Consider the following 50,397-nt stretch of genomic DNA (forward strand, 5'->3'; position numbering starts at 1 on the left):
GTCCATCGGTGGATCGAGGTTAAGAGACACGCCCTAGCCGCCGCGGCTCAACCCGACCCGCCCCGACAGGTCACGTCCCGTCGCCCAGCGGCCTCGGGCCCGACCCGCCCCGACAGGTCACATCCCGTCGGCGGCCGCCCTGGGCTCAACCCGACGCGCCCCGACAGGTCACGTCCCGTCGGGTGCCCGCCCTGGGCTCAACCCGACGCGCCCCGACAGGTCACGTCCCGTCGGGTGCCCGCCCGGAGCGGGGCTCAGGCCTCGACGCGCTCGAGGGACGGACGGAGGTCCTCCGCGGGCGGGGTCCAGGTGGCAGCCTCGGCGTCGACCTGCTCGCCGGACCGGATGTCCTTGACCGAGTCGGACGCGCCGTCGGCCCCGAGGAACCACACGAACGGGATCGAGCGACGGTCGGCGAACTTGATCTGCTTGCCGAACTTCGCTGCGCTGGGGGCGATCTCGGTGGCGATGCCACGACCGCGCAGCTCCGCGGCGACGGCCATCGCGCGGGAACGGTCCTCCTCGACGCCGAGCGCGACGACGACGCAGGTGGGCGTCGGGCGGGACGCACGGACCACGCCGGTCGACACGAGCCTGGCCAAGAGCCGGGACAGGCCGATCGAGATCCCCACCCCCGGATAGGTGGTGCGCCCGTCGGAGGCGAGGGCGTCATACCGACCGCCGGAGCAGATCGAGCCGTAGGACTCCTGCCCGACCAGCTGGGTCTCGTAGACCGTCCCGGTGTAGTAGTCCAGGCCACGCGCGACGCGCAGGTCGGCGACGAGGACGCCGGGGCGCTGGGCCATGGCGGCCTCCATGACGGCGGTGAGCTCGGCCAGGCCCTCGTCGAGGGTCGGGTGCGAGACCCCGAGCGCCCGCACCCGGTCGGCGAAGGACGTGTCGGTGGAGGAGATCTCGGCGAGCGCGAGGCACTGCCCGATCTGCTCGTCCGTCGCGCCGGCCTCCGCCAGGAGCTCGGTGACGCCCTCGGGCCCGATCTTGTCGAGCTTGTCGACGATCCGCAGGGTCCCGACGACGTCGGTCAGGCCGAGCCCGAGGTAGAAGCCCTCGGGGATCTTGCGGTTGTTGACCTGGATCCGGTACTCCCCGATCGGGAGCTTGCTGAAGACGTCGGCGATCACCAGCGGCATCTCCGCCTCGTAGTGCGCGGCCAGCGAGCCCGCGTCGACGATGTCGATGTCGCACTGGGTGAACTCGCGGAAGCGGCCCTCCTGGGGACGCTCGCCGCGCCAGACCTTCTGGATCTGGTAGCGGCGGAAGGGGAAGGTCAGCTTGCCGGCGTTCTCCAGGACGTAGCGGGAGAACGGCACGGTCAGGTCGAAGTGCAGGCCGAGCGCCTTGTCGGGGTCGCCTGCCTCGGCGTCGGGGTCGGTGGCGCTGCCGCCGTCGGCGTCGCCGGCCAGGCGGTGCACGCCGTAGATCTCCTTGTCGGCGTCACCGCCCTTGCCGACCAGGCGCGAGACGGGCTCGACGGCGCGGGTCTCGACGCTGACGAAGCCGTGCAGCTCGAAGGTCTCGCGGATGACGTCGAGGAAGAGCTGCTCGACGACGCGCTCGGCGGGCAGCCACTCGGGGAAGCCGGACAGGGGGGCGATCTTGACGCTCACGGTGGATCAGAGTCCTTTGAGATAGGGGTTGGTGGCCCGCTCGCGCTCCATGGTGGTCGCGGGGCCGTGGCCGGGCAGGATCAGGGTGTCGTCGGCGAGCGGGAGCACCACGTCGCGCAGGCTGCGCATCATGGCCTCGTGGTCGCCGCCGGGCAGGTCGGTGCGTCCGACGGAGCCGGCAAAGAGCACGTCTCCGGCGAGCACGGTGCGCTCGGCCTCGACGGGGATGCCGTCGGGCGTGCCGGGGAGCGTGAACATCACCGACCCCTCGGTATGCCCGGGCGCGTGCGCCACGTCGACGCCGAGCCCGGCCAGGTCGAGGTGCTGGTGGTCGACGATCGACTCGACGCGCGGCGGCTCGCGCCAGGACCACGCCCGCCCGAACTGCTGCTCGAACATCGCGACCAGCTGCGGGTCGAGCGAGGCGGCCGGGTCGGCGAGCCGATAGCGGTCGTCGGCATGGATGTATGCCGTCAGGTCGGCGTCGTCGCCCGTGGTGCACACCGGGGTCACCGAGTGGACGTGGTCGACGTGACCGTGGGTCAGCAGGACGGCGGCCGGCTTGAGGCGGTGCTCTGTGAGGACGGCGCGGAGCTGCTCGACCACGCCGATGCCCGGGTCGACGACGAGGCACTGCTCGCCGGCGGCCGGGGCCACGACATAGCAGTTGGTGGCGAAGGCCTGGGCGGGGAAAGCGAGTACGAGCACCGCGTCAGCCTACTGGGAGGCCGGGGACGCGCGGGGACGGGGCGTCGCCGGCGAGATCGGGTCGGCCGCGCCTCCCGCGGCCGGTGGGAGGGCAGGTATGGCGCCTCCCCGGCAACCGGAGCAGCCACTCTCGCCCTGTCGGCGAGATGTGTCCGCTGCAGGCGCGGCGGACGAGGCCTCGCGGTGGCCTTCCCTAGACTCGGGCGCGTGACGAGGGAGCAGGAGCGCGCGCGGGCCAGGCGGCGCCACGACAAGGTCCAGGCCGCGCAGCAGCGCAAGGCGGAGAAGCGCGAGCGGACGCGACGCCTGGTGGCGGTGATCGCGACGGTGGCGATCGTGCTGGCGACGGTGGTCGGGGTGGCGCTGTCGATGCGGCCGCGCGGCGACTCGACCGATGCCGCCGGCGCCACGGCAGCGAGCACACCTGCGGCGACCCCGTCCGGCATACCTCCGTCCGGCGCCGCCGCCCCCACCGGCACCGCCTCGGGGCGCTGCACGACGCCGCCCGCGCTGCAGACCAAGCCCAAGCAGTTCACGGCCGTCCCGGACAAGGCGACCGCCGAGGGCGCGACCTGGGTGGCGACGCTGCGGACCAGCTGCGGTCCCGTCACGCTCGAGCTCGACGGCAAGGCCGCCCCGCAGACGGTCGCGTCCTTCCTGCACCTGGCCCGCGAGGGCTACTGGGCTCCAAGCCCGTGCCACCGCCTGACCACCGGGGGCCTGTCGGTCCTGCAGTGCGGCGACCCGACGGGCACGGGTGCGAGCTCCCCCGGCTACGGCTTCGGCATCGAGAACGCGCCCGCCGACGGCGCCTATCCCCGCGGGGTGATCGCCATGGCCCGCACGCAGGACCCCAACAGCAACGGCGGCCAGTTCTTCGTCGTCCACCAGGCCTCGACGCTGCCCACCGACGGAGGTGGCTACTCGATATTCGGCAAGGTCACCGGCGGGATGGATATTGTGGACCAGATCGCCGCGGCGGGGTCCGACGACTCCAACGGCCAAGGCGACGGCCGTCCGAAGACCCCGATCAGCATCCTCGAGGTCTCCGTCACCAAGAAGAAGGCATGACTGTGTCCGATCAGCCCGAGCAGCCGACCACCCAGCCCGTCGACGCCGAGGTCGACGCTGCCGTGTCGTCCGAGGCCCCGCAGGCCGCCCCCGCCGAGACCGGCGTCGAGGCGCCGGCGGAGGAGAGCGTGCCTGCCGACGCGGACAGCACCGTCGCCACCGAGACGAGCACCTCCGCGAGCGAGGGCAGCGACGTCACTCCCGAGGCCACCTCCTCCGCCAGCGAGGGCGTCACCATGGACGAGCCGGCCGCCGCGCCGGCCACCGAGGAGACCGCCCCCGCCGAGCAGGCTGACGCAGCGCCGGAGGCGACGCCCGCCGCCGAGGAGTCGGCTCCCGCCCAGGAGTCGGCTCCCGCCCAGGAGGCCACGCCCGCCGCCGAGGACGCCCCCGCGGCGGAGACTCCGGCGGCGGAGACTCCGGCGCCGGACGCGAAGCCCGCGGCCGCACCGGCCCCGAGCCCCGTCCCGACCCCGGCCGCGATGCCGAAGCCCCCGGCTCGTCCGGCCCCCGCGTCCCCGTCGGGCGTGCCGGCACCGATCGCCCCGCCCGCCGGCCCGCCGAGCAACGCGGCGACCTTCGGCCGGGTGGCCGAGGACGGCACCGTCTACGTCCGGACCCCGGACGGCGAGAAGGCCGTCGGTTCCTACCCGGGTGCGAGCAGCGAGGAGGCCCTGGCCTACTTCGCCCGCAAGTACGACGAGATGTGGGCGGCGTCCGAGCTGCTCTATCACCGCGTGCTGCAGACCGGCCTGTCCGCCAAGGAGGCCACCGAGGACCTCGCCAAGCTGCGCGAGCACATCGGTGAGGCCAACGTCGTCGGCGACCTGCCCGGCCTGGACGCCAAGGTCGAGTCCATCGCCACCGCCATCGAGGCGCGCCGTCAGGTGGAGGCGACCGAGCGCGCCGCCGCCCGCGACCAGGCCCGCACCGAGCGCGAGGCGATCGTCGCCGAGGCCGAGAAGATCGCGGCCCAGGACCCCGCCAAGACGCAGTGGAAGGCGAGCGGCGCCCGCATCCGCGAGCTCCTCGACGACTGGAAGAAGCACCAGCGGTCGTCGGTCAAGCTCGACCGCGAGTCCGAGAACTCCCTGTGGCAGCGCTTCAGCACGGCCCGCAACTCCTTCGACAAGGCCCGCCGGGTCTACTTCGCCGAGCTGGAGTCCACCCAGTCCGAGGCCAAGGCCGCCAAGGAGAAGCTCGTCGCCGAGGCCGAGAAGCTCTCGGCCAGCAAGGAGTGGGGCCAGACCGCGGGCGCCTTCAAGCGCCTGATGGACCAGTGGCGCAAGGCCGGTCGCGCCGGGCGCAAGGAGGACGACGAGCTGTGGGGCCGCTTCAAGGCCGCCCAGGACGCGTTCTTCAACGCCAAGGACGAGGTCTCGGCCGAGGAGGACAAGGAGTTCCGCGCCAACCTCGAGGTCAAGGAGGGTCTGCTCGAGCAGGCCCGGGCGCTGCTGCCGATCAAGGACCTCAACGCCGCCAAGTCCGCGCTGCGCACCATCCAGGACAAGTGGGACGCCGCCGGCAAGGTCCCCCGCTCCGAGATGGGCCGCATCGAGGGCGAGCTGCGCAAGGTCGAGCAGACCGTGCGTGACGCCGAGGACGCGAAGTGGAAGAAGTCGAACCCGGAGGTCAACCACCGGGCGTCGGCCTTCGCCGAGCAGATCGAGAAGGCGCTGGAGAAGGAGAACAAGGCCCTCGACAAGGCCAGGGCCTCCGGCGACGAGAAGAAGATCAAGGCCGCCGAGGAGTCCCTCGCCTCCCGTCGGGCCCTGCTCGAGATGGTCCACAAGGCCCAGGCCTGACCTACCTCAGGTAGGCACATCCGCCCGACTTCGCACGCCACGGGGATGTGACGAAGCCCGGCCGACGTGTCGAGGTCAGGCTGATCCGGCCAGGGGCCCGCACCCGCGAGGGGGCGGGCCCCTCGGCATACGGCCCGGGTGGATCGTCGACCGAGGCCCGGCCCCCCGGCGTGATCCACCGATCGGTGGAGGATCGGTGTGGCCACCCGGTCGATGCCGCCGGGGTGGGTCCGCGAGCACGCTGGGGACATGTCCCTCATCCACGTCTCGTCCCTCACCAAGTCGTATGACGCCCGACCGGTCGTCCGCGGCGTCGACCTCGACGTCGAGGCCGGCGAGATCGTCGGCGTCCTCGGCCCCAACGGCGCCGGCACGTCGACCCTGGTGGAGTGCATCGGCGGTCTGCGCCGCCGCGACTCCGGCACGGTCCGCGTCGACGGGCTTGACCCCGACGACGACCCGCCCGCGCTGCGCGCCATCCTCGGCATGCAGCTGCAGGAGGCTCGCCTGCCCAAGAAGACGACGCCCCGCGAGGTCCTCGACCTCTACCGCTCCTTCTATCCCGCCCCTCGGGACACCGACGAGCTGCTCGCACGCTTCGGTCTCTCGGTCCAGGCGGACCAGCGCTTCGAGCGCCTCTCGGGCGGCCAGCAGCAGCGGCTGTCGGTGGCCCTCGCCCTGGTCGGCAACCCGCGCATCGCCATCCTCGACGAGCTGACCACCGGTCTGGACCCGGCCGCGCGCCGCGAGATCTGGGCCTTCCTCGCCGAGCTGCGGCGCGACGGCGTCACGATCCTGCTGGTCACCCACTTCATGGAGGAGGCGCAGCACCTCTGCGACCGCGTCGCGATCCTCGACGGCGGCCGGGTCACGGCCTTCGACTCCCCCGACGCGCTCGCGAGCGCAGCCGGCGGCGTCCAGCGCATCCGGTTCACCCCGTCGCGGCCGCTCGGAGGGCAGGAGACCGCCCGGCTGCTCGACCTGCCCGACGTCACCGACCTGACGGTCGACGGCGACCGCGTCACCGTCACGGGCGGCGAGGACGCGGTCGGCGCCCTCGTGACCCACCTCGCGGCGATCGGGGTCAGCGCGCGCGGGCTCCGCGTCGAGGCGCCCAACCTGGACGACGCCTACCTGTCCCTCACCACCCCGCGCCGATCCGAGGACCAGCGATGACCTCCACGCCCTCCACGCCCTCCACGCCCTCCACGCCGTCCGCCCCGTCCAGCACCGCCACCCCCGCGAGGGTCGCCCCGCCACCCCGCCGGTCGGCGCTCGGGGCCATGACCGCCAACGAGTCCCGTCTGCTGCTGCGCGAGCCTGGGCTGGTGGTCTGGGCCGTGCTCATCCCCGTGGTCGCCGACGTCGTCCTGGCTCTCGTGCCCGCCACCCGCGCCGCGTCCGCGGACCTCGGCGGCTGGAGCTTCTCCCAGGTCTACCTGCCGGTGCTCGTGCTGTTCACGGCCAGCCTGCTCACGGTCCAGGGCATGCCCACGATCCTGGCGCAGTACCGCACCGACGGCGTGCTCAAGCGCCTCCGCACGACCCCGGTCTCCCCCGCCGTGCTGCTGGGCGCGGTGATGATCTCACTCGGCGCGGTGACCCTGGTCGTGGCCGTCGCGATGGTGGCGATCCCGACCGTCCTGGGCAACCCACCGCCCGGCAACGTCCTGGCGTTCGCGCTCGTCACCGTGCTGTCCCTCGGCGCGTTCCTGTCCATCGGCGGTCTCGTCAGCGCGCTCGCCACCAACCCCCGCATGGCCACCGGGGTGGGCACGGTCCTCACCTTCGTCCTGTGGTTCTTCGCGGGGATGTGGGTGCCGCGCTCGGTGTTCCCCGAGCTGCTCGCACGGATCGCGGACCTCACGCCGAGCGGCGCCGCCTCCGGGGCGATGCTGGACGCCCTGCACGGCTCGTGGCCCTCGCTCGCGCAGCTCGCGGTGCTCGTCGCCTGGACGGTCGTGCCCGCCGCGGTGGCCGCCCGCGCCTTCCGGTGGGAGTGATCACGCGGGCGGGGCGGCATACGGCCGGAGGGAGGATGATGGCGAGCATGGCCAGCACGATCGGCGTCGCCGCAGCACCCGCATCGCTGCCCCAGGCGGGCGGCGCCTCGCGCAGGCTCCCCGGATCGCCTTGGCGCTGCTCGTCTTTCGCGGGTGGTGGGAGCGCTGGGGCGCGCACGGCAGGGTGTCCGGGACGTTGGGTTTCGTCCTGCACTCGCTGGCCTGCCTGGCCCTGTGCGCGCTGCACCCGCTCTACGGCTTCTACGCCTTCGTGGGCTACTTCGACGCCGTCCGCGTCTTTCGCTGGCCCGTCCTGTGGCTGGGCATCCTCGCCGTCGCCACCGCCACCGGACTGTCCCAGGCGGGGGGCGTGCACGGCGTGTGGGCGGTGCCCTGGCTGTATGTCCTGATCGTCCTGATCAACGCGGGGCTCTCGGGGACGATGATCGCCGTCGAGCACCGCCGTGAGGAGGCCGTGACGCGGCGGGAGGAGGCGATCCGGCTCCTCGAGACCGCCCAGCGCGAGAATGCCGCCCTGCAGGCGCAGCTCGTCGCCCAGGCCCGTGAGTCCGGGATCCTCGAGGAACGGGCCCGTCTGTCGCGCGAGATCCACGACACCGTCGCCCAGGGCCTGCTCGGTGTCATCACCCAGCTCGAGGCCGTCGACGTCGCCGACCCGTCGACGCAGGCCCGCATCGACCGGGCCGGGCGAGCGGCCCGCGAGAGCCTCGCCGAGGCCCGCCGGGCCGTCGTCGCGCTCGCGTCCCCGCACCTCGACGGCGCGGACCTGCCGACCGCCCTGCACGGCCTGGTGCGCCGGTGGGGCGAGAGCGCGGACGTCGCCGCCACGATGGTCGTCGAGGGGCCGCCCGGCCCGAGCCCGCACGACGCGGAGCTGGTGCGCATCGCGCAGGAGGCGCTGTCCAACGTCGCGCGCCACGGGGACGCACGGCGGGCGACGCTCACGCTGACCTTCACGCCCGAGGAGGTGCGGCTGGACGTGCGCGACGACGGCCGGGGGTTCGTGGTGGCGGACCCCGTCGACGCCGGCTCCAGGGCCACCGGCCCAACCGACACCGGCCACACCCGCCCGGTCGACCCCGTGGGCTCCCACGCCCATCGCGGGCACGGCATCGCGGGCATGCGCGCGCGCCTCGAGCGGTGCGGTGGCTCCTTCGCCGTCGAGAGCGCCCCCGGTCGCGGGTGCGTGGTGAGCGCGGCGGTGCCCCGATGAGGCCCGATCACGACCCCAGCAGCCCTGCCTGTGCCGGCTCCCCCGACCGACCCTGCGCGCTGTCGGTGGTCGTCGTGGACGACCACCCCGTGGTCCGCGACGGGCTGCGCGGGATGTTCGAGCGCGAGCCCGACGTCGAGGTGGTCGGGGAGGCGGCCAGCGGCCCGGAGGCGCTCGCGGTCGTCGCGTCGCTCACCCAGGCGGGCCGCGCCCCCGATGCCGTGCTCATGGACCTTCGTATGCCGCTCGGCGACGGCATCACGGCGATCCGCGAGCTGCGGGCGCTCGATCCGGCCCGCCCCCGCATCCTCGTGCTCACGACCTACGACACCGACCGGGACATCGTGACGGCCATGTCGGCCGGCGCCGACGGCTACCTCCTCAAGGACACCCGCCGGGCAGACCTGGTCCGCGCGATCGTCGACCTGTGCGCCGGCCGCACCGCGCTCGCCCCCGGGGCGCTGGACGCGCTCACCGGACGCCGCTCCGGCGCCGGCACCGAGTTGACGACGCGCGAGCTCGAGGTGCTGCGGGTCATCGCCCGGGGTGGCACCAACCGCAGCGCGGCCGAGCACCTGCTGGTGAGCGAGGCGACGGTCAAGACGCACCTGGTGCACGCCTACGCCAAGCTCGGGGTCGGCGACCGCGCGGCCGCGGTGCGGGTCGCCTACGAACGAGGTCTGCTGTAACCCAGACCACGGCGCACGCGCCTCGAACCACTTGTTCTAGTTGATCTAGAACAACTATGGTTGAGGGGTGCTGATCACCATCGACCCCGAGTCGACCGAGCCGCTCTACGGACAGCTCGTGTCGCAGGTCCGCGGCGCCATCCTCCGCGGTGACGTCGGCCCCGGCGACAAGCTCCCGAGCGCCCGCGACCTCGCCTCGAGCCTCGGGATCAACATGCACACCGTGCTGCGGGCCTACACGACGCTGCGCGACGAGGGCGCCATCGAGCTGCGTCGCGGCCGGGGCGCCGTGGTCACCGCCAAGGGCCTGGACACGGCCGAGCTCGAGCAGTCCGCACGACACCTGCTCGACGTGGGCCGCCGCCACGGCGTCACCCTCGCCCAGCTCCACACGCTCCTCGACCAGGAGGCCTCGTCATGACCAGCCGCACCACCCACCCCGGTCCGACCCCGGCCAGGCGTCGGGCCCTCGCGGTCTGCCTCGTCCCGGCGATCGGCTGCCTCGGCGCGCTGGGCGCCCTGCTCGGCCTGTGGTGGCCGCGGCTGCCGGACCGCATGGCCTCGCACTTCACGCTGGCCGGCGTGCCGGACCAGGTCGGCGCCACCGGGACCCAGGTCGCCGGCTTCTGCGGCGCGCTCGTGGCGGTGGCGGTCGTCGGCGCCGTCGTGCTCACCCGAGCCCGGCCCGGCACGAGCGCCAAGGGGCTCGTGGCCGGCCTCGTCGCGGTCGAGGTCGTCCTGTCCACGGTGTTCGCCCTGGTCCTGCACGCCCACCTCGACCTCACCGACCCGTATGCCGCCCGCCTGCCCCTCCCGCCGGCCGCCGCAGGGGTGGCGCTGGGACTGCTCGCGGGGTGGCTCGCCGCCAAGGCCTGCCCGGAGGATCCCCCCGCCCCGGCGCCCCAGGCCCCACGCCTGCGGCAGGAGCTGGCGCCCGGCACCCGCGCCATCTGGATCTCCCGCACGGGGCAGGCGCGCTGGTTGAGCGTGGTCGTGGCGTCGACCTTCGTCGTGACCCTCGGACTCGCCATCCTGGACGGCGACCGGGCCGTCGCGTGGGTGCCGGTCCTGATCGCGGTGATCGCGCTGGCCTTCACGGGCTTCCGCGTCACCGTCGACCACCAGGGCCTGCGCTGGCGGGGCCGCCTGGGCCTCCCCCGCGGCCACGTCCCCCTCGAGGACATCGCCTCCGCCGAGGTCGTCCAGGTCGACCCGTCCCACTACGGCGGCTGGGGCTACCGCCTCTCCCCCGTGCACGGAACGGCCCTCGTGACCCGCGGCGGCTCGGCGCTGCGCATCACCCGCCGCGACGGCCGGCGGTTCACGATCACCGTCGACGACGCCGGGACCGGTGCCGCCCTGCTCGAGGCGCTCTCGCACCGCGCCTGACCACCCACGCCACACCACCACCCCACCCTTCCCGGCGCGTGACGCACCAGCCGCCACGCGCAGCTCCCGCACACCCTGATGGAGGTCCCCATGGACACCCGCACCCTCCTCGCCCTCGCACCCCTCGCGGCGCTCGCCCTCGGGCTCGTCGCGTGGTGCCTGGTCGACATCGCCCGCAGCCGGCGCACGCGACACCTGCCGCGCTGGGCCTGGGCCCTGCTCTGCCTCGCGTCCTTCCCCGCCGGCGTCGTCGCCTACCTGCTCCTCGGCCGGGAGCCGCGCTCATGAGCCTCGCCGTCCGCACCGAGCGTCTCGGCATCGACTTCGGCGGCGGCGTCGGGCTGCACGACGTCGACCTGCGCGTCCCCGAGGGCGGCGTCCACGCCCTGATCGGCCCCAACGGCGCCGGCAAGACGACGTTGTTCAGCCTGCTCACCGGCCTCGCGCGGGCCAGCACCGGGACCATCACGACCAGCGGCCGGATCGCCTACTGCCCCGACACCCCCGAGCACGAACCCTGGCTCACCGCAACCGAGGTCGTCGCCCAGTCCCGCAGCCTGGCCCGAGGCCCCGGTGGTCCGGCCCAGGACCGCGAGGTCCTCGACCGGTGCGGTCTCGGGAGCGCGGCCGGCCGTCGCGTCGGTGCCTTCTCCCGCGGTATGACGCAGCGCCTCGGCCTGGCCGCCACCATCGCCACCGGGGCCGCCATCCTCGTCCTCGACGAACCGACCTCGGCCCTCGACCCGTTCGGGCAGGCCGACGTCCTGGACCTGGTCCGCGACCTCGGCCGCGACCGGACGGTCCTGGTCTCGAGCCACTCCCTGGCCGCCGTGGAGCAGGTGGCCGACACGGTCGCGATCCTGCACGAGGGGCGGCTGCGGTGGCAGGGGACGCTGGTGGACCTGCTCGGGTCACGGCTGCGGCCCGCCTGGCGCGTGCGCACCACGTCGACGGCGGCGGCCGAGCGACTCCGCCAGGCCCTGGCCGGCTCACCGGGCGTCACCGCCGTCGCACCCGACGGCACCGTGGGCGTCGCGGTGACCTACGCCGACGTGGACACCGGGCTGCTCGCCCTGCCCCAGGCGCTGGCCGCGTCAGGGGTGCCGATCGTGTCGAGCGTCATGCAGGCGAGCGACCTGGACGGCGCCTTCGTCTCCCTCCTCGCGGACCTGGACCCGGATCTCGATCCGGGTCTCGACGACCGTCACGCCGGAGGGGCCCGATGAGCGCCTGGCGGGTCGAGTGGCTGAGGCTGGTGCGCACGCCGCGGCTTGCGGCGCTGCTCCTGGTCTTCACCTTCCTCGGCCTTGCCCAACCCGTCTTCGTGCGCTACGGCCCGCAGATCGTCGAGCGGCTGGGCGCCGGCGGCGGCGCCGGGATCCAGCTGCCGCCGCCGAGCGTCGAGCAGGCCCTGACCGCCTACCTCGGGCAGGCGGGCGGTCTCGGGATGCTCGTGGCGGTCGGCATCACGGTCGCGGCCTGCGCGGTCGACGCCAGCTACTCCCTGGCCGTCTACTACCGCACGCGATCCAGCCTCGTGTCCCAGCTGGTCCCGCGCCTCGTCACGGCCTGGGCCGCGGCGGTGGCGGCGTTCACGCTGGGGCTCGGCGCGGCGGCATGCGAGACCGTCGTGCTCATCGACCCGATCGGCCCGGCCACCCTGGCCCGGTGCTGGGCCGCGGGGGCGGCCTTCCTCACGCTCGCCTGCGCGGGAGCCCTCCTGGCGGCGGTGCTGAGCCGCAGCGTGCTGGCCGGGTTCGCCTGCGTGGCAGGGACGTTCATGGTCCTGGTGCCGCTGCTCGGGGCGGTGCCGACGCTGCGCCCCTGGATGCCCACGCCGGCCCCCACAGGCCTGCTCGACGCCCTGCCCTGGCGTCCCGTCCTGGTCCCCGTCGCGCTGGCGGTGGCGCTCGTGGCCGCAGCGCTGCTCGCCGCCCGGGACAAGCCGCTCCCCCGGCACTGACCCGCGGGCCGGGGTCAGGCCAGGGCGGCGGTCGTCAGCTCGGACAGGCGGGACCGCTGCCGGCCGTCGGCGTCGAAGTTGTCCTCGGACAACCACTGCTCGTATGCCGGCCGCAGCCGCCGCCACTCGGCGTCCGTCATGGCGTACCACGCGGTGTCGCGGTTGCGGCCCTTGTAGACGACGGCGTGCCGGAAGGTGCCCTCGTAGGTGAAACCGTAGCGCACGGCGGCCCGGCGGGAGGACTCGTTGAGGTCGTCGCACTTCCACTCGAGGCGGCGGTAGCCGAGCTCGTCGATCGCGTGCCGCGCCATGAGGTAGATCGACTCGGTGCCGCCGCGGTGGTGCTGCATCTCGGGCGAGTAGACGATCGAGCCGATCTCGATCGACCCGTTGACCGGGCTGACGTTCCAGTACGACGCGGTCCCGACCACGCGGCCGGTCTCGTTGCCGATGATGGCCAGCGGGACGGTCGTGGGGTTGCGCATCTGCTTCTGGACGTAGGCGCCGAGCTCGGTGCTCGTGCGGAACGGCCCGGCGGACATGTAGGTCCACAGCGGCTCGTTGCCCTCGCCGCAGGTGAGCTCGAACATGCTGGGCACGTGGTCCAGCGTGAGGTCCACCAGGGTCACCTCATGGCCCTGCAGGCGCACGTCGCGGGGCAGGACGCGCGGGTGCCAGCCCCACACGTCGTCACCGATGGGCTGGCCGAACTCGTTGCTACGCACGGACTTTCCTCACTGCTGCTCGATCTTGCGGGCCCCGCCAACCCGGCTGACGTCAAAGACGCCGTCGACCTTGCGGATGGCCCGCATGACGTGGTCGAGGTGCGCGGGGTCGCCCATCTCGAAGGTGAACCGGAAGGTCGCCACCCGGTTGGTCGTGGTTGACGAGCTGGACGACATGAGGTTGACGTGCAGGTCGGCGATGACGCGGGTGACGTCCGAGAGCAGGCGGGACCGGTCGAGGCCGTCCACCTGGATCTGCACGAGGAAGACCGACGAGGCCGTGGGCGCCCACTGCACGTCGATGAGCCGCTCCGGCTCGGACAGCAGCTCGGCGGCGTTGGTGCAGTCCCGCAGGTGCACCGAGACGCCGTGCCCGCGCGTGACGAAGCCGATGATGTCGTCGCCGGGCACCGGGGTGCAGCACTTGGCCAGCTTGACCCACACGTCGTCCGTGCCGACCACGACGACGCCGGGGTCGGTCGCGCGCACGCGGCGGGTCCGGCGGGACGGAGACACCGTCTCGGCGGCGTCCTCGGTCAGCCCCTCCTCGCCACCGGCCTGCGCGAGCATCTTGGACACGACGTGCTGCGCGGAGATCGTGCCGCCACCGACCGCGGCATACAGCCCGCTGATGTCCTGGTAGTGCAGCTCGCGCGCCAAGGCGGTCAGCGACTCGGCCGAGGTGAGGCGCTGGACGGGCAGACCCTGCTTGCGCATCTGCTTGGCGATCGCGTCCTTGCCGGACTCGATGGCCTCCTCGCGGCGCTCCTTGGAGAACCACGCGCGGATCTTGTTGCGCGCCCGCGCGCTCTTGACGAAGTTGAGCCAGTCGTGGCTCGGGCCGGCGTCCGGCGCCTTGGACGTCAGGACCTCGACGACGTCGCCGTTCTCCAGCCGCGACTCGAGCGGGACGAGGCGACCGTTGACCCGGCCGCCGATGCAGTGGTGACCGACCTCGGTGTGCACGGCATACGCGAAGTCCACGGGCGTGGCCCCCGCGGGCAGGCCGATGACCTCGCCCTTGGGGGTGAAGACGAAGACCTCCCGCGTGTTGATCTCGAAGCGCAGCGAGTCCAGGAACTCCCCCGGGTCGCTGGTCTCCTGCTGCCAGTCGACCAGGGAGCGCAGCCAGGACATGTCGGTCTGGCCGTCGTCGGTGGGGGCCGCGGTGCCGGGGCCGTCCTCCTTGTACTTCCAGTGCGCGGCGACGCCGTACTCCGCCCGCCGGTGCATGGTGTGCGTGCGGATCTGGATCTCGACGGGGTTGCCGCCCGGGCCGATGACCGTCGTGTGCAGCGACTGGTACATGTTGAACTTCGGCGTCGCGATGTAGTCCTTGAACCGCCCCGGCACCGGCGTCCAGCGCGCGTGCATCGCGCCCAGCGCGGCGTAGCAGTCGCGGACCGACTCCACGAGCACCCGGACCCCGACGAGGTCGAAGATCTCGTCGAACTCCTTCCCCCGCACGATCATCTTCTGGTAGACGGAGTAGTAGTGCTTGGGGCGCCCGGTCACCGTCGCCTTGATCCGCGCCTGCGCCAGGTCGTGCAGCACCAGCTCGCGCACCCCGGCGAGGTACTCCTCGCGGGCGGGGGCGCGACCCGCGACGAGGTTCTCGATCTCGTCGTAGACCTTGGGGTAGAGCGTCGCGAAGGACAGGTCCTCGAGCTCCCACTTGATGGTGTTCATGCCCAGCCGGTGCGCGAGGGGGGCATAGATCTCGAGGGTCTCGCGCGCCTTGCGCTGGGCGGAGCTCGCCGAGACATAGCGCCAGGTCCGTGCGTTGTGCAGCCGGTCGGCCAGCTTGATCACGAGGACCCGTATGTCGCGGGCCATCGCGACCACCATCTTGCGGACGGTCTCCGCCTGGGCGGCGTCGCCGTAGTGGACCTTGTCGAGCTTGGTGACCCCGTCCACGAGGCGCGCGATCTCGTCGCCGAACTCGCGGCGCAGCTCGTCGAGGGAGTAGTCGGTGTCCTCGACGGTGTCGTGCAGCAGCGAGGCCGCGATGGTCGAGGGCGGCATGCCGAGGTCCGCGAGGATCGTGGAGACGGCGAGGGGGTGGGTGATGTAGGGGTCGCCGCTCTTGCGGAGCTGTCCCCGGTGGCAGCGCTCGGCCACGACGTAGGCGCGCTCGATGACGCTGGTGTCGGCCTTGGGGTGGGTCAGCTTGAGAGAGCGCAGGATCGGCTCGAGGACCGGGTTGGCGGACGTCCGCCCGCCGAAGCGCGCGAACCGCGCCCGCATCCGTGCCGAGCTCGGCAGCGGCACGGTGGGCTCGGACACCGCGGCGCTGGCCGCCGCTCCCGCAGGTGAGGGACCCAGCTCCGAGACGTTGGGGTCCGGCTCGGTGCGCAGGGCCGTGGCCTCGGCGTCGGGGCGAGACACCGGCAGGTCCGACCGGCTCCGCGCGTCCTGGTCCGTCATCCCGCCATCCTAGGCCGCGCTCAGCCCCGCACGAGCGAGGAGACCACGCGATCCACCAGCTGAGACCGGCCGCCGAGGGCGTCGATCTCCAGGACGAACTCGCAGGCGGCGACGGTCGCGCCGCACTGCTCGACCAGGCGGCAGGTCGCCGCGGCCGTGCCGCCGGTGGCGAGGACGTCGTCGAGGACGAGCACCCGCTGCCCCGCGTGCAGGGCGTCCTGGTGCATCTCGAGGGTCGCCGCGCCGTACTCGAGGGTGTAGTCCTCGGTGACGGTGGCGCCCGGCAGCTTGCCCGCCTTGCGGACGGGCACGAAGCCGACCCCCAGGACGTAGGCCACGGCGGCGCCGAGGATGAACCCCCGCGCCTCCATCCCCACGACGACGTCCACGTCACCGCGATGGCGGCGCGCCACGTCGTCGACGACCTGGACCAGGGCGGCGCCGTCGGCCAGCAGCGGCGTGAAGTCCTTGAACAGCACGCCGGGCTGCGGGAAGTCGGGGATGTCCCGCATCAGGGACGCGACCAGGTCGGCCACGCGCTGCTGCTCCGGGTCGGGGTGCGGGCTGGTCGGCATACGGCCGGTGCCTATCGCTTGGACCGCGGCGCACGCCGCGGCTGGTTGCGGGGACCGTCCTGCGTGACGCTCGGGTGCAGGGGCCGGCGACCCCCGTCGGCGGCCGGGTGGGTCGGGCGGCGGGTCGCGGTCGCGGTGCCGGCCCGGGTGGCCGAGGTCGCGCCACCAGCAGCACCACCGGCCGCACCCGTGGCGACGTCGTCGGGGCCGGTCGCCGGCGTCAGGTCGGAGTCCAGCATGGAGCTGTGGGTGTCGTGCTTGCCGAGGTCGGACAGCAGGGTGCCGGAGAAGTTGGCGCCGCCCCGCGCCTCCTGGTAGCGGTGGGCGCGCTTGGCCTGCTCCTTCATGCCCGGCTCCCGCTCGCGCAGCATGGCCAGCACCGGGGTCGCGATGAAGACCGAGGAGTAGGCGCCGACCAGGATGCCGACGAGCAGCACCAGGGACAGGTCGAGCAGCACGCCCGGACCGATGACCAGCAGACCGACGATGAGCACGACGGTGACGGGGATGACCGACATCATCGAGGTGTTGATCGACCGCACCAGGGTCTGGTTGACGGCGAGGTTGGCCGCCTGGCTGAAGGTCTGGCGACCCGTGTGACCGGCCGCGCGGACGTTCTCCTTGACCTTGTCGAAGACCACGACGGTGTCGTAGAGCGAGTAGGCGAGGACGGTGAGGAAGCCGATCGTCGTCGCCGGGGTGATCTCGAAGCCCAGGAGGGTGTAGAGGCCGACGGTGATGACCATGTCGTGCAGCATCGCGATGAGCGCGGCCGCCGCCATCTTCCACGTGCGGAAGTAGAACGCGAGGACCACGGCGACGATCGCGAAGAAGATGAGCAGGGCGCGCAGGGCCTGCTGGCTCACCGACTGGCCCCACGACGGGCCGACGAAGGTGCTCGACACCTTGTCCTTGCCCACCTGGAACTCCTGGCCCAGGGCGTTGCTCACGGCCTGGGTCGGGGCGTCGGCGAGCTTCTCGGTCTGCACGCGGATTGAGCTGTCGCCGATCTTGGTGACCGTGACGTTGCCGGCCTGCTCCCCCGCCTTGGACGCCGCGTCCTGCACGGTGTCCTGGGCGCGGTTCTCGAAGCCCGAGATGTTGCGGATGTCGGAGACGCGGAACTCCGAGCCGCCACGGAACTCCAGGCCGAGGTTGAGGCCGCTGAAGGCCAGGGAGCCGATGCAGACGGCCAGCAGCAGGCCGGACAGCAGGAACCACACCTTGCGGCGACCGACGTAGTCGAGCCCGCGGCGACCGGTGTAGAGGTCGTTACCGAAATCAGCGACCTTGCTCACAGCACGGCCCCGCCTTCCTTGGTGTAGCTGCCCTCACGCTGCTTGGTGGCGGCGCGCTCGGTCTCCAGCGCCTCGAGCTCGGCGTCGGGGTCGCGGAACCGGCCGCGACCGACGTAGCGCGCCGGCTTGGCACCGAGGGCGTCCGGGTCGAAGCCCGAGAGCTTGTGCCCCTGGCCGAAGAACGTGGTGCGGGACAGCAGCGCCAGCATCGGGTGGGTGAAGAAGAAGACGATGATGACGTCGATGATCGTGGTCAGGCCGAGCGTGTAGGCGAAGCCGCGGACGTTGCTGGAGGCCAGCAGGTAGAGCACGACGGCGGCGATCAGGTTGACGGCGTCGGAGATGATCACGGTGCCCTTGGCCCGCTGCCACCCCGCCTCGACGGCCGCCGGGATCGAGCGACCCTCACGGATCTCGTCCCGCACGCGTTCGAAGTAGACGATGAACGAGTCGGCCGTCATACCGATCGACAGGATCAGGCCGGTGACGCCGGCCATGGACAGCCGGAAGTTCTGCGACCAGCCGAGCAGCGTGATGCACAGGTAGGTCAGCGCGGCGGCCGCGAGCAGCGAGGCCACGGTCACCAGGCCGAGAGCGCGGTACTGGATCAGCGCGTAGATCATGACCAGCACGAAGCCGATGGCGCCCGCGAGCAGACCCTTGCTGAGCTGGTCGGCGCCGAGCGTCGGGCTGACGGTGTCCTGCGTCTCGACGCGGAAGGACATCGGCAGGGCACCGAACTTCAGCTGCTGGGCCAGTGCCTCGGAGCTCGTGGCGTTGAACGACCCGGTGATGCTGGAGCGCCCGTCGAGGATCGGCACGGTGATGCGGGGGGCGACGATGACCTCGCCGTCGAGCACCGAGGCGAATTGGTTGCGCGGCGGCGGGAGGTTGAGCAGGCGCTTGGACAGGTCGGCGAACTTCTTGCCGCCGTCACCGGTCAGGGTGAGGTTGACGCCGTACTCCGTGCCCGTGCCGCCGGCCTGGTTGGGCTGCAGGCCGGACGTCGCGTCCGCGATGTCCTGGCCCTGCAGCTCGGCCGGGCCGAGGATGTACTTGGCGGCGCGGTCGGCCGAGCAGGTGACCAGGGGCTTGGAGGGATCGTCGGAGATCTTGAGGTCGAGGTTGGGATCGGTGCAGTTGAGCGCTTCGTACTGCGCCTGCACCTCGGGGGTCACCCAGGCGGGGTCGCTGGCGTTGGCCGGCTTGCCGCCGGTGCCGCTGGACGTCGGGGCCGGGGTCGCCGCGGGAGCAGCAGGCGTGGTGGCTGCGGGGGCCGTCGGCGTGGCAGCAGGCGTCGTCGCGGCCGGCGCCGCAGGCGTGGCGGCGGGGGCCGACGGTGAGACGGTCGCGGCGGGCGCGGCCTGGGCGGCGGCGGGAGGCACGACGGCCGGGGCGCCGCTCGGCGTCGCGGTGGCGGGGCTGCTCGGGGTCGCGGTGGCCGGAGCGCTCGCGGGAGCGCTGGGCTTCGCCGTGGCCGAGGCGGACCCGGTCGCAGGCGCGGTGGCCGTGCCGGTGGCCGTCCCCGTGGCGGTGGGCGTCGGGGCGGGCTGGGTCGTGCCGGGGCCCTCCACCAGGACGGGCCGGAAGCGCATCATCGAGGACTTTTTGAGCGAGTCGACGGTCTCCTGCGGCGTGCCCTTGGGCAGCGACACGACGATGTTGCGCCCACCCTGCGTGGAGACCTCGGCCTCGGCGACGCCGGACCCGTCCACGCGCTTCTGCATGATGTCGACGGCCTGGTTCATCGTCGACTCGTCGATCGCCCTGCCACCCTCGACCTGCGGCGCGAGCACCACCTGGGTGCCGCCGGCGAGGTCGAGGCCGAGCTTGGGCGTGGCCTGCGCGGTGCCCCAGGTGTTGACGCCGGCGAGCAGGGCGGCCAAGCCGAGCAGGAGCGTGGCGAACCAGACCAGGGTCCGGCGCGCTCCCCTGGTGCGAGGGTTGCGGGCCATCAGTCGGTGCCCTCGGAGAGGGTCGTCGTGGTGCCGGCGGCGGGAGCCTCACCCATGAGGGCACGCTCGTCGATGGTGATGACCACGCCCTGGGCCACCTCGACCTGCGCGACGCCGCCACCCCGGGACACGAGGGTCCCGATGATGCCGGAGGCGGTGACGATCCGCTGCCCGGGCTGGAGCGACCCGGCGCGGGACGCGGCCTCGCGCTGGCGTCGGCGCGTGGTCCACCAGAGCCACCCCAGCATGAGCAGGGGGAGCAGGAAGATGAGGTAGGACAGAGCCCCTTGGTCGTTCTGCGCCGCAGCGGCGACGAACGGGGTGGCAGAGATCATCGACACGTTCTCTCGATCGGATGGTCTGCCAAGATCGTCGGGCCCTGGGATGACGCAGAGTGAAGACCTTGACACGTGGTGCAACGAGGAGGATTCCTCTCGGCAGTGTACGGGTCGGGTCTGTCCCCACCCAATCACCACGCGCTCAGGAGAACCGGCCCTCCCCGTCGAGGGGGAGCTGCGGAGCCCCGGCTCCGGGGGCGTCCATCGGCGCGGTGAGGCCGAGGTGCTGCCACGCCAGCGCCGTGGCCGCTCGCCCGCGCGGCGTGCGGACCATGAAACCCTCGCGCACGAGATAGGGCTCAGCGACGGTCTCGACCGTGTCCGGCTCCTCCCCCACGGCGACGGCGAGCGTCGACAGGCCCACGGGGCCGCCGCCGAAGCGGGTGCACAGCAGCTCCAGCACCCCGCGGTCCAGCCGGTCCAGCCCCCGCACGTCGACGTCGAAGAGGGCGAGTGCCTCGTGCGCGGCCTCCAGGTCCACCACGCCGCGGCCATGCACCTGCGACCAGTCGCGGACGCGGCGCAGCAGACGGTTGGCGATGCGGGGTGTGCCGCGGGACCGTCCCGCGATCTCGGCGATGCCGTCGTCGAGCGCCTCGACGCCGAGGAGCCGGGCCGAGCGCACGAGGATCGCGGCGAGGTCGTCGGAGGAGTAGAAGTCGAGGTGACCGGTGAACCCGAACCGGTCGCGCAGGGGCGCCGGCAGCAGTCCGGCGCGCGTCGTGGCCCCGACGACGGTGAACGGCGGCAGCTCGAGCGGGATCGCGGTCGCGCCCGGCCCCTTGCCCACGATGACGTCGACCCGGAAGTCCTCCATCGCGAGATAGAGCATCTCCTCCGCCGGGCGGGCCATGCGGTGGATCTCGTCGAGGAAGAGCACCTCGCCCTCAGCCAGGCTGGACAGGATCGCCGCGAGGTCACCGGCGTGCTGGATGGCGGGTCCGCTGGTCACGCGGATCGGCCGCTCCAGCTCGGCCGCGACGATCATCGCCAGCGTCGTCTTGCCGAGCCCGGGCGGACCCGACAGCAGGATGTGGTCCGGCACCGCGTCCCGGCGTCGCGCGGCCTCGAGGACCAGGGACAGCTGGTCGCGCACGCGGGGCTGCCCGGGGAAGTCCACCAGCCGCTTCGGCCGCAGCGCCGCCTCGACCCGCTGCTCGTCGTCGACCCCACGGGCGTCGACGACCCGCGCCGTCGCGTCATAGCTGCCGTCGTCGGCCCGACCGGCGAACTCGTCGTCCGCCCCTCGCTCCCACACCTCGGGCACGGGTCAGCGCCCCAGCTCGCGCAGGGCGGCGCGCAGCATCGCAGAGGTCGAGGCCATGCTGCCCGCGTCGCCGGCTGACGCCACCCGCCCGACGGCGTCCTCGGCCTGCTTGACGCTCCAGCCGAGCCCGACCAGCGCCTCGACGACCTGCGGCTGGGTCCCGCCCGCGGCCGGCGCGGCACCCGCGCCCGGCGTGGCGCCCGGGAGGACGCCGACCTTGTCGCGGAGCTCGAGCACGATGCGCTCGGCGCCCTTCTTGCCGATGCCGGGCACCTTGGTCAGGGTCGCGATGTCACCCGATCCGATGGCCGCGCGCGTGACGTCGGGGGCGTGCACCGACAGCATCGCGAGCGCCAGCCGCGGCCCCACCCCGCTGACGGTCTGCACCTGCTCGAAGAGCGCCCGCTCGTCGTCGTCGCCGAAGCCGTACAACGTCAGCGAGTCCTCCCGCACCACGAGGGTCGTCGACAGGCGGGCCTGCTGCCCCACGCGCAGCCCGGCGGCCGTGGCGGGAGTCGTGTGCACCAGCATGCCGACGCCCCCGACCTCGACCACGACGTGGTCGAGGTGGGCGGTCAGCACCGTGCCGGAGACGGACGCGATCATGAGTTCTCCTGTGGTCCAGTCGTCTTCGTCGTATGCCGCAGCACCGCATCCCGGCTCACCGCAGACCCAGGCGTCGTCGGCATCGTCGCACTCCCGAGGGCCGCGAGGGTCGGTGCCGCCCCGAGGGTAGCCCTCACGACGACGTCCCGCGCCGCACCGCCTGGCGACGGGCCGCCGCCACCGCGGGGTGGGCCGAGCCGCCACCCTGCGCACGATGCTCCGCCACGGCCTGCTGCCAACGGTTGGGGGCGGCCTGCTGCCGGCGCCGCGCGGCATCGAGCGCCTCGGCCGTGCGGTTGTCGGTCACGGCCCCGGCGAGCCGTGACGCCGCCCCGCCCCGCCATACGTGGCAGATGGCGAGGGCCAGGGCGTCGGCGGCGTCCGCGGGGGTGGGCCGCTCGTCCAGGCCCAGGACCCGCATGACCATGCTCGTGACCTGGGCCTTGTCCGCCCGCCCGTTGCCCGTCACCGCGGCCTTGACCTCGGACGGCGTGTGCAGGGCCAGCGGCAGCCCGCGGCGGGCGGCCGCGAGCATCGGGATCGCGCTCGCCTGGGCCGTCCCCATGATCGTGGACACGTCCCCACGGGCGAACATGCGCTCCACCGCGATCGCGTCCGGGTCGTGGTGGTGCAGCCAGTCCTCCAGCTCGGTCTGGATGGTCAGCAGTCGTTGGTGCAGCGGCTCGCTGCTCGGGGTGCGGATCACGCCGACCGCCACCAGCCGCAGGGGACGGCCGGGGACTCCCTCCACCACGCCGACACCGCAGCGGGTGAGACCGGGGTCGACGCCGAGCACCCGCATGTCGTTTCCCTCTCGCCGGACGTGTCGCGCGACAGTGTCCACGTTGCGCACCGACAGTCTCCACCGTGCGCACCGTCAGGCTACGCGGGACACACCGACAGACCGAACACACGTTCGCCAGAGCGCCTCCGCGCGCTCCACGACCATCCCCCGTCTCGCCCACCACCCCCCGTGTCGCCCACCATCCCCCGTCTCGCGCTGCAGCCCCAGACCGACGCCGCACGGCGAGACCGCCACCACAACCCCTGACGGGAACGCTCCAGACGAACGCGAGCGGGGCCGGGCACGACCCTCGTCGTCCCCAGCCCCGCTCGCTCGTGTCCTCGCGCCGTCGTCAGTCCTCTGAACCCTCTGGTCGGACCTCCTCGGCGCTCCGGGCCTCGCTCCTACGTCGCTCGTGTCCTCGCGCTGTCGTCAGTCCTCGAACCCTCTGGTCGGACCTCCGTCGCACTCCCGGCTGCCGCGCTCCTTCGTCGCGGTCAGCAGCCGCTCGCGCTCGTCAGTCCTCTGAGTCCAGCTCGGCCGCGACCTCGTCGCTCACGTCCCCGTTCGTCCAGACGTTCTGCACGTCGTCGCTGTCCTCGAGCGCGTCGACGACCTTGAGCATCTTGCGGGCGCCGTCGGCGTCCAGCTCGACCTTGAGGTTGGGCACGAAGCTCGCTTCGGCCGATTCGTAGTCCAGGCCCGCCTGCTGGATCGCGGTGCGCACGGCCACGAAGTCGCCTGCCTCCGAGATGATCTCGAAGGTCTCGTCGTCGTCGTTGACCTCCTCCGCGCCGGCGTCGAGGACGATCTCCAGGAGGTCGTCCTCGGTCAGCTCGCGGTCCTTCTGCTGCTTGGTGAGCGTCACGACGCCCTTGCGCGAGAAGTTGTAGGCGACCGAGCCCGGGTCGGCGAGGTTGCCGCCGTTGCGGGTCAGCGCCACGCGCACCTCGGTGGCGGCGCGGTTGCGGTTGTCGGTGAGGCACTCGATCAGCACGGCGACACCGTTGGGGGCGTAGCCCTCGTACATGATCGTCTGCCAGTCCGCGCCGCCGGAGTCAGCACCGGAGCCGCGCTTCAGCGCACGGTCGATGTTGTCGTTGGGGACGGAGTTCTTCTTGGCCTTCTGGACCGCGTCGTACAGCGTGGGGTTGCCGGCCGGGTCGGCGCCGCCCTGCCTGCAGGCGACCTCGATGTTCTTGATCAGCTTGGCGAACAGCTTGCCGCGCTTGGCGTCGATCGCCGCCTTCTTGTGCTTGGTGGTGGCCCATTTGGAGTGGCCGCTCATACGTAAGCTCCTCGTGATGTCCGGCGTGGCAACTGGCCCAGTCTACGCGCCACGCACGAGGTCCACGAAGTACTCGTGGACCCGCAGGTCGCCGGTGACCTCGGGGTGGAAGCTCGTGACCAGCAGGTTGTCCTGCCGTGCCATGACGACCTTGCCGGCCGCGGCACCCTCGACCGACCCCGGCACGCTCGCCAGCACCTCGACCCTAGCGCCCACGTCCTCCACCCACGGCGCCCGGATGAACACCGCGCGCAGCGGCTCGGCCACCCCGTCGCGGATCGCCGGCACCGACAGGTCGGCCTCGAACGAGTCCACCTGGCGACCGAACGCGTTGCGCCGCACCGTGATGTCCATCCCGCCCAGGGTCTGCTGGTCGGCCGTCGCGTCGGTCACGCGGTCGGCGAGCATGATCATGCCCGCGCAGGACCCGTAGGCCGGCATACCGGCGGTGATCCGGTCCCGCAGCGGACCCTGCAGCCCGAACGCTCGCACCAGCTTGTCCATCACCGTGGACTCACCACCGGGTATGACGATCCCGTCCAGCTCGTCGAGCTCGTGCGGCCGGCGGACGGCGATGGCCTGGACGCGCAGGTACTCCAGCGCGTGGACGTGCTCGCGCACGTCGCCCTGGACGGCGAGGACTCCGATGCGGGTGGGGGCTGTCACCCGCCTCACGATAGTGCTCGGGCCGTATGCCGCTGAACCGCCCGCTCGCGCTACCGGTCCGCACCGACCGACGGGCCGCGCGGGTGGGTGCTCGCCACGAGCAGGTCGCCGAGCTGGGTGCGGGCGTAGAGCACCTCGCGGCCCCGTCGACGAGCCGCCACGAGCCCCGCCCGGGCCATGACCTGCAGGTGCTGGCTCATGGTGGGCGGGGTGACGTCGAGGTGGCACGCCAGCTGCGACGTCGTCATCGGCAGGTCGAGGAGCACCACCGCGCCGGCGCGCGTGCGACCGACGAGGTCCGCGAGCGCGGTGCCCGTCGCGTCGGGCGCCTCGCGCCACAGGGTGCCGACCCCGCGCGGTCCGTAGCTCGCCGTCGGGGAGTGCCCCGGCATGTCGAGGAACAGCAGCCCGGGGAAGGCGAACGCGCACGGCACGAGCACGAGCCCGCCGCCGGACGTGGTCGGCCCGGGCTGGCAGGCACGTTCGACGACCAGCTGCTCCCCCTCCATGCGCAGTCGGGGGTGCAGCGTCCCGAGCACCTGGTGCAGGCCTCCGCTCGCGATCTGCTCGAGGCGCCAGGCGATGTCGGACTCCCCCAGGCCGCGGAGCCGCTCCCAGACCGGGGCTACCGCCACCTCGAAGTACGCCTCGAGGTCGTCCGCCGCGCGACCGCGCACGGAGGCCGGGTCCCGCAGCCCCGCGACCAGGGCCTCGCGAGACGAGGGGGTGGGGCTCTCGGAGAGCAGGATCCGCAGGTCCTGCTCGACGACCTCCGTCGCGGCCTCGCGGACGTCGGTCAGCGCCTCCGTCATCGAGCCCTCGCGCCCGTGCGGGGTCGGCGTGACGAAGTCCGCGAGGTGCCCGGCACCGGGCACCAGCGCCAGGAGCAGGCCGAGGTCGAGGCCTGCGTCCAGCACCCGGTCACGGGCGACCTGCGCCCAGGGGTCGTGGAGGGTGCTGCCCTGGCCCTGGAGCACCTTCAGCGACGCCACCGCCTCCCACACCGGCGACACCGCGAAGCCCAGCCGCCCGAGCTCGGCCGGCCCGACCGTGCGCACGCCGGTGGGGTTCTCGCTGCGCGACCGGGTGGCGCGGGTGGCCGTGGGGCTCGTCATACGGCCAGGCTAGCCCCCGACGATGTGGCCACCACCGAATCCTGGCCCGACCAGGTCCTGCGGGCCCACGCTCGACCCATGACCACCCGCGACACGATCCCCTCGACGGGCAGCAGCAGCCGTCTGCGGACCGACGGGCCGTTCGGCCTGCCGCGCACCTACTGGGCGATCTGGACCGCCGTCCTCGTCAACCGCCTGGCGACCTTCGTCCAGCCCTTCCTGGTCCTCTTCCTCGTCCACGAGAAAGGGCTCTCGCTCGCGCAGGCCGGACTGGTCGCGGCCTTCCTCGGCGTGGGCGCGATCGTGTCGAGCCTGGTCGGCGGGTGGCTGGGCGACCGGCTGGAGCGGCGGTCGGCGATCGTCCTCAGCCAGTCGCTCGCGGCGCTAGCGCTCCTCGGGCTGGCGGCCGCGCCGACCACCCCTCTGGTCGTGGCGGGCGCCCTGGCCGTCGGGCTGTGCTCGGACCTGGCCCGCCCGGCGCAGAACGCCCTCGTCGCGGACGTCGTCGCGCCCGAGCAGCGCGTCCGCGCCTACTCCCTCGTCTTCTGGGCGCTCAACCTGGGCTTCTCGGTCGCGACGCTCACGGCCGGGGTCCTCAGCCGGTTCGGCTACGGCTGGCTGTTCGTCGTGGACGCGGCGGCCACGCTGCTGTCCGCCCTGCTCGTGGTGGTGCTCGTGCCTCGTATGCCGCGCGCCCGCCGCCCCTACGGACCCGCCACGCGCGGGGTGGTGGCCTCGATGGTCCGCGACCCGCGCGCCGTGACCCTCGTGCTCGCCGCCACGGCCTACGCGACGGTCTACCAGCAGGCCTACTCGACGCTGCCGCTCGTCATGGGGCGCGACGGCCTGTCGGCGGCGGCCTACGGCGCGATCGTGGCGGTCAACGGGGTGGTGATCGTGCTGCTGCAGCCGTTCGCGGCGGGTCGGATCGAGCGGTGGCGACCCGAGCTCGTCTATGCCACGGCCCTGGTCGTCGTGGGGGCTGGTTTCGGGCTCACCGTCGTGGCCGGGTCCGTCGCGACCCACCTGGTCGCGGTGATCGTGTGGAGCGTGGGCGAGGTGGGCGCCGCCGCGGTGATCGGCGCGATGTTCGCGGCGCTGGCGCCCCCGCACCAGCGCTCGGGCTACCTGGCGTCCTTCTCCCTGACCTTCTCGGTCGGGATGGCGGTGGGCCCGGCGCTCGGCACGTGGGTGCTGTCACGCCTGGGCGAGCCCGTCCTGTGGCTGGGATCGCTCGCGCTGCTCGTGGCCGCGGCGCTCGCCGTGAGCAGGCTCCACGCTCCGAGCGCTGACGTGCCACCCCCGCCCGCGTGCGCCGAGCGGGGGTGACGACGCTCAGCTCACCAGCCGCGCTCGGCCAGACGGTGCGGCTGCGGGATCTCGTCGACGTTGATGCCGACCATGGCCTCGCCGAGTCCGCGCGAGACGTTGGCGAGGGTGTCGGGGTCGTCGTAGAAGGTGGTGGCCTTGACGATGGCCTCCGCGCGCTGGGCCGGGTTGCCGGACTTGAAGATGCCGGAGCCGACGAAGACGCCCTCGGCGCCGAGCTGCATCATCATGGCGGCGTCGGCGGGGGTGGCGATGCCGCCGGCGGTGAAGAGCACGACGGGCAGCTTGCCGCTCTGGGCGACCTCGCGCACGAGCTCGAACGGCGCCTGCAGCTCCTTGGCGGCGACGTAGAGCTCGTCGGCCGCCATCGTCTGCAGGCGGCTGATCTCGCCGCGGATCTTGCGCATGTGGGTGGTGGCGTTGGAGACGTCGCCGGTGCCGGCCTCGCCCTTGGAGCGGATCATGGCCGCACCCTCGGTGATGCGGCGCAGGGCCTCGCCGAGGTTGGTCGCGCCGCAGACGAACGGCACGGTGAACGCCCACTTGTCGATGTGGTTGCTGTAGTCCGCGGGGGTGAGCACCTCGGACTCGTCGACGTAGTCCACGCCGAGGGCCTGCAGCACCTGGGCCTCGACGAAGTGGCCGATCCGGGCCTTGGCCATGACCGGGATGGAGACGGCCTCGATGATGCCGTCGATCATGTCGGGGTCGCTCATGCGGGACACGCCACCCTGGGCGCGGATGTCCGCGGGGACCCGCTCGAGGGCCATGACGGCGACGGCGCCGGCGTCCTCGGCGATCTTGGCCTGCTCCGGCGTGACCACGTCCATGATCACGCCGCCCTTGAGCATCTCGGCCATGCCGCGCTTGACGCGGGTGGTGCCGGTGCCGGTGCCGGCGCTGGGGACGGAAGGGGTGGTCGCGGGGCTGGACTCGGTGATGCTCATCGCGTTGGCGCTGCCTTAGCTCGAGGACTGCTGTGTCGACTTCGGTGTCGGCGTCATCGTAGGTCCATCCGCGCGACGCGCCCGCATCGCCCGGATCACTCGAGGGCGGAGGGCAGGCGGTCGTCGAACTCCACCGTGTGCGGCAGCTCGGCGTGCCCGGCCAGGCGGAAGGTGCGGACGAGGCGCTTGCGCCGCACCCGCTGCACGTCGACGACGGCGTCGTTGTGGAAGCGCCGGGCGAGCTGGACGCGGGTGCAGGAGCTGCGCAGCCGCTGCAGCAGGACGCGGCCGCCGTGGTCGCCGTCGCGCCGCAGCGCGTCGACCGTCTCGGGCGGCAGGGCGAGGTCGAGCGCCTGGGTCAGGTCGGTCTCGGCCTCGATCCGCGCCTCGACCGGCTCGTCCTCGAGCTCCAGCGTCTCGGCCGCCGCCGCGGCGAGGAACAGCGAGGTCGCCGGGTCCAGCAGACCCGACCCCGCCAGCTCCTGCACGGCCTCGGCGCGTCGCACCAGCTGGGCGTCGACGGCGACGAGCGCGCCCTCGACGCGGGCGTGCAGCCGGTCCAGGCGGGCGGCGGTGTAGGTCAGCCGCCACGCGAGCAGCAGGAGGACCAGGCCGACGAGGACGACGGTGAGCGGGATGTCGGGGACGTGCATCAGCGTCGCGCGCCCCGGCCGAGGGCGTCGCCGATCCCCTGGGTGAGGCTGCGTCCCATGCCCTCGAGGCGGCGGGAGACGGCCCCTCGCTGCTTCTCGGGCGCCCCGAGCAGGACGGTCTCGTAGACCGCGAGCACCTGCTCGGCCACCACGGACCAGTCGAACTGCCAGGCGCGCTCCTGCCCCACGCGGGACAGCTCGGCGCGCCGGTCGGGGTCGGCGAGCAGCGCCACCGCACGCTCGGCCAGCGCCGCGCTCGACTCGTTGGCGAAGGTCGCGCCGGCACGCCCCCCGTCCAGCACGCGCACGAACGCCGGGAGGTCGGACGCCAGCACGGGCGCCCCCGCCCCCATGGCCTCCACCAGGATGATGCCGAAGCTCTCGCCACCGGTGTTGGGCGCGACGTAGACGTCGGCCGAGCGGAACAGCGACGCCTTGTCCTCGTCGGAGACGGCCCCGAGCAGCTCGACGTGGCACCCGTCGGGCACCGCGGCGCGCACGGCGTCCTGGTCGCCCGGGCCGGCGACGAGCAGCCGGACCCCGGGCACCTCGCGAGTGATCGCGGGCAGCGCCTCCAGCAGCAGGGGCAGCCCCTTGCGCGGCTCCTGCAGCCGGCCGAGGAAGGCGATGGTCGGCCGCTCCGGCGTGCCCTGCCACGTGGGGCGGACGGGCGCGGCGGCGAACCGGTCGACGTAGACGCCGTTGGGGATGACGACCGCGTCGCCGCCGTAGTGCGTGGTCACCGTGCGGCGGGCGTCCTCGGAGACGGCGACGCGGCCCAGGATCTTCTCCAGCGACGGGCGGAAGGCGGGGTAGACCGTCTGCATCGCCCGCGAGCGCACCTGGGAGGAGTGGAAGGTCGCGACGATCGGGCACTCCGCCTGCCAGAGGGCGAGGGTGCCGATCGACGGGGTGATCGGCTCGTGGATGTGCACGACGTCGAAGGCGCCGTCCTCGAGCCAGCGCGCCACCCGCGACGCCGTGACCGGTCCGAAGTTGAGCCGCGCCACGGAGCCGTTGTACTTCACGGGGACGGCCCGCCCGGCGCTCACGACGTACGGCGGCAGCGCGGTGTCCTCGTCGGCCGGCGCCAGCACCGACACCTCGTGGCCCGCGCGCAGCAGCCACTCGGCGAGGTCGCGCACGTGGAACTGCACCCCCCCGGCGACGTCTAAGGAGTACGGGCAGACGATCCCGATGCGCAGCGGGGTCACCGGACGTCCTCGGCAAAGACCCGCTGCATCATGTGCCAGTCGGCCGTATGCCGGACGACCGCCGCCTCGAGCGCCGCCGCACAGCTCTGGGTCATGGCCGCGGCCTTGTCCCTCGTGCGACCCGTCTCGGGCACGGGCACCTGCTCGTGGAAGGTCACGACGACGTCGTAGCCGCTGCCGGTCCCGCCGGGACCGTGCCGCCGCTCGTAGTGCACGGACACGGGGTGCAGGGGCGCCCCGGTCGCGACGGCGAGGGCGGCCGGGCCGGGCGCCATCCGGGCCTCGCGGCCGCAGAAGGTCACGGTGACGCCCTGGTCGGTCAGGTCGCGGTCGGCGAGGAGCGGCACGAAGCCGCCGGCCCGCAGGGCGCGGACCAGCTCCGGCATCGCCGGCGGACCGCCGGTCAGCGGCAGGATCCGCATGCCGAGCCGCTCGCGGAAGGCGACGAAGGCCTCGTAGACCTCCTCGGGGCGCAGCCGCTCGGCCACGGTCGTGACCGGCGCCAGCTCGTGCGTGGACCAGGCGCCGGCGAGGTCCCAGTTGCCGAGGTGGCCGAGGAACATCACGGCCCCGCGGCCCTCGCGCAGCGAGTCGCGCACGCCCTGGTCGCCGACGACGCGCACCGTCTCGTGCAGCACCTCCTGGGTGAGGTCGGGCAGCCGGAACGCGTCGCACCAGTAGCGCAGGTAGGACCGCATCCCCTCGCGCACGACCGCCTCGAGCTCGGCGGGCGACAGCTCGGGCCGCACCCGGGCGTAGTTGGAGCGCAGCCGCTGCACCGAGCGCCCGTCGCGGCGGTGGGTGACGTCGGCCGCGCGGTCGAAGGCGGCGTAGGCGACGCGCGCGGGCAGCAGGCGGACGACGCGCCAGCCGGCGCGGAACGCCCAGACGGTGGCCCGGTCGGCGAGGCGGTTCGGCATACGGCCTCAGCCTCGGGAGAGGGCCTGCGTGCGCACGACCAGGATCCGCTGGAGCACGGTGATCGCCGACAGCACGGCGAGGACCCACAGGGCCAGCGCCACCATGGGCTCCCACAGGCCGATGCCGGTCACGAAGGTGGCCACCAGGATCAGCACGAGCCGGTCGGCGCGCTCGGCCACCCCGACGCTCGCCGTCATGCCGAGCCCCTCGGCCCGGGCGCGAACGTAGGACACGAGCATGCCGAGCACCAGCACCGCGAGCGCGACGCAGGTGAGCACGCGATCGCCCCGCCACGCGTAGTAGAGGACGAGCCCGCCGAAGATCGAGGCGTCGCCGATCCGGTCCAGGCTCGAGTCGAGGAAGGCGCCGAAGCTGGAGGTGCGGCCGCTGTGCCTCGCCATGACGCCGTCGATCGTGTCGGAGAAGACGAACACCGCGATCAGGAGCGTGCCCACGAGGAACTCGCCGCGGGGGAAGAACCACAGCGCGCTGGCCGCCACCCCGAGGGTGCCGACGATGGTCACGGCGTCGGGCGAGACGCCGAGGCGCAGCAGGACCTTGGCGACGGGCGTGAAGATCCGGGTGGCCAGAGCACGAAATCGGTTCAGCATGGTGCCCCCACCCTAGCCATAGGGGGACCCCGCTTGTCGGCACCGCTCGCCGGGAGTTGAGTATGGACTCACCCGCCCTGCACGGCAGGGCGGACGATCCGCCAACGACGAAGTCAGGTGAGATGACATGGCCGCTAACAACAGCCAGGGTCAAGGAGCCGCCGGCTCCCCCGCCCCAGTCCGCCCCGAGGACATCAGGAATGTCGTCCTCGTGGGGCCGTCCGGATCGGGAAAGAGCACGTTGTTCGACCACCTGATAGCGGCCCGCGTGCCGGGGCGGCGCGCCAAGGAGGCCACCAAGGGCGAGGACACCCGCTCGGTCGGGCTGGACGCGGCCTCCTTCGACGTCGGCGGGACGACCATCAACCTGCTCGACACGCCGGGCTACCCAGACTTCGTCGGTGACCTGCGGGCCGGGCTGCGCGCGGCCGACGCGGCGCTGTTCGTCGTCTCCGCGGTGGACGGGGTCGACGCGGCCACCGGGATGCTGTGGCACGAGTGCGAGGCGGTCGGTATGCCGCGCGCCATCGTCGTGACCAAGCTCGAGGCAGGGCGCGGGTCCTTCGAGGACACCGTGGACTCGTGCCGGCGGGTCTTCGGCGACGCGCAGCCGCTCTACCTGCCCGTCCAGGCCGACGACGGCACGATCACCGGGACGCTGGCCCTGCTCAGCCGCCGCCACTACGACTCCTCCGGCGGCGACGTCCGCATCAGCGACGCGACGGCCGAGCAGCGCGAGGTCATCGACGAGGTCCGCGGCGACCTGGTCGAGGCGATCATCACCGAGTCCGACGACGACACCCTGCTGGACCGCTACCTCGAGGGCGAGGACGTCTCCTTCGACACGATCCGGGCGGACCTGATGACGGCGGTGGCCGCGGGCACGTTCTTCCCCGCCATCCCGATCAGCGCGCTGACGGGCGCGGGGGTGCCGGAGCTGCTGGAGATCTTCACCGACGCCTTCCCGGACCCCACGCGGCACCCGCTGCCGATGGTGACCTCGCTGGACGGCGAGCCGATCGAGCCCCTCGTCGGGGACCCGGACGGGCCGCTGGTGGCCGAGGTCGTCAAGACCTCGACGGACCCCTATGTCGGACGCGTGTCGCTCGTCCGCGTGTTCAACGGCACCCTGCGCGCCGAGGACGTGGTGCACGTGGCGGGCCACCTGTCGGCCTTCGTCGGCAAGGAGGTCGAGGGCCACCCGGACCACGACTCCGACGAGCGCGTCGGCCAGCTGGCGACGCCGCTCGGCGGCACCGAGCACGCGCCCAAGTCGTCCGGGTTCGCCGTGGCCGGCGACCTCGCGATCGTGGCCAGGCTGGCCCACGCCGAGACCGGGGACACGCTCTCGGCCAAGGACTCCCCCTGCGTCGTCGAGCCGTGGCTGCTGCCCGACCCGCTGCTGCCGGTGGCGATCCACCCGGTCTCCAAGGCCGACGAGGACAAGCTCGCCAGCGCCCTGCAGCGCGTCGTCGCCGAGGACGTGACGATGCGTCTGGACCACGACGCCGAGACCCACCAGACGGTGCTGTGGACGATGGGGCAGGCGCACGTGGACGTGCTGCTCGGCCGGCTCCAGGAGCGCTACCAGGTCAGCGTCGAGGCGGAGCCGCTGCGGGTGGCGCTGCGCGAGACGTTCGTCGCCCCGGCCCGGGCCCAGGGCCGGCACGTCAAGCAGTCCGGCGGGCACGGCCAGTTCGCCGTCTGCCACGTCGAGATCGAGCCGCTCGAGCGCGGCGCGGGCTTCGAGTTCGTCGACAAGGTGGTGGGTGGGTCGGTGCCCCGGCAGTTCATCCCCTCGGTCGAGAAGGGCGTCCGGGCGCAGATGGCCAAGGGCACCCTGGCGGGATACCCGATGGTCGACATCCGGGTGACCCTCACCGACGGCAAGGCGCACTCGGTGGACTCCTCGGACATGGCCTTCCAGACCGCCGGGGCGCTGGCGCTCAAGGAGGCCACGAGCTCGGCCACGGTCACGCTGCTCGAGCCGGTGGACTCCGTCGACGTCGACGTGGCGGACGACTACGTCGGGCCCGTCATGAGCGACCTGTCCACGCGTCGCGGGCGGGTCGTCGGCACCGAGCCCGGCGACGAGGGACGCACCGTCGTGCACGCCGAGGTGCCGGCCCTCGAGCTGACGCGCTACGCCATCGACCTGCGGTCCGTCGCGCACGGGACGGGCACCTTCCGCCGCGACCGGCTGCGCTACGACCCGCTCCCGCAGCAGCTGGCGGCCAAGGTCGTCACCGCCTGAACGCCGCAGCGGGCGCGTCGCCCGACCCCGGGCTGGGCGCCGACCGTGGCGGATGACAGACTCTGCGACATGGACCTCTTCGTCATCCGCCACGGTCAGTCCGAGAACAACAAGCTGTATGCCGAGACCGGCAGCCGCGCAGGTCGCACCCCCGACTCCGAGCTGTCCGAGCTCGGCCACGAGCAGGCCAGGCGCCTCGCCGAGGCGGTGTCCCAGGACCGCAGCCACCTCGACGTGGAGGTCCTCTACACCGCCCTCACGCACCGGTGCCTGCAGACCGTCGCGCCGCTCGCCGACGCCCTCGGGGTGGAGCCGATCGGCCGCACCGACCTGGGCGAGGTGGGTGGCCTCTACGCCGCGCACCCGGCCACCAACGTGCGTCGCCCCTACCCCGGCCTCAGCACGCAGGAGATGCACGACATCGCCCCGTCCCTCACGCTGCCGGACGACGTCGAGCAGGGCTCGGAGTGGGACGGCGGCTTCGAGGAGGAGCACGCCGAGGCGCAGCGCCGAGCGGCCACCGTGCTGGCCGACCTGGCGTCCCACCACGGGGACCGCGCCACGATCGGCATCCTCACCCACCAGCACTTCGGCCAGCTCCTGATCGGTGCCGCGGCCGGCATCGGCGAGGCCGGCCGCAGGTTCGAGCTGTCCAACTCCTCGGTGACCGCGCTGCGGCACGAGGACGGCGAGTGGCGCGTGCTCTGGGTCAACCGGGTCCGCCACCTCGACAGCGACCAGATCAACGCCTGAGGGTCTCCCAGACCCGCCCAGAGGGCGCCACGATCGGCGAGGACACGCCGATCGTGGCGCCCTCTCGTGTTGGGTGAGCCGGTCGGGGCGGGCTACCCTGGACGCTGAAAGGGAGTAGTCCCCAACAGTCGAGTCGACACATTGGCCCTCGGGCCCGGCTCGGCAGGCCACGACCGTGTGGCGGACGAGACTTTCGACCAGCACCCCGTCGACGGACGTGCCTGGCCGAGGTCCGTCCACGACGCGGGTCCGGCAGGCCTGAGAGGACCCCCTCGTGTACGCCTTCCTCCTGAGCACCGCGGTGATCTTCGTCGCCGAGCTCGGCGACAAGAGCCAGCTCATGGCCATGACCTTCGCCGCCCGCTACCGCGCCCGCGACGTCCTCCTGGGCATCACCGCCGCCACCGCGCTCGTGCACCTCGCCTCCGTCGGGATCGGCTACGCCATCGGTGACGTCTTCGCGGACGCCCAGGGCGTCATCCAGGTCGTGGCGGGCGTCGCCTTCCTGGCGTTCGCCGCGTGGACGCTCCGCGGCGACGAGCTCACCGACGACGAGGCCGCCAAGGCCCGCAACAGCCGGGGCATGGCACTGCTGGCCGTCGGCACGGCGTTCTTCCTCGCCGAGCTGGGCGACAAGACCATGCTCGCGACCATCACCCTCGCCACCCAGGAGGGGTGGTTCGGCACGTGGGTCGGCTCGACGCTCGGGATGGTCGCGGCGGACGCCCTGGCCATCGGCGTCGGCGCCCTCCTCGGCCGCAAGCTGCCCGAGCGCACCATCAAGATCGGCGCCGCCGTGCTGTTCCTGGCCTTCGGCGTGCTGCTGATCGTCAGCGGCGTGCGCGCCCTCTGACGAGCCTCTCCACCGGGCGGACGGTCGGTCGCAGGAAGCGATGGCCGTGGCGCAGCAGCTCCGGCCACACCTCGCGCCCCCGGCTGACCTCGCCGTCCCGGCCGATCCAGACCAGCGCCCCGCGGCAGTCGTCCGGCGTCAGCCCCCACCGCTCCAGGGGCAGCCGACGCCAGGGCCGCAGCTCGAACCGGTCGCGCGACACGACGTGCCACAGCGCCCTGGCCTGCGCCCGGCCCAGCGCGGTCGTGTCGTCGTAGACCAGCACGGGAAGCGGTTCCGCAGACGTGACGGGCAGGTCCGGCATACGGCTCACTCCCCCGGCCAGGCCGCCACGATCTGCTGCCGGGTGTCCTCGAGCAGGACCGGCAGGGCCTTGGTCTGCCCGACGATCGGCAGGAAGTTCATGTCGCCGCCCCACCGCGGCACCACGTGCTGGTGCAGGTGCGCGGCGACGCCCGCCCCCGCGACGGCGCCCTGGTTCATCCCGAGGTTGAAGCCCATGGGGCGGCTCGCGGCCTCCAGCGCGCGGATCGCCTGCTTGGTCAGCCGGGTGAACTCCTCGGTCTCCTCGTCGGTGAGGTCGAGATAGAGCGGCACGTGGCGGTAGGGGCACACGAGCAGGTGTCCCGGGTTGTACGGGAAGAGGTTCATGACCACGAAGCAGTGCTCGCCGCGGTGCACGATGAGCCCCTCGGCGTCGTCCTTGTCCGGCGCCGCGCAGAAGGGGCACCCTTGCCCCGCATCGGTGCTCGGACGATCCGCCTGGATGTAGGCCATGCGGTGCGGCGTCCACAGACGCTCGAACCCGTCGTCCACACCGGCGAGCTGGCCGGCGTCCTCGATGCTGCGCGGGCCCTGGAGGTCTGTCACCCCTCGATCCTAGACTCGACCGTATGACGACGACACCAGACCCCACGCCCGCCACCCCCTCCGGCAACGACGCCTCGGGCCACGACTTCTCGGGCACCGACCCCTGGGCCGCGCTCGACGCCCCTCCCGCACCCAACGCCTCCGGCTGGGTCCGTCAGCAGCTCGAGGACATCCACGCCGCCGGCACCACCGACGCCGCGAGCGTCGAGGGCAGGCGGGTGGTCGTCCTGACGATGCTCGGCAAGTCCTCCGGCCAGGTCCGTGAGGTGCCCCTCATGCGGGTCGAGCACGACGGCGTCTACGCCGCGGTCGCGAGCAAGGGCGGCGCCCCGGAGCACCCCCAGTGGTTCCACAACCTGACCGCCCACCCGCACCTGCTCCTGCAGGACGGCAGCACCGTCACCCGGCGGGTCGCCCGGCTCGCCACCGACGCCGAGCACGCCGAGTGGTGGCCCCGCTGCGTCGAGGCCTTCCCGCCCTACGCCGACTACCAGACCAAGACCGACCGCCAGATCCCGGTCTTCCTCCTCGAGGAGGCGTGATCCGACTGGCATGCTGACGCCATGAGCAAGCACCGCGCCGAACGCCTCGCCCGGATCCGCGCCAAGCTCGAGTCGGCCATGGCCGAGCACACCTGCCTCGAGCTCGACATGCCGGACGAGGCCGTGACGGGATACTGCGTGGGCGTGGGGCGGCGGTGGTGTCTCGTCCAGACCTCGGCGCCGTGGCCCGACGGCCACGTCGCCGTCCGGATCGCCGACCTGGAGCGGATCCGCCACCACCAGTACCCCGCCATCCACCGGTTCGGCTTCGAGCACGAGGGCGCCTGGCCTCCCAGCGGCCTGGACGGCCTCGACCTCGACACCACCGAGACGCTCGTCGCAGGCCTCGCCGAGCGCTACCCGCTCCTCGGGCTCGAGCTGCGGGACTCCGACGACCAGCTGTTCGTCGGAGCCCCGGTCCTCGTGGCGCAGGGCACCTTGATGCTGCAGGAGCTCACCCCCTCGCCGACGTGGGAGGCCCTGTCCACGTGGCGTCTGGGCGACCTGGCCCGCATCACGGTGGGCGGCCGCTACCAGGACCTCCTCGACCTCGCGGCGCCCGAGCGCCCGGCGGATCCGTCCCCCTTCGCCGGCTGATCCCCTCCCGCCGACTGGTCCGCGCGCCGGTCCCCCGACGCGAGTGCGCGGCGAGGCCGGTGGCGTGGCCGCCGGGCCATCGTTCAGGCTCCGACGGTGACAACGTGGTCGGCGACAGCGGCGCTTCAGACGGCTCGCGGCTGCAACCCGGCCCGGACGTACTGGTAGGCCTGCTCGAGCAGGGCGTGCGGGCTGTGCTGTTCGGTTGCCGCCCAGGCTTGGAGGGCGATCCAGCCGGCGTCCACGAGGCACCGGGCGGCGATCCTGTCGCGCAGGTCGTCCCGCACATCACCTCGCCTGCTCCTGAGGAAGGCGAGGATCAGTTCCTCCGTGGAATGCTGGGCGTAGGTCAGCAGGTCGATCGATGACGCGGTGATGATCTGCACCTGTATCCGGAGCAGATCGAACTCATCCTCTCCGTACGCGAGCGCGTCCGGCATCACGTCGCAGATCGCCGCGATCGCGTCGCCTGCAGCGGCCTTGCGCAGGAGTGACCGGACCCGTTCCGCGTCGTCCTCGGACCGGTCCCAGACGATGTGGGCCTTGGTCGGGAAGTAGCGGACCAGCGTGCTGCGACCGATTCCGGCGGCCGCAGCGACCTCGCTCATCGTGACGTTGTCATACCCGTGCTCCGCGAACAGCCGCAGCCCCGTCGTGGCGACGAACCGCGGGTCGGCCGCCATGGGGCGACCGGTGGCCCGCGTCGGCTCCTCCTCAGGCATCCCCCCATCGTGCCAGAAGGTCGCCACCCCTTGTGGTACTCGTGCCCAAAACCTATCGTGGGTTCCGCCTGCTGCCGGCGGGCGCTCGCTGTCGAGCGTTTCTCTCGGTGAGCTTCGAAGCATGTGTGAGGAGCACGACGATGACGTCGACCACCACGTTGACCACGGCCCACGAGACCCGACTACTGATCGCAGGCACGTTGCGCGACGCCGCCGACGGTGGGACCTTCGAGGTCGTCAATCCCGCCACCGGCGACGTCGTGGGCGTCGTCGCCGACGCCACGTCCGCTGATATGGACGAGGCGATCGCGGCGGCCAGGACCTCGTTCGACTCCTCCTGCTGGGCGCAGGACCGGGCCCTGCGGCAGAGGTGCCTCAGGCAGCTTCACGAGGCGATCGTCGCCGAGAAGGAGGAGCTCCGGCAGGAGCTGGTCGTCGAGGTCGGCGCCCCCCTGTCGACGACCTACATGGCGCAGCTCGACTGGCCGCTGGCGGATGGGCTGCTCTGGCCTGCCCGGATGATCGACGAGTTCGCGTGGGAGCGGCGCCTGGCCGATGGTGAGGCAGGCGGGCTCACCTCCGAGCGGTGGGTGCTCAAAGAGCCCGTGGGGGTGGTTGCGGCGATCATCCCGTGGAACTTCCCCTTTGAGATCCTGATCAACAAGCTCGGGCCTGCACTGGCGACCGGCAACACCGTCGTCGTCAAGGCCGCAGCCGAGACGCCGTGGAACGCCACCCGCATCGGACGGCTGATCGCGGAGAAGACCGACATCCCAGCCGGAGTCGTGAACGTGATCACCACCCGCGACCGATCCGTCGCCCAGGAGCTGGTCACGGATCCACGAGTCGACATGATCTCCTTCACCGGTTCCACGGCCACGGGGCAGCTGATGCTGCAGCTGTCCGCTCCAACCTTCAAGCGGACGCTGATGGAGCTCGGCGGCAAGAGCGCCGGCATCATCCTCGACGACGCTGACCTGGCTGCGGCGCTTCCTGCGGCGGCGGCGGCGTGCCTGCACGCCGGTCAGGGCTGCGCCCTTCCGACCCGGCTGCTGGTTCAGCGTGGGGTCTACGAGCAGGCCGTCGCCGCGCTGGAGCAGGTCTACGCACACCTGCCGTTCGGCGACCCGGCAGACCCCGAGACCTTCTCGGGACCGATCATCACCGCCAAGCAGCGTGACCACATCCTCGAGATGATCGAGGCGGGCAAGCGCGACGGAGCCCGCCTCCTCGTCGGCGGTGGGATTCCGGTGTCGCAGTCCCGCGGGTTCTTCATCGAGCCGACGCTCTTCGTCGATGTCGACAACGCCTCCACCATCGCTCAGCAGGAGATCTTCGGACCCGTCCTCGCCGTGACTCCGTTCGACACCGACGAGGACGCGATCCGCCTCGCCAACGACAGCGTCTACGGGCTCTCCGGCAACGTCTTCACGGCCTCACCCGAGCGAGCCCTGAAGGTCGCCCGCGGCATCCGCACCGGCTCGTTCAGCATCGACGGCGGCCAGTTCTACGGCGCCGACTCCCCCTACGGCGGCTACAAGCACAGTGGCCTCGGCCGGCAGGGCGGCCTCGAGGGCTTCGAGACCTATCTCGAGACAAAAGCCGTCGCCTCCTCGATCCCGCTCCCCCTCGCCTGACACCGCACCCTCCCCCACCCCCAGCACAAGAGAAGGAGAAGCCCTCATGAAGGACTACCTGAACTACACGGGCAAGGTCTGCGTCGTCACTGGCGCAGCGTCCGGGATGGGCAAGGCCACCGCCGAGATCCTCGTCGACCTCGGCGCGGAGGTGCACGGCCTCGACCATGTCGTCGTCGACCTCCCCGGCATGACCACGTCGCTGCAGGTCAACCTCGGCAACAAGGACGAGATCGACACCGTCATGGCCCAGCTGCCTGACACCTTCGACGCCTTCTTCGGCATCGCGGGGGTCTCCGGCGACCGGCATGACTTCAACGAGACGATGGCCGTCAACTTCACGGCGAACAAGTACATCACGGAGGCCTACCTCACGGACCGGATGCGCGAAGGGGGAGCCATCGCCTTCGTCACCTCGATGGGCGGCATCAACTGGGAGAAGCACCGCGACGAGATCGCCGGGCTCACCAGGGCGAAGGGGTGGGACGCCACCACCGCCGCCGTCCACGCCCTGGGTCTGGACGAGGCGCCGGGTCAGCTCGCCTACCCGATCTCCAAGCGCGCCACCAACCTGTACGTCGCTCAGGTCGCCGGGGAGTTCGCCGCAAAGCATGTCCGCGTCAACGCGATCATGCCGGCCAGCACCAGCACCGGACTCACCGACGACTTCGCCAGGAGTGTCGGAGGGATGGACAACCTCATCGGCCACGCCGGCTTCGCGGGCCGGCTCGCGGAGTCCCGCGAGATGGCGGAGCCACTGATCTTCGTCAATTCCCCGATGGCGTCCTTCATCTCCGGTGTGGTCCTGCCCATCGACTACGGCGGCCGCACCAGGGAGCTGACTGGCATGAACGAGGACCCGCTGGACGTCGACCTCGTGCCGACGACTGCTTCCGCCGGCGACTGACCACCCCACCGGCCTGTGGTGGTCAGCGTCTTGGGTCTTGGCGCTGACCACCACGCCCACCCGCACCCTCACCTGGATTCCTCGAGCACCAGGACCACTCCGACCAGGTCGACGTCTGCGAGGAGGACGTCAGCGCACCCACTGCGGGAACACGTGCTGCAGCCCGGCGACCACCATCCCCATCAGGCGCGTCATGATCACGCGCAGCGTCTACGACATGTGGTGCCCGATGGCGGGGGCGAACCACAGGACCAGCAGCAGCGCCAGCACGACGACCACGACGGCGGCGGCGACAGCGACATACCCTCTCGCTCCGTCCGCGGATCGGGTCAGCACGATCAGCGTCGTGATGGTGCCCGGGCCGACCATCGTCGGGAAGGCCCTGGGAGAGGACGACACGTCGGACGTGGACGCGTGCTCCGACTGGTGCTGCTGCTCGCTCGGTGTCCCGGAGTGCGCGATGCTCCCCGGCCCGCCGAGCATGCCCAGCGCGATCGTCAGCAGGACGATGCCCCCGGCGATCCGGAAGTCGTCCACCTCGACGCCGAAGAACCCCAGGATCGCCTTGCCCGCCACCATGACGACCAGCGACATCACCAGGCTGTACGCCGCCACGCGGATCGCCGTCCTGCGTTGCCGCGCAGCGTCCTACCCGGCGGTGAACCAGGCCAGATGATCTCAGAAGAGCGTGGCGGGGACCCTCAGCACCGACTCGAAGATCCCGTCGTGAGCGGGGCGCCCACCGAGGCGGCGGGAGATGCCGGCGGCGGCCGGGCCGAGCTCGGTGAGGTCGCCGCGCAGGTGCGTCAGCCCCTCGGCCGAGGACCACGCGAACACCTCGCGGGCCAGCTGACCGCCGATCCCGCACCGGCGGAAGGTCGGCGTGACGAACATCGTGTGCACCTGGCCCCACCGCGAGCGCCGCGGCCCGCCGAGGACGGGGAGCTGCTCGACGAGGGTGACGCCAGCGATGCCGAGGGGACGCTTCTCGATCTCGGCGAGCCAGTAGGCGTGGGAACCGCTGCTGCGCAGCCAGGCGTCGGCGAACCGGTCGATGAACTCGGGGTCGGGCGAGGCGCCGCGCTCCCTGCCCAGCTGCAGCATCATCGCGGCGACGGCGAACGCGTCGTGCGGGCGGGCACGGCGGATGTGGGCGGGGGCGCTCATGGCCACAGTGAACCACCGGTCGAGGGTCTCGGCACCTCCTCGTGACCAAACCGTCACTCCCGGAGACGACGGTCCGTATGCCGGGACGCCACTTCCTCGCCCCACGAGACCACTCCTAGAGTCGCCGCAGGTCATGAGCGTCAGCAGCACGGCCCCGGCCAGCTGACCGGCAACCCTCCCACGCGGCGGGGTGCCCCGGGTGAGGACCTGGCCCCGGCGTCACCCGACACGGCGGCAAGCGCGAGCAAGGAGGGTACGACCCATGAGCGACTGGGCATTCGAGACCAAGCAGATCCACGCCGGGCAGAACCCGGACTCCGAGACGGGCGCGCGGGCGCTGCCGATCTACCAGACCACCTCGTTCGTCTTCGACGACGCGCAGGTCGCGGCAGACCGGTTCGCGCTGACGGACCTGGGCCCGATCTACACCCGCCTCGGCAATCCGACCAACAACGTCATCGAGGAGCGCATCGCGGCGCTCGAGGGCGGCGTCGGCGCGCTCCTGCTGGGGTCGGGCATGGCCGCGACGACCTTCGCGATCCTCAACGTCGCGCAGGCGGGCGACCACGTGGTGGCCTCCCCCGCGCTGTATGGCGGCACCTACAACCTGCTGCGCTACACGCTGCCGAGGCTGGGCATCACGACGACCTTCGTCAGCGACCAGGCCGACCTGGACGAGTGGCGCGCCGCGGTCCGCCCGGAGACCAAGCTCTTCTTCGGCGAGACGATCTCCAACCCCGACCAGAAGGTCCTCGACATCGCGGGGATCGCCGAGGTCGCCCACGACGCGGGCGTGCCGCTGTTCGTCGACAACACCGTCGCGACGCCATACCTCATCCGCCCGATCGAGCACGGCGCGGACGTGGTCATCCACTCGGCCACGAAGTTCCTCGGCGGTCACGGCACCTCGATCGTCGGGGCGCTCGTCGACGCCGGCACCTTCGACTACGCCCAGGACCCCGAGCGTTTCCCGCAGCTCAACACCCCGTCCGAGAGCTACCACGGGCTCGTCTTCGCCCGCGACCTCGGGGTGGGCTCGGCGCTCGGCGCCAACCTGGCGTTCATCCTCAAGGCCCGCGTCGAGCTGCTGCGCGACCTCGGCTCGGCGTGCTCGCCGTTCAACGCCTTCCTCGTGGGGCTCGGCATCGAGACGCTGTCGCTGCGCATCGAGCGGCACCTGGCCAACACCCGCCGCGTCGTCGAGCACCTGCAGGGCCACCCGCAGGTCGAGCGGGTCTACTACGCGTCGCTCGACGGCAGCCCGGAGAAGGAGCGCGCGGACCGCTACTGCCCCCTGGGGTCCGGTTCGGTGTTCTCGTTCGACATCGCCGGTGGGGTCGAGGCGGGGCGGGCGTTCGTGGACGCCCTCGAGCTGCACAGCCACGTCGCCAACATCGGTGACGTCCGCTCGCTCGTCATCCACCCGGCCTCGACGACGCACTCGCAGGGGTCGGACGAGGACCGCCTCGGCGCCGGCGTCACGCCCGGCCTGGTGCGCCTGTCGGTGGGCCTGGAGCACATCGACGACATCCTGGCGGACCTCGACCGGGGCCTCGAGGCAGCAGCTGCGGCCGGCGCGCAGGCCTGAGCACGCGCGAGGCGCCCACCCCACATCGGGGTGGGCGCCTCGTCATACCTGGCGCGGCTCGCGAGACAGGGCCGTCAGGCGCGGGTGGCCCCGACCGACTCGCGGTCGCCGACGGGACGACGACCGTCACGAGAGCCCCGGCCGCGACCGAGCAGCCCGTCGAGGCTGATCCGGCCGGCCCCGGCACCGATCAGCGCGAGCGACGCGGCCGCGATCACGGCGACCAGCTCCCAGCCACCGTCGGTGACGAAGACGCCGCCGTCACGGTGCGCGAACCAGAAGGCGCCCGCCATGTTGAGGACGACGAGCAGGGCGACCAGCGGGGTGGCCAGCCCGACGAGGATGAGGGCGCCACCGACGAGCTCGACCAGCGCGGCGAACCACGCGGCCAGCTCGGAGGCGGGGATGCCCATCTTGCCGAAACCGGCAGCGACGCCGTCGATCCCGTTCGTGCCGAGCTTCTGCCAGCCGTGGGCCATCAGGACCACGCCGAGCACGACGCGGGTCAGCAGCAGCGCGAGGTCGCGCAGCGCGGCGGGCGGGTGCAGGAGGGAGCGCATGAGAGTCCTTCGATCGGATACCTGAACGGACCAAAACATAACGCATGGTTACTTGAAAGATCAACCAATGGCATCCAGCGCCCCCGGCACGGCAGCATGAGCGGATGCAGACCACGATCCTCGAGCCGCGCCACCTGGACCAGGCCCGCGCGATCTACCTCGCCGCGTTTCCCCCTGACGAGCGGCTGCCGGTGGCGGACGTCCTCGAGCATCGCCTCCTCGATCGCAAGGTCCTCGTCGCGCGCGAGGACGACGACGACGACACGGTGCTGGCGATCGCGGTGCTCGTCCCCCACCACGAGCTCGGAGCCGACCTGCTGGAGTACCTCGCGGTCGACCCCCGGCGACGGTCGGGTGGCGTCGGCGGCGCCCTGCTCGAGGACGTCGTGCGGGCCGCCGGCGACCGCGACGTCCTGGCCGAGCTCGAGCCGCCCGACTCGTCACCGGACGCGGCGCGGCGGGCCGACTTCTACCGCCGTCACGCCTTCGCGCCGGCCCCGTGGCAGGGCGACTACGTGATGCCCGGGCCCCGCGGCGCCGTCCCCCTGCAGCTGTGGCACCGGTCGGGGCGCCCCTCCCCCGCCGACCCGCGCGCCTTCATGGAGCGGTTCTACACCCGGACGTATGGCGCCCGCGCCGACGCGCACCTGGCCACCCTCCTCGCCGCGGTCAGGCAGGGCTGAGCAGCGCGAGAGGCGCCGACCCCGTGCTGGGGTGGGCGCCTCTCGGCATACGAGATCCGTCGTGGCTCAGGCAGTCTCAGCCGTCTCTGCAGCCTCGGGCGACCCGATGGGTGCGGTCATGACCTGCTCGCGGGACTCGATGGACCGGACGATCTCCTCGATCGCCTGCTCCACGGGGATCCCGTTGCGCTTCGACCCGTCGCGGTAGCGGAAGGACACGGCCCCCGCCTCGACGTCCTCGCCACCCGCGATGAGCACGAACGGCACCTTGGACTTGGAGGCGTTGCGGATCTTCTTGGGGAAGCGGTCGTCGCTGTGGTCGACCTCGACGCGCACCCCACGCCGGCGCAGCTGGCGCGCGACGTCCTCGAGGTAGTCGGCGAAGTCCTCGGCCACCGGGATCCCCGTGACCTGCACCGGCGACAGCCACACCGGGAAGGCGCCGGCGTAGTGCTCGACCAGCACGCCCATGAACCGCTCGATCGACCCGAACTTGGCCGAGTGGATCATGACCGGCTGCTTGCGGGTGCCGTCGGCCGCCTGGTACTCCAGCCCGAAGCGCTCCGGCTGGTTGAAGTCGTACTGGATCGTCGACATCTGCCAGGTGCGGCCGATGGCGTCGCGCGCCTGCACCGACACCTTGGGGCCGTAGTAGGCGGCGCCGCCCGGGTCGGGCACGAGCTCCAGCCCGGACGCGAGGCAGACGTCCTCGAGGACCTTGGTCGCGACCTCCCACTGCTCGTCGGAGCCGATGAACTTGTCCCGCTTGGGCCCCTCGGTCTCGCGCGTCGACAGCTCCAGGTAGAAGTCGGTCAGCCCGAAGTCGCGCAGCAGACCGAGCACGAAGTCGAGCAGGTGCTTGATCTCGGCCGGCGCCTGCTCCTCGGTGACGTAGGAGTGCGAGTCGTCCTGGGCGAAGCCGCGCACGCGCGTCAGCCCGTGGATGACCCCCGACTTCTCGTAGCGGTAGACCGAGCCGAACTCGAAGAGCCGGAGCGGGAGCTCGCGGTAGGAGCGCCCGCGGGAGCGGTAGATGAGGTTGTGCATCGGGCAGTTCATCGCCTTGAGGCGGTAGTCCTGGCCCGGCTTGGTCACCTCGCCCGCGTCGTCGCGCTCCTCGTCGACGTGCAGCGGCGGGAACATCGTGTCCGCGTAGTACGGCAGGTGCCCGGAGGTGTGGAACAGGCCGTCCTTGGCGATGTGCGGCGTGCCGACGTACTCGAAGCCCTCCTCGATGTGCCGGCGGCGGACGTAGTCCTCCATCTCCCGCTTGATGATGCCGCCCTTGGGGTGGAACACCGGCAGGCCGGAGCCGATCTCGTCGGGGAAGGAGAACAGGTCGAGCTCGACGCCGAGCTTGCGGTGGTCGCGCTTCTCGGCCTCGGCGAGCCGCTCCAGGTAGGCGCGCAGCTCGTCCTTGGTCGGCCACGCCGTGCCGTAGAGCCGCTGCAGCTGCTCGTTGGCCTGGTCGCCGCGCCAGTAGGCCGCGGCCGAGCGCATGAGCTTGAAGCCGTTGGCGATGATCTTGGTGCTCGGCAGGTGCGGGCCGCGGCACAGGTCGCCCCAGGCGACCGTCCCGTCCCGGCGCACGTTGTCATAGATGGTGAGCTCGCCCGCGCCGACCTCGACACCGGCGCCGGCGTCCTCGTCGTCGTGCGTCATCGAGCCCTTGAGCCCGACCAGCTCGCACTTGAACGGCTCGCCCGCGAGCTCCTCCAGCGCCTCGGTCTCGCTGACCACGCGCCGCTGGAAGGTCTGCCCCTCGTTGACGATCTTCTGCATGACCTTCTCGAGCTGCTTGAGGTCCTCGGGGGTGAACGGCTCGTCCACCTGGAAGTCGTAGTAGAAGCCGTCGCGGACCGGCGGGCCGATGCCCAGCTTGGCGGCGGGGTTGACCTGCTGCACCGCCTGGGCCATGACGTGCGCGCAGGAGTGCCGCAGCACGTCCAGGCCGTCGTCGCTGGCGATGTCGACACCCTCGACGACGTCGCCCTCGCGCAGCTCGGTCGCCAGGTCCTTGAGCTCCCCGCCGATGCGCGCGACCACGATCCGGCGGTCGTCGGCGAACAGATCGGCGGCAGTCGTGCCCGCCGCCACCGTTCGCTCGTCTCCAGCGATGTGCACGGTGATGTCGGCTGACACAGGTGTCTCCAGTTCGTTCTCGTATGACGTCCCGCTGCCTCGCGGGGCCGCCGCCACCCCTGCGGTGACGTGCTGCCTAGGCTATCGGGCGGGGCAACTCGGTTCGGTCAGCATGACCTCCCTCCGAGTGGTCAGAAGGACGCGCAGCAGCGCACGACGCGCGCCTGGTCCCCCACCAGCAGGTCGCCGCCCGTGACGGTCTCGGCATACAGGCCCTCGCAGGAGCTCGGCTTGCGACCGAGGCGCACCACCACGTCACCGATCCGCAGCTCCTGGCCCTCGAGGGCGGCCAACTCGTCGTCGCCCATGTCGAGGACGAGGTTGGCGCGCAGGTCGCCGGCGGCCTGCGCGGTGGTGGCGACGAGCAGCGGACGCCGCTTGGCGCGGTCGCCGACGAGGCCGGAATCCGTGAGCACGGCCTGCCGCAGGGGACGGCCCGGCTCACCCTTGACGGGATACACGGCGATGTCGGTGAGGGGCCACACGGGCGTGACGCTGGATGCCATGGGTCAAGCGTGCACCCCCGGGACCGACCAGGGCCAATCCGCTCACCAGCCGGATCCGGCCCGGCATCGACAGCGCAAGACTCATGCCCCGGCAACGCACGAGGGACCGGATGCCCATGACGTCCGGTCCCTCGTGATGCTGGTGGACCTCCGTAGAGAGTTTGAGAACCCCTGCCCACCGCTGAAAACTTTGTCTTTGCGCAGGTCGCGGGGCTTCTACGACCACGACCGACGCCCCTCGGAGCCTACCGTTTCCGATTCCAGGGGTCGGGTGGTGCGATCACTTGGGATGGCTCAAACCCTGCTGCGCCCCGAGCAAGTCGACGATCTGGTGGCTCAGTACCGCAAGGGCGCGACGCTCGTCGAGCTGGCATCCATCTTCGGAGTGAACCGCCGGACGGTGGCCATGCACCTCACCCGACGGGAGGTGACGACCCGTCGTGGTTGGTTCGATCCTTCCCGCATCAATGAAGCAGCCGACCTCTACCTCAGCGGGTTGACGCTGGTAGAGGTCGGCGTGAAGGTCGGCGTGGGGCCTCAGGCGGTCCGGCGAGCGCTCGCTTCCCATGGTGTCGTGATCCGGCCTGGCGGAGGGCGTCGTTCGCGAATCACGGCATCCGCTGCCGTCGGCAGTTGAGCCTAGGAATGAAGGACTGGCACACGACTGTCTGCTTCGGCGATCGCCTCGCTCCGCTGGTGCCGACGGATAACGGCCTCGTGCAGGCGCGCACGGATGAGCAGAACGATACTCACGGGTCCCATGATGATGAACTTCAGTGCGTTCCAGCAGGCCCACAGCACGATGAGGTGGAGCCAGCCGGGACCGCCATCGGTTGCCGCGCCAGAGCAGACGCTGGCGATCAGGAGGTATGGAAGTGCGACCAGCATCGCAGGTGTCCCCCACTTGAGTCCGCGACGGGTGCGGATGGCAGCGAGGAGTCGGTTGCTTGGCATGTAGCGGTGCAGGTAGTCGTGGGTGCGACCGCTGAGCGTCCAGATAAGGCGAAGACCTCCGAGCCGCCTACCGCGCGAAGGACACGACCAAGGGCCGTCGCCGCGCCGAGAAGATCCTGGACGCGTTCCACACCTGCCCGATCCCCGAGGTAGCCCGCCTGGGACGCACCCTGCGCCGCTGGCGGCAAGCGTTCTTGGCCTACTTCGACACCGACCGCGCGAACAACGGCGGCACCGAGGCCGTCAACGGCATCATCGAGGCTCTTCAACTTTGAGCGTGGCGGGGGCACTGACGTAGGGCTCGCGGCCCTGCGCCAGCATGGGTGTCCCAGCGACCTCGAAACCGAGCCCCGCGACAGTCTCAGGTCGGCGCAGGCGTGCATGTCCGCCGGGTCGGCGGCCGAGGACGCCATCGCAATGCTGTGCCTGCTCGACTGGCCCGCCGATACCGCTCGGGCATCCGTGGAGCACGTCTGCGGGGCGTTGATGAAGGCTGGCACCCGCCAGTCCGCCTACGAGGCGCTGCGGCGCGATCGGCACGCGCGGGCATTGCTCGACCTGCCGCGCCGCTCCTGGGCCACGCTGCTGAAAGCGCTCCTCGGGAACCCGCACCCGGCCTACGTCGCCACCAGCAGCGGCCGCGGCGTCCTGCTCCGGCTGCTGTTGGGCGAGACCCTCGACCTGCTGCTCCGCGACGACGATCTGATCCTCGCGCTCGCACTGGCCGCGCCGAGTGGTGGAGGCGGTGAGTCGTCGTGACCGAGCCACAGGTCGGCAGCATCCAGCTCGACCGCACCGTCGATTCGATCCTCGTCGGCGCCCGGCACCGCGCCGACCTCGGCGACATCGACGCCCTCGCGGCATCCATCGGGCGCGACGGCCTGCTGCAACCGCTCACGATCACCATCGACGGCGTACTCGTGTGCGGGGCGCGACGCCTGGCCGCGATCAAGAAGCTCGGCTGGCGCACCGTCAACGTGTGGGTTCGCAGTGGCCTGTCCGACCGGCTCGGGCAGCTCCTCGCCGAGCAGGACGACAACATGCTGCACAAGCCCTACACCCAGCTCGAAGCCGCCGGACTCTACCGCGAGATCAAGCAGGTCATAGCCGAGGACGCTGCCCGCCGGAAGTCCGCTACCCAGTTCAGCAGCGAGAACCAGCCGGGAAACGACGGTCCCGCAAAATTTGCGGGACCGTCGAGCGCGCTCGGGGATGCGCGGGAGCAAGCGGCGGCGATGATTCCCGGCGGTGCGTCGCACACGACACTGGAGAAGATCGGCTACCTCGAAGACATCGCCAACAACCCCGCCCAGCCCGAGATGTTGCGCGCCGAGGCCGCCGCCGGGCTGGAGCGGATCGAGGCCGGTGACCCGGTGCATCCGATCTACCAGGCGATCCGCGATGCCGACACCACCGCGCGGGAGCGGCGCGAGGCCGAGCTGCATGCCCGTGCCGAGGCAGCCGTGGCCCAGGCGAAGTCGATCAAGAAGGGCAAGCGCACACCACCGCGACCACTGCCGCTCGTCACCGGTGACGGGCAACCCGTCCGCTACCCGCTGCGCGCGTTCGTGCAGACCTGGGGCGAGCTGACGAACTGGTGGACCCACTACGACGCCGACACCCTCGCCGCCGAACTGACCGACGAGCAGTTCGAGAACTTCCTCACCACCGCCGACGGCACCGTCCGGTTCGCCGACGCCCTCCGAGCCGCCCGCGACGGCGCCGCCGAGCGCCCACGACTCCGCGCGCTCTGACCACGGGCACAGGTGCCGGGTGCGCACCTGCTCGGCATGAGCCCTGCACCCACCGACGCCCGGAACCGCCGCCGATTCGTCGCCCTCATCGCCGCCGGCATCGTCCTGCTGCTCCTAGCAGGCATCGGCGTCTACGGACTCCTCACCGGCCCCCGCAACAACACCAGCCCCCAGCACGACCCGGAGCCCGGCCCGACCACGACAGCACCGCCGACCGTGGCACCGAGCACGCCCCGGCCGCCGCGGGTTCCAGCGGTTCCGCGTTCTGCCGATCCTGAGACTTTCGCGCAAGGTGTCGCGTCCACGCTGTTCGCGTGGGACACCGCTTCGGGGCTGTGGCCGCTGGACTACACCTCGGCAATCCTCGCAGTCGGTGACCCCAGCGGCGACGAGCAAGCCGGGCTCGCCTCCGACGTAGCCGTCTACCTCCCCACCCGAGACGCCTGGATCGAGCTGCGGCAATACGCCACCCGTCAGCACCTCACCATCGACACCGCGTACGTCCCCGACGCCTGGGCCGACGCCGTAGCGCGGGCCCAGCCAGGACAGCTCGCGGCAGGAACGACGGCCGTCACGATCGAGGGCACTCGCCACCGTGCCGGGGTCTGGAACGGCCAACCGGTCACCAGCGAGCATCCGGTCGCGTTCACCGTGTTCGTCGTCTGCGCACCGACTTATCCTCGATCCACCGATGGACTT

At 72.2% G+C, this 50,397-nt stretch carries 50 protein-coding genes, 3 pseudogenes and 1 riboswitch; of the genes and pseudogenes, 26 read left to right on the top strand and 27 right to left on the bottom strand.

Annotated features, from left to right (window positions below; genetic code table 11):
- Positions 1-254: 254 nt before the first annotated feature.
- Positions 255-1,628, bottom strand: coding sequence for a histidine--tRNA ligase (gene hisS / locus B4E97_RS08735; RefSeq protein ID WP_239266596.1), 1,374 nt, complete (start codon positions 1,626-1,628; stop codon positions 255-257).
- Between the two features lie 6 nt (positions 1,629-1,634).
- Complete coding sequence (locus B4E97_RS08740) at positions 1,635-2,336, bottom strand: MBL fold metallo-hydrolase (RefSeq protein WP_286959553.1); 702 nt, start codon at positions 2,334-2,336, stop codon at positions 1,635-1,637.
- A gap of 207 nt (positions 2,337-2,543) precedes the next feature.
- On the opposite strand from B4E97_RS08740, the gene B4E97_RS08745 reads away from it, so the two are divergent.
- The 11 genes from B4E97_RS08745 (at position 2,544) to B4E97_RS08795 (ending at position 12,490) form a co-directional block, all read left to right on the top strand.
- Complete coding sequence (locus B4E97_RS08745) at positions 2,544-3,407, top strand: peptidylprolyl isomerase (protein WP_239266592.1); 864 nt, start codon at positions 2,544-2,546, stop codon at positions 3,405-3,407.
- A complete protein-coding gene (locus B4E97_RS08750; RefSeq protein WP_286959555.1) occupies positions 3,404-5,212 on the top strand; it encodes a DUF349 domain-containing protein in 1,809 nt (602 codons plus the stop codon). The genes B4E97_RS08745 and B4E97_RS08750 overlap by 4 nt, the downstream gene beginning before the upstream one ends.
- Before the next feature lie 249 nt (positions 5,213-5,461).
- On the top strand, positions 5,462-6,388 hold the full coding sequence (locus tag B4E97_RS08755) for an ABC transporter ATP-binding protein (protein WP_286956086.1): 927 nt from the start codon (positions 5,462-5,464) through the stop codon (positions 6,386-6,388).
- Positions 6,385-7,215, top strand: coding sequence for an ABC transporter permease (locus B4E97_RS08760; RefSeq protein WP_286959556.1), 831 nt, complete (start codon positions 6,385-6,387; stop codon positions 7,213-7,215). Before B4E97_RS08755 ends, B4E97_RS08760 begins: the two co-directional genes overlap by 4 nt.
- Positions 7,216-7,345: 130 nt before the next feature.
- Complete coding sequence (locus tag B4E97_RS08765; protein ID WP_286956082.1) at positions 7,346-8,449, top strand: sensor histidine kinase; 1,104 nt, start codon at positions 7,346-7,348, stop codon at positions 8,447-8,449.
- Positions 8,446-9,138, top strand: a complete 693-nt coding sequence (locus B4E97_RS08770) for a response regulator (RefSeq protein WP_286959557.1) — start codon at positions 8,446-8,448, stop codon at positions 9,136-9,138. Before B4E97_RS08765 ends, B4E97_RS08770 begins: the two co-directional genes overlap by 4 nt.
- A 67-nt stretch (positions 9,139-9,205) precedes the next feature.
- Positions 9,206-9,559 (top strand): GntR family transcriptional regulator, encoded by a 354-nt coding sequence (locus B4E97_RS08775; protein ID WP_286956078.1) that lies wholly within the window; start codon positions 9,206-9,208, stop codon positions 9,557-9,559.
- Complete coding sequence (locus B4E97_RS08780) at positions 9,556-10,527, top strand: DUF1648 domain-containing protein (RefSeq protein ID WP_286956076.1); 972 nt, start codon at positions 9,556-9,558, stop codon at positions 10,525-10,527. The genes B4E97_RS08775 and B4E97_RS08780 overlap by 4 nt, the downstream gene beginning before the upstream one ends.
- Before the next feature lie 90 nt (positions 10,528-10,617).
- On the top strand, positions 10,618-10,815 hold the full coding sequence (locus B4E97_RS08785) for a PLD nuclease N-terminal domain-containing protein (RefSeq protein WP_286959559.1): 198 nt from the start codon (positions 10,618-10,620) through the stop codon (positions 10,813-10,815).
- Positions 10,812-11,753 carry an ABC transporter ATP-binding protein gene (locus tag B4E97_RS08790; RefSeq protein WP_286959561.1) on the top strand — a complete coding sequence of 314 codons (942 nt, stop codon included), beginning with the start codon at positions 10,812-10,814 and terminating at the stop codon, positions 11,751-11,753. Before B4E97_RS08785 ends, B4E97_RS08790 begins: the two co-directional genes overlap by 4 nt.
- Positions 11,750-12,490: a hypothetical protein gene (locus tag B4E97_RS08795; RefSeq protein ID WP_286959562.1), complete on the top strand. Its 741-nt coding sequence runs from the start codon at positions 11,750-11,752 to the stop codon at positions 12,488-12,490. Before B4E97_RS08790 ends, B4E97_RS08795 begins: the two co-directional genes overlap by 4 nt.
- Before the next feature lie 14 nt (positions 12,491-12,504).
- Here the strand turns inward: B4E97_RS08795 and B4E97_RS08800 are convergent, their stop codons facing one another.
- The 12 genes from B4E97_RS08800 to B4E97_RS08855 all read right to left on the bottom strand — a co-directional run bounded on the left by B4E97_RS08800 (position 12,505) and on the right by B4E97_RS08855 (position 25,534).
- Complete coding sequence (locus B4E97_RS08800) at positions 12,505-13,215, bottom strand: GNAT family N-acetyltransferase (protein WP_019287582.1); 711 nt, start codon at positions 13,213-13,215, stop codon at positions 12,505-12,507.
- Positions 13,216-13,224: 9 nt separating this feature from the next.
- Positions 13,225-15,642 (bottom strand): RelA/SpoT family protein, encoded by a 2,418-nt coding sequence (locus B4E97_RS08805; RefSeq protein WP_414632790.1) that lies wholly within the window; start codon positions 15,640-15,642, stop codon positions 13,225-13,227.
- A 20-nt stretch (positions 15,643-15,662) separates the two neighbouring features.
- Positions 15,663-16,217 carry an adenine phosphoribosyltransferase gene (locus B4E97_RS08810; protein WP_029212352.1) on the bottom strand — a complete coding sequence of 185 codons (555 nt, stop codon included), beginning with the start codon at positions 16,215-16,217 and terminating at the stop codon, positions 15,663-15,665.
- Positions 16,218-16,228: 11 nt separating this feature from the next.
- A complete protein-coding gene (gene secF, locus B4E97_RS08815) occupies positions 16,229-17,515 on the bottom strand; it encodes a protein translocase subunit SecF (RefSeq protein ID WP_286958620.1) in 1,287 nt (428 codons plus the stop codon).
- Complete coding sequence (gene secD / locus B4E97_RS08820; protein WP_286959564.1) at positions 17,512-19,470, bottom strand: protein translocase subunit SecD; 1,959 nt, start codon at positions 19,468-19,470, stop codon at positions 17,512-17,514. Before secD ends, secF begins: the two co-directional genes overlap by 4 nt.
- The gene (locus tag B4E97_RS08825; protein WP_050993340.1) at positions 19,470-19,805 is read right to left on the bottom strand and encodes a preprotein translocase subunit YajC; all 336 of its coding nucleotides are present in this window, start codon (positions 19,803-19,805) and stop codon (positions 19,470-19,472) included. The genes secD and B4E97_RS08825 overlap by 1 nt, the downstream gene beginning before the upstream one ends.
- A gap of 145 nt (positions 19,806-19,950) precedes the next feature.
- Positions 19,951-21,075, bottom strand: a complete 1,125-nt coding sequence (gene ruvB / locus B4E97_RS08830) for a Holliday junction branch migration DNA helicase RuvB (RefSeq protein WP_029212349.1) — start codon at positions 21,073-21,075, stop codon at positions 19,951-19,953.
- Positions 21,076-21,078: 3 nt separating this feature from the next.
- Positions 21,079-21,681 carry a Holliday junction branch migration protein RuvA gene (ruvA, locus tag B4E97_RS08835; protein WP_029212348.1) on the bottom strand — a complete coding sequence of 201 codons (603 nt, stop codon included), beginning with the start codon at positions 21,679-21,681 and terminating at the stop codon, positions 21,079-21,081.
- Positions 21,682-21,814: 133 nt separating this feature from the next.
- On the bottom strand, positions 21,815-22,483 hold the full coding sequence (ruvC, locus tag B4E97_RS08840; RefSeq protein ID WP_239266699.1) for a crossover junction endodeoxyribonuclease RuvC: 669 nt from the start codon (positions 22,481-22,483) through the stop codon (positions 21,815-21,817).
- 499 nt (positions 22,484-22,982) lie between these two features.
- Entirely contained in the window at positions 22,983-23,753 is a 771-nt protein-coding gene (locus tag B4E97_RS08845) for a YebC/PmpR family DNA-binding transcriptional regulator (protein WP_019287593.1), read from the bottom strand.
- Between the two features lie 42 nt (positions 23,754-23,795).
- Positions 23,796-24,419, bottom strand: coding sequence for a pyridoxal 5'-phosphate synthase glutaminase subunit PdxT (gene pdxT / locus B4E97_RS08850; RefSeq protein ID WP_286959567.1), 624 nt, complete (start codon positions 24,417-24,419; stop codon positions 23,796-23,798).
- Positions 24,420-24,469: 50 nt separating this feature from the next.
- The gene (locus tag B4E97_RS08855; protein ID WP_286958632.1) at positions 24,470-25,534 is read right to left on the bottom strand and encodes a DUF5937 family protein; all 1,065 of its coding nucleotides are present in this window, start codon (positions 25,532-25,534) and stop codon (positions 24,470-24,472) included.
- A 78-nt stretch (positions 25,535-25,612) separates the two neighbouring features.
- Between B4E97_RS08855 and B4E97_RS08860 the strand changes: the two genes are divergently transcribed.
- A complete protein-coding gene (locus B4E97_RS08860; protein ID WP_286959569.1) occupies positions 25,613-26,863 on the top strand; it encodes an MFS transporter in 1,251 nt (416 codons plus the stop codon).
- An 11-nt stretch (positions 26,864-26,874) separates the two neighbouring features.
- Here the strand turns inward: B4E97_RS08860 and pdxS are convergent, their stop codons facing one another.
- The 5 genes from pdxS to pgsA all read right to left on the bottom strand — a co-directional run bounded on the left by pdxS (position 26,875) and on the right by pgsA (position 31,209).
- Complete coding sequence (pdxS, locus tag B4E97_RS08865; protein ID WP_286959570.1) at positions 26,875-27,810, bottom strand: pyridoxal 5'-phosphate synthase lyase subunit PdxS; 936 nt, start codon at positions 27,808-27,810, stop codon at positions 26,875-26,877.
- A gap of 95 nt (positions 27,811-27,905) precedes the next feature.
- Positions 27,906-28,463: a hypothetical protein gene (locus B4E97_RS08870; RefSeq protein ID WP_029212341.1), complete on the bottom strand. Its 558-nt coding sequence runs from the start codon at positions 28,461-28,463 to the stop codon at positions 27,906-27,908.
- Entirely contained in the window at positions 28,463-29,668 is a 1,206-nt protein-coding gene (locus B4E97_RS08875) for a glycosyltransferase family 4 protein (protein WP_286959594.1), read from the bottom strand. Before B4E97_RS08875 ends, B4E97_RS08870 begins: the two co-directional genes overlap by 1 nt.
- 5 nt (positions 29,669-29,673) lie before the next feature.
- On the bottom strand, positions 29,674-30,597 hold the full coding sequence (locus tag B4E97_RS08880; protein ID WP_286958640.1) for a phosphatidylinositol mannoside acyltransferase: 924 nt from the start codon (positions 30,595-30,597) through the stop codon (positions 29,674-29,676).
- A gap of 6 nt (positions 30,598-30,603) precedes the next feature.
- The gene (gene pgsA / locus B4E97_RS08885; RefSeq protein WP_029212338.1) at positions 30,604-31,209 is read right to left on the bottom strand and encodes a phosphatidylinositol phosphate synthase; all 606 of its coding nucleotides are present in this window, start codon (positions 31,207-31,209) and stop codon (positions 30,604-30,606) included.
- A 127-nt stretch (positions 31,210-31,336) separates the two neighbouring features.
- Between pgsA and B4E97_RS08890 the strand changes: the two genes are divergently transcribed.
- From B4E97_RS08890 to B4E97_RS08900, 3 genes are all read left to right on the top strand, one after another.
- Entirely contained in the window at positions 31,337-33,463 is a 2,127-nt protein-coding gene (locus B4E97_RS08890; RefSeq protein ID WP_286959573.1) for an elongation factor G-like protein EF-G2, read from the top strand.
- Between the two features lie 69 nt (positions 33,464-33,532).
- A complete protein-coding gene (locus B4E97_RS08895; protein WP_286958647.1) occupies positions 33,533-34,216 on the top strand; it encodes a histidine phosphatase family protein in 684 nt (227 codons plus the stop codon).
- Positions 34,217-34,490: 274 nt separating this feature from the next.
- Positions 34,491-35,069 carry a TMEM165/GDT1 family protein gene (locus tag B4E97_RS08900; protein ID WP_029212336.1) on the top strand — a complete coding sequence of 193 codons (579 nt, stop codon included), beginning with the start codon at positions 34,491-34,493 and terminating at the stop codon, positions 35,067-35,069.
- Here the strand turns inward: B4E97_RS08900 and B4E97_RS08905 are convergent.
- Together B4E97_RS08905 and B4E97_RS08910 are read right to left on the bottom strand one after the other, a co-directional pair.
- Positions 35,047-35,373 carry a hypothetical protein gene (locus B4E97_RS08905; RefSeq protein ID WP_286959575.1) on the bottom strand — a complete coding sequence of 109 codons (327 nt, stop codon included), beginning with the start codon at positions 35,371-35,373 and terminating at the stop codon, positions 35,047-35,049. The two genes, B4E97_RS08900 and B4E97_RS08905, sit on opposite strands and share 23 nt — an antisense overlap.
- A 5-nt stretch (positions 35,374-35,378) precedes the next feature.
- Entirely contained in the window at positions 35,379-35,939 is a 561-nt protein-coding gene (locus B4E97_RS08910) for an HIT family protein (protein WP_019287606.1), read from the bottom strand.
- 23 nt (positions 35,940-35,962) lie between these two features.
- Here B4E97_RS08910 and B4E97_RS08915 point away from each other — a divergent pair, with 23 nt between their 5' ends.
- Positions 35,963-36,481 (top strand): nitroreductase family deazaflavin-dependent oxidoreductase, encoded by a 519-nt coding sequence (locus B4E97_RS08915; protein ID WP_286959577.1) that lies wholly within the window; start codon positions 35,963-35,965, stop codon positions 36,479-36,481.
- A gap of 21 nt (positions 36,482-36,502) precedes the next feature.
- Positions 36,503-37,078 (top strand): hypothetical protein, encoded by a 576-nt coding sequence (locus B4E97_RS08920; protein WP_286959580.1) that lies wholly within the window; start codon positions 36,503-36,505, stop codon positions 37,076-37,078.
- Positions 37,079-37,203: 125 nt separating this feature from the next.
- On the opposite strand, the gene B4E97_RS08925 is transcribed toward B4E97_RS08920, so the two are convergent.
- Positions 37,204-37,800, bottom strand: coding sequence for a TetR/AcrR family transcriptional regulator (locus tag B4E97_RS08925; RefSeq protein ID WP_286959581.1), 597 nt, complete (start codon positions 37,798-37,800; stop codon positions 37,204-37,206).
- Positions 37,801-37,940: 140 nt separating this feature from the next.
- Between B4E97_RS08925 and B4E97_RS08930 the strand changes: the two genes are divergently transcribed.
- Both B4E97_RS08930 and B4E97_RS08935 read left to right on the top strand, forming a co-directional pair.
- Positions 37,941-39,437, top strand: a complete 1,497-nt coding sequence (locus B4E97_RS08930; RefSeq protein ID WP_286958670.1) for an aldehyde dehydrogenase family protein — start codon at positions 37,941-37,943, stop codon at positions 39,435-39,437.
- 46 nt (positions 39,438-39,483) lie between these two features.
- The gene (locus tag B4E97_RS08935; protein ID WP_286958672.1) at positions 39,484-40,344 is read left to right on the top strand and encodes an SDR family oxidoreductase; all 861 of its coding nucleotides are present in this window, start codon (positions 39,484-39,486) and stop codon (positions 40,342-40,344) included.
- A gap of 210 nt (positions 40,345-40,554) precedes the next feature.
- Here the strand turns inward: B4E97_RS08935 and B4E97_RS08940 are convergent.
- Both B4E97_RS08940 and B4E97_RS08945 read right to left on the bottom strand, forming a co-directional pair.
- A pseudogene (locus tag B4E97_RS08940) lies at positions 40,555-40,977 on the bottom strand (MarC family protein); the annotation flags it as partial.
- Positions 40,978-41,022: 45 nt separating this feature from the next.
- On the bottom strand, positions 41,023-41,511 hold the full coding sequence (locus B4E97_RS08945; RefSeq protein WP_156911470.1) for a GNAT family N-acetyltransferase: 489 nt from the start codon (positions 41,509-41,511) through the stop codon (positions 41,023-41,025).
- Between the two features lie 129 nt (positions 41,512-41,640).
- Positions 41,641-41,758, top strand: a riboswitch (SAM riboswitch).
- Positions 41,759-41,773: 15 nt separating this feature from the next.
- Here B4E97_RS08945 and B4E97_RS08950 point away from each other — a divergent pair.
- Complete coding sequence (locus tag B4E97_RS08950) at positions 41,774-43,099, top strand: bifunctional o-acetylhomoserine/o-acetylserine sulfhydrylase (protein WP_286959584.1); 1,326 nt, start codon at positions 41,774-41,776, stop codon at positions 43,097-43,099.
- Positions 43,100-43,173: 74 nt separating this feature from the next.
- Here B4E97_RS08950 and B4E97_RS08955 read toward each other — a convergent pair whose 3' ends face one another.
- On the bottom strand, positions 43,174-43,659 hold the full coding sequence (locus B4E97_RS08955) for a DoxX family protein (RefSeq protein WP_239263604.1): 486 nt from the start codon (positions 43,657-43,659) through the stop codon (positions 43,174-43,176).
- A gap of 104 nt (positions 43,660-43,763) precedes the next feature.
- On the opposite strand from B4E97_RS08955, the gene B4E97_RS08960 reads away from it, so the two are divergent.
- The gene (locus B4E97_RS08960; protein WP_286958681.1) at positions 43,764-44,342 is read left to right on the top strand and encodes a GNAT family N-acetyltransferase; all 579 of its coding nucleotides are present in this window, start codon (positions 43,764-43,766) and stop codon (positions 44,340-44,342) included.
- A gap of 66 nt (positions 44,343-44,408) precedes the next feature.
- On the opposite strand, the gene thrS is transcribed toward B4E97_RS08960, so the two are convergent.
- Together thrS and B4E97_RS08970 are read right to left on the bottom strand one after the other, a co-directional pair.
- Complete coding sequence (gene thrS, locus B4E97_RS08965) at positions 44,409-46,484, bottom strand: threonine--tRNA ligase (protein ID WP_286959585.1); 2,076 nt, start codon at positions 46,482-46,484, stop codon at positions 44,409-44,411.
- A 131-nt stretch (positions 46,485-46,615) separates the two neighbouring features.
- Entirely contained in the window at positions 46,616-46,990 is a 375-nt protein-coding gene (locus B4E97_RS08970) for a hypothetical protein (RefSeq protein WP_239263595.1), read from the bottom strand.
- A 289-nt stretch (positions 46,991-47,279) separates the two neighbouring features.
- Between B4E97_RS08970 and B4E97_RS08975 the strand changes: the two genes are divergently transcribed.
- The 5 genes and pseudogenes from B4E97_RS08975 to B4E97_RS09000 all read left to right on the top strand — a co-directional run.
- Positions 47,280-47,627: a hypothetical protein gene (locus B4E97_RS08975; protein WP_286959586.1), complete on the top strand. Its 348-nt coding sequence runs from the start codon at positions 47,280-47,282 to the stop codon at positions 47,625-47,627.
- Between the two features lie 367 nt (positions 47,628-47,994).
- Positions 47,995-48,204, top strand: a pseudogene (locus B4E97_RS08985) (transposase); the annotation flags it as partial.
- 106 nt (positions 48,205-48,310) lie between these two features.
- A pseudogene (locus tag B4E97_RS08990) lies at positions 48,311-48,703 on the top strand (hypothetical protein); the annotation flags it as partial.
- Entirely contained in the window at positions 48,700-49,698 is a 999-nt protein-coding gene (locus B4E97_RS08995) for a ParB N-terminal domain-containing protein (protein ID WP_286959590.1), read from the top strand. The pseudogene B4E97_RS08990 and the gene B4E97_RS08995, both read left to right, overlap by 4 nt.
- A gap of 36 nt (positions 49,699-49,734) precedes the next feature.
- Positions 49,735-50,397: hypothetical protein (locus B4E97_RS09000; protein WP_286959591.1), on the top strand; the 663-nt coding region annotated here is incomplete at its 3' end.

Origin of the sequence: Arsenicicoccus sp. UBA7492, assembly GCF_002479615.1 — a bacterium.
GTDB classification, from domain to species: Bacteria; Actinomycetota; Actinomycetes; order Actinomycetales; family Dermatophilaceae; genus Arsenicicoccus; species Arsenicicoccus bolidensis.

Coding starts and splice junctions, on each gene's coding strand:
- B4E97_RS08955 (WP_239263604.1), bottom strand. CDS start 43,659: ATGCGCTCCCTCCTGCACCCGCCCGCCGCGCTGCGCGACCTCGCGCTG.
- B4E97_RS08770 (WP_286959557.1), top strand. CDS start 8,446: ATGAGGCCCGATCACGACCCCAGCAGCCCTGCCTGTGCCGGCTCCCCC.
- B4E97_RS08930 (WP_286958670.1), top strand. CDS start 37,941: ATGACGTCGACCACCACGTTGACCACGGCCCACGAGACCCGACTACTG.
- B4E97_RS08975 (WP_286959586.1), top strand. CDS start 47,280: ATGGCTCAAACCCTGCTGCGCCCCGAGCAAGTCGACGATCTGGTGGCT.
- B4E97_RS08855 (WP_286958632.1), bottom strand. CDS start 25,534: ATGACGAGCCCCACGGCCACCCGCGCCACCCGGTCGCGCAGCGAGAAC.
- B4E97_RS08805 (WP_414632790.1), bottom strand. CDS start 15,642: ATGACGGACCAGGACGCGCGGAGCCGGTCGGACCTGCCGGTGTCTCGC.
- B4E97_RS08945 (WP_156911470.1), bottom strand. CDS start 41,511: ATGAGCGCCCCCGCCCACATCCGCCGTGCCCGCCCGCACGACGCGTTC.
- B4E97_RS08935 (WP_286958672.1), top strand. CDS start 39,484: ATGAAGGACTACCTGAACTACACGGGCAAGGTCTGCGTCGTCACTGGC.
- B4E97_RS08870 (WP_029212341.1), bottom strand. CDS start 28,463: ATGCACGTCCCCGACATCCCGCTCACCGTCGTCCTCGTCGGCCTGGTC.
- B4E97_RS08905 (WP_286959575.1), bottom strand. CDS start 35,373: ATGCCGGACCTGCCCGTCACGTCTGCGGAACCGCTTCCCGTGCTGGTC.
- B4E97_RS08960 (WP_286958681.1), top strand. CDS start 43,764: ATGCAGACCACGATCCTCGAGCCGCGCCACCTGGACCAGGCCCGCGCG.
- secD (WP_286959564.1), bottom strand. CDS start 19,470: ATGGCCCGCAACCCTCGCACCAGGGGAGCGCGCCGGACCCTGGTCTGG.
- B4E97_RS08790 (WP_286959561.1), top strand. CDS start 10,812: ATGAGCCTCGCCGTCCGCACCGAGCGTCTCGGCATCGACTTCGGCGGC.
- B4E97_RS08810 (WP_029212352.1), bottom strand. CDS start 16,217: ATGCCGACCAGCCCGCACCCCGACCCGGAGCAGCAGCGCGTGGCCGAC.
- B4E97_RS08780 (WP_286956076.1), top strand. CDS start 9,556: ATGACCAGCCGCACCACCCACCCCGGTCCGACCCCGGCCAGGCGTCGG.
- B4E97_RS08895 (WP_286958647.1), top strand. CDS start 33,533: ATGGACCTCTTCGTCATCCGCCACGGTCAGTCCGAGAACAACAAGCTG.
- B4E97_RS08750 (WP_286959555.1), top strand. CDS start 3,404: ATGACTGTGTCCGATCAGCCCGAGCAGCCGACCACCCAGCCCGTCGAC.
- B4E97_RS08950 (WP_286959584.1), top strand. CDS start 41,774: ATGAGCGACTGGGCATTCGAGACCAAGCAGATCCACGCCGGGCAGAAC.
- pdxS (WP_286959570.1), bottom strand. CDS start 27,810: ATGAGCATCACCGAGTCCAGCCCCGCGACCACCCCTTCCGTCCCCAGC.
- B4E97_RS08970 (WP_239263595.1), bottom strand. CDS start 46,990: ATGGCATCCAGCGTCACGCCCGTGTGGCCCCTCACCGACATCGCCGTG.
- B4E97_RS08880 (WP_286958640.1), bottom strand. CDS start 30,597: ATGCCGAACCGCCTCGCCGACCGGGCCACCGTCTGGGCGTTCCGCGCC.
- B4E97_RS08755 (WP_286956086.1), top strand. CDS start 5,462: ATGTCCCTCATCCACGTCTCGTCCCTCACCAAGTCGTATGACGCCCGA.
- B4E97_RS08760 (WP_286959556.1), top strand. CDS start 6,385: ATGACCTCCACGCCCTCCACGCCCTCCACGCCCTCCACGCCGTCCGCC.
- B4E97_RS08785 (WP_286959559.1), top strand. CDS start 10,618: ATGGACACCCGCACCCTCCTCGCCCTCGCACCCCTCGCGGCGCTCGCC.
- B4E97_RS08920 (WP_286959580.1), top strand. CDS start 36,503: ATGAGCAAGCACCGCGCCGAACGCCTCGCCCGGATCCGCGCCAAGCTC.
- B4E97_RS08845 (WP_019287593.1), bottom strand. CDS start 23,753: ATGAGCGGCCACTCCAAATGGGCCACCACCAAGCACAAGAAGGCGGCG.
- B4E97_RS08825 (WP_050993340.1), bottom strand. CDS start 19,805: ATGATCTCTGCCACCCCGTTCGTCGCCGCTGCGGCGCAGAACGACCAA.
- B4E97_RS08860 (WP_286959569.1), top strand. CDS start 25,613: ATGACCACCCGCGACACGATCCCCTCGACGGGCAGCAGCAGCCGTCTG.
- B4E97_RS08915 (WP_286959577.1), top strand. CDS start 35,963: ATGACGACGACACCAGACCCCACGCCCGCCACCCCCTCCGGCAACGAC.
- B4E97_RS08795 (WP_286959562.1), top strand. CDS start 11,750: ATGAGCGCCTGGCGGGTCGAGTGGCTGAGGCTGGTGCGCACGCCGCGG.
- ruvA (WP_029212348.1), bottom strand. CDS start 21,681: ATGATCGCGTCCGTCTCCGGCACGGTGCTGACCGCCCACCTCGACCAC.
- pgsA (WP_029212338.1), bottom strand. CDS start 31,209: ATGCTGAACCGATTTCGTGCTCTGGCCACCCGGATCTTCACGCCCGTC.
- ruvC (WP_239266699.1), bottom strand. CDS start 22,483: ATGCGGGTGCTCGGCGTCGACCCCGGTCTCACCCGCTGCGGTGTCGGC.
- B4E97_RS08890 (WP_286959573.1), top strand. CDS start 31,337: ATGGCCGCTAACAACAGCCAGGGTCAAGGAGCCGCCGGCTCCCCCGCC.
- B4E97_RS08925 (WP_286959581.1), bottom strand. CDS start 37,800: ATGCCTGAGGAGGAGCCGACGCGGGCCACCGGTCGCCCCATGGCGGCC.